Genomic DNA, 56,860 nt, shown 5'->3' with positions numbered 1-56,860 from the left:
ACACCCGCCTCCCCTCCCAGGCCCGTATCCGCGAGGAGTACGGCGTCTCGGACACCGTCGCCCTGGAGGCGCGCAAGGTCCTGATGGCCGAGGGGCTGGTCGAGGGCCGCTCGGGATCGGGCACATACGTACGCGAGCAGCCCGTGCCGCGCCGTATCGCCCGCGCAGGTTTTCAGACGGGCTCGTGCACCTCGCCCTTCCGTCAGGAGCAGACCGATGAACGGGTGAAGGGGACCTGGGAGTCCAGCAGTCGCCAGGAGGGCGCCGGTACGGCGGTCGCGGCGCGGCTGCGGATCCCGGCGGGCGGCAGGGTGATGCGGACCCGCTATCTCTTCCGGGCCGAGGGGGAGCCGTCGATGCTCTCCACCTCCTGGGAGCCGCTGGAAGTGACCGGGCGCACCCCCGTGATGCTGCCGGAGGAGGGGCCGCTGGCCGGGCGCGGGGTGGTCGAGCGGATGGCGGCCATCGACGTCGTGGTGGACAACGTCATCGAGGAGGTCGGGGCGCGGCCGGGGCTGGCGGAGGAGGCCATGGCGCTGGGCGGGGTGCCCGGGCATGCCGTTCTGGTCATCTCCCGTACGTACTTCGCCGGCGGCCGCCCGGTCGAAACGGCCGATGTGGTCACCCTCGCGGACCGCCACCGGGTCACCTATCACCTGCCGGTGCGCTAGCGGGCCTTCCTGGCGCCTCCCTGACGCTTTCCCGGGCCTCCCTGGCGCCTCCCGTACGCCCGGACAACGAATCCCGAACGCCGCCCCGCGGTCCGCAATACCTCAACCGGTCATCCGGTATGCCCGGATTTCTCCGCACCTGGGGTCCGTATATCGGTGTTGGAAACCTCACACCGCCTCAACTCAGCGCGTCTTTTTACTGCCTTCGGGAACCCGATCTTCGAATTCGCTCTTACGATGGCGAAGTTTGTGCACGGCACGGGGGAAGACCAGGAGACCAGCACGTGACCACGACGAAGACACCGAGCGCGGAGCAGGGCTCGCGCTCGAACTACCGTCGGTCCCTCGGGACCATTGCCCTGACCGCCACTGGTCTCGGGTCCATCATCGGTTCGGGCTGGCTCTTCGGAGCCCAGCGGGCCGCCGCCATCGCCGGACCGGCCGCGATCCTGGCCTGGGTCATCGGAGCGCTCGTGGCGCTCACGATCGCGCTCACCTACTCCGAGCTCGGCGCGATGTTCCCGAAGGCGGGCGGCATGGTCCGCTACGGCCAGTACTCGCACGGTTCGCTCGCCGGCTATCTGGCGGCCTGGGCCAACTGGATCGCCATCGTCTCGGTCATTCCGGGCGAGGCGACCGCCTCCGTCCAGTACATGAGCTCGTGGAAGTACGACTGGGCGCACGCGCTCTACGACGGCAAGGAGCTGACCGGCACCGGCGTCGGGCTCGCCAGCGTCCTGCTGATCTTCTACTTCTTCATGAACTGGTTCGCGATCTCGCTGTTCGCGAAGACGAACACCGCGATCACGGTCTTCAAGGTCGTCGTGCCGGTGCTGACCGCCAGCGCCCTGATGTACGCGCACTTCGACACGCACAACATGGCGCGGCAGGGCGGCTTCACCCCCAACGGCTGGAGCTCGGTCTTCACCGCCGTCGCCGTCTCCGGCATCGTCTGGGCCTACAACGGCTTCCAGTCCCCGCTGAACCTCGCCGGTGAGGCCCGCAACCCGGGCAAGTCGCTGCCCAAGGCCGTCATCTCCTCGATCATCATCGCGCTGGTGATCTACGTCGCCCTCCAGGTGGCGTTCCTGATGGCGGTGCCCGGCGACAAGCTCGGCGCCGACGGCTGGTCCGCCCTCAACTACAACTCCCCGCTGGCCGACCTCGCCGTCACCTGGGGCCTGAACTGGCTGGCGCTGCTGCTGTACGCGGACGCCTTCATCTCGCCGTCCGGTACGGGCATGATCTACGCCGCCACCACCTCGCGCATGATCCAGGGCGTGCAGGAGAACGGCCATCTGCCCGGCGTCTTCGGCAAGGTGGACAAGAAGACCGGTGTGCCGCGCCCGGCGCTGCTGCTCAACCTCGTGATCGCCTTCCTCTTCCTCGCGGTCTTCCGCGGCTGGGGCTCGCTGGCCGAGATCGTCTCCATCGCCACGGTCATCTCGTACATCACCGGCCCCGTGGCCGTGATGGCGCTGCGCCGGATCTCGCCGGATCTGGTGCGCCCGGTCAAGCTGCGGGCGATGCCGGTCATCGCGCCGATCGCGATGATCTTCGGCTCGCTGGTGCTCTACTGGGGCCGTTGGCCGCTGACCGGCAAGGTCATCCTGATCATGGCCGTGGGTCTGCCGGTGTGGGCCTGGTACGAGATCGGCAAGCCGCTCACCCAGGGCCGCAAGCCGTGGGCCGAGCTGGCCCCGCACCTGAAGGCCGGCGCCTGGATGGTGGCGTATCTGCTGGTCATGGCCACCGTGTCGTTCTTCGGCGGCAAGGAGTTCGGCGGCAAGGGCTACATCCCCGAGGGTGTGGACCTCGCCCTGGTCGCGGCGCTGGGCCTGGCCTTCTACTACTGGGGTGTGCGCAGCGCCTGGCGCAACCCGACGCTGGTCGCGACCGAGGCGGAGCTCGCCGCCGAGGCCGCCGAGGCCGCGGCGGAGGGCGACAAGGACAAGGCCCCCGTGGGCGCCTGATTCCGTCCCCGTACGTCGCGTACGGCTCCCGTCTCTCACCGGCCACTTGCGGGCCGCTCCCGGTCCCCGGGGGCCCGCGGGTGGCCGGTTCGGTATCTCTTTGTGCCAATTCGAATGCGGTGCGTAAAGGTCGGGCGTACGCTCGGGCATATGCGGATTGCGATTTCGGCATCAGCACAGGAGGGGCGCATGACGGCGCAGCGTGCGGCGGACGGAGGGGCGCAATGAACGACACTGGGGCCGTGCTGCCCTGGCTCGTCATCCGCCAGGACGAAGGCGGCAACCGCTATCGCGTCGGCCGTTATGCCACCCGGGCGGAGGCCGAGCGGGTCGCCGACCGGCTGGACACCAGGGGGCGCCGCCAGCTCTACGTGGTCGAGCGGGTGGGCCGGGCGACCACCTGAGGGGACGGGAGCAGGGGCGGGACGGCGACGGGGGACGTAGGCTGCGGCGCATGACGACCGTGCGCGTAGTGGTGGGTGCAGCGGTGTGCGACCGCGGGCGGCTGCTGGCCGCGCGGCGCAGCGCACCGCCCGCCCTGGCGGGCCGCTGGGAGCTGCCCGGCGGCAAGGTGGAGGACGGCGAGACGCCCGAGCAGGCGCTGGTGCGTGAGCTGCGCGAGGAGCTGGGTGTCGAGGCGGTGGCGCAGGACCGGATCCCCGGCGAGTGGGTGCTGCGGCCCGGCTTCGTGCTCCGGGTGTGGACGGCCCGGCTGCTCTCCGGCCGACCGCGCCCGCTCCAGGATCATGACGAGCTGCGCTGGCTGCTGCCCGGCGAGGAGCAGCAGGTCGACTGGCTCGACCAGGACCGCCCGGCCGTCGCCGAGGCGATGCGCCGGCTGTCCGCGGTGCCCGTACAGCAGCGCGGCGCGCTGTCGTAACGGCGCCGGGGCCGCGGCCGTGCCCCTGGCCGCCCGCGGCGTCCCGTGGCGCGGCGTGCCGCCCTGCCGCTGGACGCGCCGTTCTGCTGCACGCGCCGCCCCGCTCGGCGTGCGCGACCGCAAACCCGGCGTGCGGCCGCGGCAGCGTACCGGCGGGGGGTGGAGCGCGCGACGATACCCACCGGAACCCGCCGGTCCGCTCGCCGCGCGAAGATGCGCCATTTGTGCCACAGTGCACGGTTGAAGGCGATACTTAGGTCCCGATACCGGGTATGTCCTGATTAACCCCGGCAGAGCAGGCGAATGTGCCAGGCGCGCACTCAGCAGCCGTACCGAGCCGGCCCGTCGACGGGGGCCCATCGGCGTGGGAAGTGATCGGCGTGAGCGACAGCGCAGCGGCAGGGGCCCCCGAGCCGTCCTCCCCGCACGCCCGCCGGCGCACCATGGCCTCCGGTTCACCGATCGCCGAATGGAGCTTCCCCGCCGACCCGGGAGCGGTACGCACCGCCCGCACCAAGGTCCGCGAAACCCTCGACGACTGGGGCCTGAACGGCGCCGTGGACGTGGCCGTCCTCCTCGTCAGCGAACTGGTCACCAACTCCCTGCGCCATGCCACCGGCCCCATCGGCGTCCGCATGGTGCTGCTCAGCTCCGGCGCGCTCCTCGTCGAGGTCTCCGACCCGCTGCCCGACCCCCCACGGGAACGCACCGCCACCCCCGACGACGAAGGCGGCCGCGGACTGCAGCTGGTCGCGTGCAGTTCCAAGCGCTGGGGCACCCGGCGGGGAAAGACTGGCAAGACAGTGTGGTTCGAGCTGTCGGTGGCTGGTTAGGAGACATGTGGAGTCCTGATCGTTGCCATTTCATCGACATTCTGTGGATGGCCTGCGATCGAGACTGTGCTGTGATCGTGAAGACCGTGTTCCGGATAGCCGAGGTGCTGGATACTCGGCCTGGTCCGGTCCGGGCACGATGAGCTGGAGGGGACGGGGCTCGTGAGCGAGATGTCACGTGGTGGGGCGAAGGCCGCGCAGACCGAGAGCCGGGGCGAGGTGGACGGTCCGGGCGATCCAGGCGGACACCTGCCTGCGCACGGCGCGCAACGCCTGCCGGTCTGGCAGAGCAGCCGGCCCGGATCCCTCTACGACTACATCCGCGTCGCCTCCTTCTCCCTGGGGCCCGACGGCCGCATCGAGCAGTGGAGCGAACGCGCCGCCGACATGCTCGGCATCCCCGCCCGCCACGCCGTGGGCCAGGACCCCATCGAGGCGTTCGTCCCCCCGGAGCTGCACGAGGGCGGCCGCCGCAAGGTGTCCGAGATCCTCGACGGCCGCGAATGGACCGGCCTGGTGCCTTACCGCCGCAGTCAGGGCGGCGACGCCGACGGACTCGCCGAGATCTATCTGATGCCGTCACGGAACGCGGCCGGCGAGCGCGCCGCGGTCTGCCTGGTCGTCGACGTCCGGGCGATGCGCGGCATCGAGACCGACCTCGCCGCCTCGCAGGCCGTTTTCGGTCAATCTCCCATGGGCTTCACCCTGTTCAGTACGGACCTGAAGCTGCTGCGCGTCAACGAACGCTTCGCCACCGTCTTCGGCGGACCGGCCGGAAAGTACCGCGGCCTGACCCCGCACGACTTCCTGCCCCGCCCCGAGGCCGAGCGGATGACCGCCGCCCTGCGCCGCGTCCTGGAGACCGGCGAACCGGTCGCCGAAATGCAGTTCGTCGGCGCGGTGCCCGGCGAGGAGGAACGCCGCCGCTGGTCGGTCTCCCTCTACCGTCTGCACGGCGCCAGCGGCCGCCCCATCGGCGTCGCCGCCCTCGCCGCCGACGTCACCGGCCGCCGCCGCGCCGAACGCGAGGCCGCCAACGCCCGCCGCAACCTCGCCCTGCTCAACGAAGCCGGGTCCCGGATAGGCAATTCGCTCGACCTGGAGACCACCGCACGCACCCTCCTGGACGTCGCCGTCCCGCAGTTCTGCGATCTGGCCTCCGTCGACCTCTACCAGGGCCTGCTCGCGGGCGACGAGACCCCGCCCGGCATGAGCGACGGCAGCGCCGAACTGCGCCGCGTCGCCTTCTCCAGCGCGGTCTCCGACGCCCCGCTGGCCACCGCCGGCCGCCGCACCCCCGAGGACGGCTCCCCCGACGGCCCGGTCGCCGTCGGCGCCGTCCACCGTTACCCCTTCAACTCCCCCTGCGCGGCCGCCCTGCGCACCGGCCAGGCGCAGATCGTCCCCGGCCGCGAGAGCGACGACGGCCCCGAACTGGGCGCGGTGGTCCACTCCACCCTCGCCGTCCCGATGGTCGCCCGCGACACCGTCGTCGGACTGGTGCAGTTCTCCCGTACGAAGGGCAGCGAACCCTTCGGCGAACGCGACACCGCCCTGGCCGTCGAACTGGCCGCACGCGCCGCGGTCTGCATCGACAACGCCCGCCTCTACCGCCGCGAACACGAGCGCGCCCTGATCCTCCAGCGCAGCCTGCTGCCCCCGGGCGACCCGGAGGCCGCCGGCCTGGACATCGCCTGCCGCTATCTGCCCGGCACCACCGCCACCGAGGTCGGCGGCGACTGGTTCGACGTCATCGAACTCCCCGGCCACCGCACCGCCCTGGTCGTCGGCGACGTCATGGGCCGCGGCCTGCGCGCCGCGGTCGCCATGGGCGAACTGCGCACCGCCGTAAGGACGCTGGCGCTCCTCGACCTCGAACCGGCCGAGGTTCTCTCCGCCCTCGACGAGATCGCCCGCGGGCTCGGCGGCACCGGCGACGGCCGCACCAGCGCCAGAGCGCCGCGCAGCCGCTCCGGAGCGGCCGCCGGAATGCCCGAGCACGGCGCCCTGACCCCCGCCGCCGACCTGTCCGAGGTCTACCTCGCCACCTGCGTCTACGCCGTCTACGACCCGATCACCCGGCGCTGCACCTTCGCCAACGCCGGCCATCTGCCGCCGGTCCTCGTCGAGGACGGCGAGGACGCCCTGCTGCTCGACGTACCGCCGGGCATGCCGCTGGGCGTCGGCGGCGAACCGTTCGAGGAGATCGAGGTCGAGCTGCCGGACGGCGCGCTGCTCGCGCTCTACACCGACGGCCTGGTCGAATCCCGCCACCACCCGCTGGACGAGGGGCTCCAGGCATTCCGCCGGGCCCTGTCGGACGCCGGCCGCCCGCTGGAGGACGTCTGCGACCACGTCCTGAGCGCCCTGGACACCTCGCACGGCGAGGACGACATCGCCCTGCTGATGGCCCGGGTGCACGGGCTGCCCAAGGACGCGGTGGGCGACTGGAGCCTGGCACCGGAGGCCCGCTCGGTGGCCCGCGCCCGCGAACTGGCCCGCGACCAGCTCACCGACTGGGGCCTGCAAGACCTGGTCGACACCACCGAGCTGCTGGTCAGCGAGCTGGTGACCAATGCGCTACGGCACGGCCACGGCGAGATCCGGGTGCGGCTGCTGCTGGACCGCACCCTGGTCTGCGAGGTCTGGGACGCCGACCTCGCCCAGCCGCGCCGCCGCCGCGCCCGCGACACCGACGAGGGCGGCCGCGGCCTCCAGCTGGTCGGCCTCCTGAGCACCGGCTGGGGCAGCCGCCGCACCCCCCGCGGCAAAACCGTCTGGTTCGAACTGCCCCTCCCCGACGGCGACTCGGCCCCGGCGGACCCGACGGAGGCGCTGCTGAGCCTGTTCTGAGGCGGCGGGCCGGCCCACGCCTCCCGGAGCCCGGCCCACGCCTCCCCGAGCCCGGCTCACGCCTCCCCGAGCCCGGCTCACGCCTCCCCGAGCCCGGCTCACGCCTCCCCGAGCCCGGCTCACGCCTCCCCGAGCCCGGCTCACGCCTCCCCGAGCCCGGCTCACGCCTCCCCGAGCCCGGCTCACGCCTCCCCGAGCCCGGCTCACGCCTCCCCGAGCCCGGCTCACGCCTCCCCGAGCCCGGCTCACGCCTCCCCGAGCCCGGCTCACGCCTCCCCGAGCCCGGCTCACGCCTCCCCGAGCCCGGCTCACGCCTCCCCGAGCCCGGCTCACGCCTCCCCGAGCCCGGCTCACGCCTCCCCGAGCCCGGCTCACGCCTCCCCGAGCCCGGCTCACGCCTCCCCGAGCCCGGCTCACGCCTCCCCGAGCCCGGCTCACGCCTCCCCGAGCCCGGCTCACGCCTCCCCGAGCCCGGCTCACGCCTCCCCGAGCCCGGCTCACGCCTCCCCGAGCCCGGCTCACGCCTCCCCGAGCCCGGCTCACGCCTCCCCGAGCCCGGCTCACGCCTCCCCGAGCCCGGCTCACGCCTCCCCGAGCCCGGCTCACGCCTCCCCGAGCCCGGCTCACGCCTCCCGGAGGCCGGCTCACGCCTCCCCGAGCCCGGCTCACGCCTCCCGGACGTGGGCCGCCGCCCGTTCCGCCTCCCGGACCACCCGCGCGGTGTCCACGTCCACCAGCTCGCCCGCCGCCTTGCGCAGATGCCCGTCGACGAAGACGTAACTGACGTTCGGCGGCTGGCCGTTGAGCACGATCTGGCTGGTCCAGTCGAAACGCGGGGCGAAGTTCAGGGTGGCGGGGTCCAGGACCAGCACATCGGCGCGTTTGCCGGGCGTCAGCGAGCCGATCCGGTCGGCCATGCCCAGACACTCCGCGCCGCCCAGCGTCGCCATCCGCAGCACGGCCGGGATCGTCGGATGGATCCCGGCGTCCTCGTGCCGCGCCCGCTGGAGCCCGACCGCCGCCTTCATCACACCGAACATGTCGGAGGTGTCATTGGTGCCGCCGTCGTGCCCGAGCCCGGCGCGTACACCGCACCGGTGCAGCGCGGGCAGCGGCATGATGCCGGACGCCAGGCGCATATTGCTCAGCGGACAGTGCGCGACCCGCACCTCGTGCTCGCCGCTCAGCGCGATCTCCTCGTCGGTGAGGTGGACCGCATGGTTCATCAGCAGGTCCGGCCCGAAGACGCCGCTCTCGCGCAGCGAGCGGATCGGCTCGTCCTTGCGGTCCCTGCGGTTTTCGAGGACATGCGCGTTGACCATCACACCGAGGTCCCGGGCGACCTCGCGGAACTGCCGCAGCTCCGTCAGCGCCGGCATCCCCGCACGCACCGCCACCTGCGCCGACGCCAGCGGCAGCGGGTCGAGAAGGTCCTTCTTGACCTTCGGCACGAGGGCGATGGCGTCCGGGCCCTGCGCCGCGGCGTAGACGAACCGCAGCCCGGCGTCGTCCAGCGCGCGCACATAGCGCTCGCTGGTGTCGTACGGGATCGGGTGCACCCAGTCGACGACGGTGGTCACGCCCGTCGCCAGGGCGTCGAGGGCCGCCAGATGGACGAAGCGGTACATGTCCCGGGGGCCGATCCGGGGCAGGGTGATGCGCTCGCAGCCGGCCATCCAGCCGTAGAGGTCCTGGGTGGCGCAGCCGCCGCGGATGCTGGACTGCCACAGATGGTTGTGGAGGTCGACGCCGCCGGGCAGCACCAGCTGCCCGGCGGCGTCCACCACCCGCGCACCGCGCGGTACGGGAAGGCCCCTGCCCAGGGCGGCGATCCGGCCGTCGTGCAGCAGGACGTCGGTGCCGCCGTCGAGCTCGCCCAGCTCGCCGCTGCCGATCCCGGGGTCCATGGTCAGCACCAGCTCCGCGCCGCGCAGCACGGTGGTGCGCCTCTCGCCCCGCAGCCGCGGCGGCCCTCCCGGGGCCCTCGGGCGCTCCTGGCGGCCGCCGTCGGGCGTCCCGGCGGCCGCCGCCAGCGGGACGCCGCCGAGACCCGCCAGCAGCCCGCGCCGGCTCAGCTGCGCGGCGTCCGTGCCGTTTTGCGGTCCGGTACGTAAACCGGTCACTGGCCGCGGCGCCGGATCTTGTTGCCCAGCCACACCAGCGGGTCGTACTTGCGGTCCGCGACCCGCTCCTTCAGCGGGATCAGCGCATTGTCGGTGATCTTGATGTTCTCCGGGCAGACCTCGGTACAGCATTTGGTGATGTTGCAGTAGCCCAGGCCGTGCTCGTCCTGCGCGGTGCCCTTACGGTCCAGACCGGCCTCCGGGGCCGCGTCCAGGGGATGCATGTCCAGCTCGGCGATCCGCATCAGGAAGCGCGGCCCGGCGAACGCGGCCTTGTTCTCCTCGTGGTCGCGCACCACATGGCAGGTGTTCTGGCACAGGAAGCACTCGATGCACTTACGGAACTCCTGCGAGCGGTTCACATCCTCCTGCTGCATGCGGTACTCGCCGGGCCCCAGCTCCGCCGGCGGCACGAACGCGGGTACCTCGCGGGCCTTGGCGTAGTTGAACGACACATCGGTGACCAGGTCCCGCACGACCGGAAAGGCCCGCATCGGGGTGACCGTCACCGTCTCCGTACGGTCGAACACCGACATCCGTGTCATGCACATCAGCCGCGGCCGGCCGTTGATCTCCGCGCTGCACGAACCGCATTTGCCCGCCTTGCAGTTCCAGCGGACCGCCAGATCGGACGCCTGCGTCGCCTGGAGCCGGTGGATGATGTCCAGCACCACCTCGCCCTCGTGCACCTCGACCCGGAAGTCCTCCAGCCCGCCGCCGTCCGCATCGCCGCGCCACACCCGGAAATGCGCCAGATACGCGCCGGACTGCCCGCCCTGCGCCTGCCCCGGCCCGTTCGCCGGCCGCGCCTCCCCGCGCTGCCCGGCCACGCCGTGCCCGCCCGTTCCGTCCGTCCCGTCCGTCTCCCGGCCGCCCACGTTCTGCACGCTCACCGGCTCAGCTCCTCGTCCGTCAGATACTTCACCAGCTCCTCCTTCTCGAAGAGTCCGAGGAGATCGGGGCGGATCGGCGGGGTCTCCCGGCGGCTCAGCCGGATCTGGCCCAGCGCCGGGTCCGCCTCCGTCCGGCCGTCGGCCAGCTCGCAGACCAGGTTGATGTTGCGCCAGCGCCGGTCCATCGTCGGGTGGTCGTCGCGGGTGTGCCCGCCGCGGCTCTCCTCGCGCTCCAGCGCGGCCCGCGCCACACACTCGCTGACCAGCAGCATGTTGCGCAGATCGATCGCCAGGTGCCAGCCGGGGTTGTACTGCCGGTGCCCCTCGACGCCCGCCCGCCGGGCCCGTACCCGCAGCCCGGCCAGCCGCTTGAGCGCCTCGGCCATCTCGCCCTCCCGGCGGATGATCCCCACCAGGTCGTTCATCGCCTGCTGGAGTTCCTGGTGGAGGGTGTACGGATTCTCCGCCGGGCCCCCGTCGTGGACGGCGCCCGGCTGCTCGTCCTCGGCGCTGAAGGGCCGCAGCGCCTCCGCCTCGGCCGCGTCCACCTCCCGCTCGTCGGGCACCGGCCGCGCGGCCGTCGCCGCGGCGTACTCGGCGGCGTACAGCCCCGCCCGCCGCCCGAAGACCAGCAGGTCGGACAGGGAGTTGCCGCCCAGCCGGTTGGAGCCGTGCATCCCGCCGGCCACCTCACCGGCCGCGAACAGTCCGGGCACGCCGTTGGCCGCCGCGGTGTCCGGGTCGACCTCCACCCCGCCCATCACGTAATGGCAGGTCGGCCCGACCTCCATCGGCTCGGCGGTGATGTCCACGTCCGCCAGTTCCTTGAACTGATGGTGCATCGACGGCAGCCGCCGTTTGATCACCTCGGCCGGCATCCGCGTCGAGACGTCCAGGAAGACCCCGCCGTGCGGGGAGCCGCGGCCCGCCTTGACCTCGGCGTTGATGGCGCGGGCGACCTCGTCGCGGGGGAGCAGCTCGGGCGGCCGGCGGTTGTTGTCGGGGTCGTCGTACCAGCGGTCGCCCTCGGCCTCCGTCTGCGCGTACTTCTCCTTGAAGACGTCCGGGATGTAGTCGAACATGAAGCGCCGGCCCTCGCTGTTGCGCAGCACCCCGCCGTCACCCCGGACGGACTCGGTGACGAGGATCCCCTTGACCGACGGCGGCCAGACCATCCCCGTCGGATGGAACTGCACGAACTCCATGTTGATCAGCGAGGCCCCGGCCAGCAGCGCCAGGGCGTGCCCGTCGCCCGTGTACTCCCACGAATTCGACGTCACCTTGAAGGACTTGCCGATCCCGCCGGTGGCCAGCACCACGGCCGGCGCCTCCAGGACGAAGAAGCGGCCGGACTCGCGCTCGTAGCAGAAGGCGCCCGCGACCTTGCCGGACCCCGCGGCGGAGCCGCTCGTCGACGCTTTCAGGACGCGGGTGACCGTGCACTCCTGGAAAACCTTCAACCGGGCGTCGTACGCGCCGAATTCCTGCTCGTCGGCCTGCTGCAACGAGACGATCTTCTGCTGGAGGGTACGGATCAGCTCCAGCCCCGTACGGTCGCCGACGTGCGCCAGCCGCGGGTATTCATGGCCGCCGAAGTTGCGCTGGGAGATCCGGCCGTCGGGCGTACGGTCGAAGAGCGCGCCCCAGGTCTCCAGCTCCCAGACCCGGTCGGGGGCCTCCCGGGCGTGGAGTTCGGCCATCCGCCAGTGGTTGAGGAACTTGCCGCCGCGCATGGTGTCGCGGAAGTGCACCTGCCAGTTGTCGCCCTCGTTGACATTGCCCATGCTGGCCGCGATACCGCCCTCGGCCATCACCGTATGGGCCTTGCCGAACAGGGACTTGCAGATCACGGCCGTGCGCATACCCGCCTCGCGGGCCTCGATCGCGGCGCGCAGTCCGGCCCCGCCGGCGCCCACCACGACCACGTCCCATGCCTGCCGGTCCACGTGCGCCATCAGACGCCACACCTTTCGTTACGGATTTGAATGGGGGGCCGCCGCGATGCGGCCGCGGCTCAGAAGAACCGCGGGTCGGCGAAGGCCCCGGTGGCCAGCAGATACACGTACAGATCGGCGAATCCGACGCTGAACAGCGAGCACCAGGCCAGCAGCATGTGCCGCTCGTTGAGCTTGCCGACCCAGCCCCACAGCCGGTAGCGGACGGGGTGCTTGGAGAAGTGCCGCAGCCGGCCGCCGACGATGTGCCGGCAGGAGTGGCAGGAGAGGGTGTACGCCCAGATCAGCACGATGTTCGCCAGGAAGACCAGGGTGCCCAGGCCCATATGGCCCCAGCGGTGGTGCTCGTCGCGGAAGGCCAGCACGGTGTCGAACGTCAGGACACAGGCCACCAGCACCGCGAAGTAGAAGAAGTAGCGGTGGATGTTCTGGAGGATCAGCGGGAAGCGGGTCTCGCCGGTGTACTTCTTGTGCGGTTCGGCGACCGCGCAGGCCGGCGGCGAGGCCCAGAAGCCGCGGTAGTAGGCCTTGCGGTAGTAGTAGCAGGTCAGCCGGAAGCCCAGCGGGAAGATCAGGATCAGCAGGGCGGGGGACAGGCCCCACCAGGGCCCGAAGATCTCCCAGTTGGGGCCGCCGTGCATGGTCTGGCAGTTCTGGGCCAGGCACGGCGAGTAGAACGGCGACACATAGGGCGCGTGGTAGTAGTCCGCGTTCGCGAAGGCCCGCCAGGTCGAGTAGACGACGAACGCGAGCAGCCCGGCGGCGGTGCAGGCCGGGGCCAGCCACCATCTGTCGGTCCGCAGATGACGGGCGGGAATCGCGGCCCGCGAGGCGGCATGCACGCCGCTCGCGCCCGCTTGCGATGAGGGTTCGGTACCAGTGGCCAACGTCGGTCTCCGTGGTGGGTACTTCCGGTGGGTACTTCCGGTGGGTGGGCGGTGCAAGGCGAGCGGTGCCCGGCCCCTAAGGCGCATGCCGGTCCTTGGCGCCGAGCCCCTCGTCCTCGGCGTCCGTCCACAGCTTGGCGTCGTACGGCGCATCCGGGATCGGCACCATCTCGTCCCCGGTTCCGGGCCGGGCCGGCTTCGCGCCCGTCGCGCTCTCCTTGAGCAGGCCGAGGCTTTCGCGCAGATGATTGGCGTCGCTGCGCACCCGTCGCATGTCCAGCCCGGTGCCGACCTGTTCCTCCAGCCGCGCCACGGACCGGATCAGCTCGGTCAGATGGCGTTCCACCGCCGTCAATGCGTCCTGAAGGGACATACGTGCCCTCACCTCCGAAGGGTGTGCTGGGCGATCTCATGCGCCCGCGAGTGTCGCGCGTCACAGTAGGCGTTGGGAAGGGGGCAGGCGCGATTACGACTCGAACCGGTGCGTTTCGGCAATCCTGCTCCGCGACACCCCTCGAACGCCGGTACGGCGGCGGGTCGTACGCGGCGGCGCGCAAGGCACCGAAGTGGCCGGTGACACACCGCCGTTCGGGTCGCGTTTCCCGTTCCTCCGGGCCTCTTGAGGGGCCGGACGGGTGAGGTTGTTACGGCAGACGACGTGTCCTGCGGCCGCGCCGGGACCGGTCGCCTTCAGTAGGGGAGCCATAGATGTGATGAGCCGCAAAGTCGGCCGGACGTGTTGGCGCGACGCGGGCGAGCCTCGGAGGTAACGACCATGACCGACCAAGTCAGCTCAGCGTGCCGCACGCGCCGCTGTGCCGCACTGATCGCGGCCGGGGTCCTGCTCCCGCTGCCGGTCCTGGCCGGATGCAGCGGCGACGACGGGTCGGACGCGGCGGCCGCCGCCTCCCAGGACATCGCCCCGGCCGCCCGGGAACGGCTGAAGGACGGCGGCACCCTCCGGTGGGCCGTTGACAGCATGCCCGGCACCTTCAACGCCTTCCAGGCCGACGCCGACGCCACCACCACCCGGATCACCGGCGCGGTGCTGCCCACTCTCTTCACCCTCGACGAGCGCGGCCGCCCGCAGCGCAATGCCGACTACCTGGACGCCGCCGACATCACCGCCCGCGACCCCAAGCAGGTCGTCACCTACAAGATCAACCCCAAGGCGCGCTGGAGCGACGGCCGCCGGATCGGCGCCGCCGACTTCCTCGCCCAGTGGAAGGCGCTCCGCGGCAAGGACAACGCCTTCTGGACCGCCCGCAATGCCGGGTACGACCGGATCGCCAAGGTCGCCCAGGGCGCGCACCGGGGCGAGGTCAAGGTCACCTTCGCCCGCCCCTATGCCGACTGGCGCTCCCTGTTCACCCCCCTCTACCCGCAGAGCGTGATGGGCGACGCGGACGCCTTCAACGACGGCACCCGCGAGCGGCTCAAGGTCGCGGCCGGGCCGTTCATGATGGCCGAGCGGGCGGCGCACGGCGACCGCCTCACCCTGGTCCGCAACCCCAGGTGGTGGGGCGCCCGTGCCAAGCTCGACCGGATCGTCTTCACCGAGCTGCCGCGCGAGCGCCGGGCCGCCGCCCTCGCCGCCGGGGCCGTCGACGTCGCCGAGGTCGACCAGGCCGCCGCCCGCAAGGTCGCCTCGGCAGGCCACCCTGCGGGCTCGGGATCCAGGGCCCGTACGGACGTGAAACCGGCGGCCCGCACCGCCCTGCGCGGCTACACCGTCCGCAGGGCCCTGGAGCCCGCCTACACCCAGCTCGCCCTCAACGGCAGCACCGGCCCGCTCAGCGACGAACGCGTCCGCCGCGCCGTGGCCCGCGCCATCGACCGCCAGGCGCTCGCCGACACCGTCCTCAAGCCGCTCAGCCTGCCCGCCGGCCCGCTCGGCAGCCATCTGCTGATGGCCGGGCAGGAGGGCTATGAGGACCACAGCGACGCGGTCGGCGGGCCGGACGCCGACGCGGCCCGGTCGCTGCTGGCCGACGCGGGCTGGAAGCCGGGCGGCCTCACGGAGCAGGCCAAGCAGAAGCCGCACGCGGCCGCGCCCAGCACCTCGGGCGCCGCGAGGGAGCCGTCCCGCAAGCGGGGCACCACGGACGGCCGCAACCCGGAGCGCCCCGGGCACGCCGACCGGGCCGCCGCTCCCGGCGCCGTCACGCAGGACTACGGCCCCGGTGCCCGGCCCGCCGCCGCCGAGGCCCCGCTCTCCGCCGCCGGCGCGGTCGGCGCCGAGGTCCAGCGCTCCGCGCTGCTGCACCAGAGCGCCGCCCTCTACAAGGCCGAGGCCGCCGCCCAGGAGCAGGCCGGCGCCGGCACGACCTCCCGGGCCTACCAGCGGCGCGCCGCGCGGGCGCTGGGCGCCGCCGAGCGGATCGAGACCGGCCAGGACACCGGCCCCGCCGAGGCCCGCCCGATGAGCGCTGAGCAGGCCCGCGAGGCCCGCGCCGACGAGGAGCCGGCGCGCCCGGTGGCCGCCGCGCAGTTGCCCGCCGACGACGACTCCCGGGCCAAGGGCGCGGACTCCCGGGCCAAGGGCGGGCCGCGCAAGAAGACGACCGTCGTCCCCGCCCTGCGCAAGAACGGCAAACCGCTCACCCTGCGCTTCGTCCTCCCCGACGGCGCGGGCTCCGAGCAGCTGCGCACCGTGGGGGAGCGCATCTCGGCCATGCTCGCCAAGGTCGGCATCCAGACCTCCGTCCAGCAGGTCGCCGACGCCAGTTACTTCCAGGACCACATCGCCGCCGGCGACTACGACCTGGCGCTGTACTCCTGGCCGGGCACCGCCTATCCGGCCACCGACGCCCGCCCCATCTACGCCAAGCCCGAACCCGCCGCCGACGGCTCGCTGACCGTCGAAGAGAACTACACCCGCGTCGGCACCGACCACATCGACCAGCTCTTCGACCAGGCGGCCTCCGAGCTGGACGAGGACGCGGCGGAGCATCTGATGGCGCAGGCCGACGCCCGGATCTGGGCGGTGGCCGGATCCATCCCCCTCTATCAGCGCCCGGAGCTCGTGGCGACCAGAAAGGGCCTCGCCAACATCGGCGCGTTCGGTTTCGCCTCGCCGCGCTTCCAAGACATCGGCTACACGAAGTAAAGGTGCAGCCAGAGCTAACAACCGGTGAGAAATCGCAGGTCAGCGTGGGTGGAAACGGGCTGCGGCGGCCGTTGTCGCCGCAGCCCCGTACCATGGGGTGAGGCCGTGGCGTCATCCAAGCCCGGCGGGCGCGCGTACCGGTCCGTACGCGTAGCCAACCACGATTCCGGGAGAAGCACCGCTAGTGCCCACGCGCCATGACATTCGCAACGTAGCCATCGTCGCCCACGTCGACCACGGCAAGACGACCATCGTCGACGCCATGCTCAAGCAGGCCGGCGCGTTCGCCGCCCACCAGCTGGAGTCCGTCGACGACCGCGTCATGGACTCGAACGACCTGGAGCGTGAGAAGGGCATCACGATCCTGGCCAAGAACACCGCCGTCAAGTACCACCCCAAGGACGGCGGGGACGTGATCACGATCAACATCATCGACACCCCCGGCCACGCCGACTTCGGTGGCGAGGTCGAGCGCGGTCTGTCGATGGTCGACGCGGTCGTCCTGCTGGTGGACGCCTCCGAGGGTCCGCTCCCGCAGACCCGCTTCGTGCTGCGCAAGGCCCTCCAGCAGCGGCTGCCCGTCATCCTGTGCATCAACAAGACGGACCGCCCGGACTCCCGGATCGACGAGGTCGTCAACGAGACCTACGACCTCTTCCTCGACCTGGACGCGGACGAGGAGCAGATCGAGTTCCCGATCGTCTACGCCTGCGGCCGTGACGGCATCGCCTCGCTGACCAAGCCGGAGGACGGCACCGTCCCGGCGGACAGCACCAACCTGGAGCCGTTCTTCTCCACGATCCTGGAGCACGTCCCGGCCCCCGAGTACGACGAGACGGCCCCCCTCCAGGCCCACGTCACCAACCTCGACGCCGACAACTTCCTCGGCCGTATCGCGCTGCTCCGCGTCGAGCAGGGCGAGCTGAAGAAGGGCCAGACCGTCGCCTGGATCAAGCGCGACGGCACGGTCGCCAACGTCCGCATCAGCGAGCTGATGATGACCGAGGCGCTCACCCGCAAGCCCGCCGAGAAGGCCGGCCCGGGCGACATCTGCGCGGTCGCGGGTATCCCCGACATCATGATCGGCGAGACCCTGGCCGACCCGGAGAACCCCATCGCCCTCCCCCTGATCACGGTGGACGAGCCGGCCATCTCCATGACCATCGGCACCAACACCTCCCCGCTGGTCGGCCGCGGCGGCACGGGCAAGGGCGCGGACGCCAAGTCCGCGATAAAGGATCGCAAGGTCACCGCCCGCCAGGTCAAGGACCGCCTGGAGCGCGAGCTGATCGGTAACGTCTCGCTGCGCGTCCTGGACACCGAGCGCCCCGACGCCTGGGAGGTGCAGGGCCGCGGTGAGCTGGCGCTGGCCATCCTGGTCGAGCAGATGCGCCGCGAGGGCTTCGAGATGACCATCGGCAAGCCGCAGGTGGTCACCAAGGAGGTCGACGGCAAGACCTACGAGCCCGTCGAGCGTATGACGATCGACGTGCCCGAGGAGCACATGGGCGCCGTCACCCAGCTCATGGGCACCCGCAAGGGCCGCATGGACAACATGTCCAACCACGGCTCCGGCTGGGTCCGCATGGAGTTCGTCGTCCCCTCCCGCGGTCTGATCGGCTTCCGTACGGAGTTCCTGACCAACACCCGCGGTACGGGCATCGCGCACTCCATCCACGAGGGCCACGAGCCCTGGTTCGGCACCCTCCAGACCCGCAACAACGGCTCCCTGGTCGCCGACCGCTCCGGCGCGGTCACCGCCTTCGCGATGACCAACCTCCAGGAGCGCGGCGTGCTCTTCACCGAGCCGGGCACCGAGGTGTACGAGGGCATGATCGTCGGCGAGAACTCCCGCTCCGACGACATGGACGTCAACATCACCAAGGAGAAGAAGCTCACCAACATGCGGTCGTCCTCGGCCGACTCGTTCGAGGCCATCGTCCCGCCGCGCAAGCTCTCCCTGGAGCAGTCCCTGGAGTTCTGCCGCGATGACGAGTGCGTCGAGGTGACCCCCGAGGCGGTCCGCATCCGCAAGGTCAACCTGGACGCCCGCGAGCGCGCCCGCGCGGCGTCGCGTGCGAAGCACGGCTGATCTTCTGCCTGTTGTGTGACGGGGCGCCCCTCCTCCGGGAGGGGCGCCCCGTCGCCGTTTCTCTGCCTGTTGTCGCCGTTCCTCTGCCTGTTTCTGTGCCTGTTTCTATGCCTGCGGGGCCAACGTGAACCACACCGACTTCCCGTTGGGGTAGTCCCGCACGCCCCACGAGTCGGCACAGGCATCGACGATGCCGAGGCCGCGCCCGGTCTCGTCGTCGGGCGCGGCCTTTTGTTGTTCCGGGGTGCCGGTTCCGGTGTCCCAGACGGCGATGGTGAGGTCGTGGGGCGATCGGTCGACGCTCACGTACGCGTCTGTTTTGGTGTAGCGGTAGGCGTTGGTCACCAGCTCCGACACCATCAACTCCGCGGTGTCGGCTAGGCAGTTGAGCTTCGCCCCGGCGAGGATGTGGCGTAGCGCCGCTCGTACGACGCCGACTGCTCGGGGATCGTGGGGGATGAAGAGTCCGTAGGACCAGGTCTCGCTGGGCGTGCTCATGTGGCAGCCTCCAGGTAGTTGCCTGCTGTGACTGGCGCCGCACTTACGGTAGCGGCTAGCGTTGGGTTTTCACAACCGAACCTTCAGGGGAGCGAGTTATGGGGCTCAGGGTCAACCCCACATACCGTCAGCGACGGTTTGGGGCAGAGGTTCGTAAGTTGCGCGAGCGTGCGGGCTTGACTGTGGGTCAGGGTGCAGCGGTGATGGGGATGCGCCAAGGGCACATCAGCGCCGTCGAGTCCGGTCGCACGGGTCTATCGCCGGAGCGGCTGCGTGCCCTCTCGCGCGAAGTGGATGGGGTAAACCCAACGTATGTAGACGCGCTGGTGGAGATGGGGCAGGACCCAGGTAAGGGGTGGTGGAGCGCCTACCAAGGGCGAGTCAGGCCGTCGTTGCTGGATGTGGCCGGGCTGGAGGCTGGCGCGGCGCGACTGGTCACATACGAGCCGACGTTCGTCCCGGTTCTGCTTCAGACTCAGGCGTACGCGACGGCCGCCTTCAGGCGTGGCTACGCCCGTGTGTCACCCGAAGAGCAGGATCTCGACGTCGAGTTCCGCATGCGACGGCAAGAAATACTGACCGACGAGCGCCCGCCTCAATTTCACGCGATCATCCACGAAGCCGCTCTCCACGTGACCTTGGGGAGCCCAGGGGTCATGCGCAACCAGTTGTTGCGGCTGATCGAGGCGTCCCGGCGGCCAAACGTGACGATTCAGATCTTGCCGTTCGACGGTCCGTCGCCATTCGGTACACCCTTCACGCTGATCGAGCCAGCAGTGGCCGAGTTGGGCACCGTCGTCGTGCCTCACATCGAGAAGTCGCTGAACCTGGGAGACGAGGACTCACTGGCTCGGTACAACGGTTGGTTCGCTAGCCTGAGCGAAACGGCCTTGCCTCCGGTAGACGCTGCTGTCCAACCTGAGGCGCACCTGGCGAAGGACTCGCTGGGGCTGATCCAGCGGCTCTTGTACCCCCTGCTCTAGGAAGGCGCAGATGTCTCAACTCATCTGGCAGAAGTCCAGCTTCAGCGAACCGGGGTCCGACCAATGCGTCGAGGTTGCCGCCGCCCCGTCCGGCGCCCGCCACCTCCGCGAAAGCGACGCCCCCGCGACCGTGATGGCCACCAGCGCCGCCGCCCTCCGGGGCCTCGTGCGGTCCCTGAAGGGCGGGACCGTAATGCGCATGCAGTGAGTGGGTGGCGCGGGTACCGTCTGGGCGCATGAGCGCTTATGTGATCGCGGATGTCCAACTGACCGGCGACGTCGGCGAGGTGGAGCAGTACCGCGCAGGGGTCCAGGCGACGCTCGAACCCTACGGTGGGCGGTTTCTCGTGCGTGGGGGAGCGTATGAGGTCATCGAAGGCGACTGGCAGCCCGGCCGGATAGTCGTGCTCGAATTCCCGAGTGCCGAGGCCGCGCACGAATGGAACGACTCGGCGGCCTATCAGGCGATTGCGCCTCTGCGTACGCGGAACATGGACAGCAAGCGGCTGATCGTCGAGGGGGCGACGGGCGACACGGGCGCCACGGGCGCGGAAAGCTGACCCGGCATCCGGCATGGCCATTTCCTACGATCTTGATATGGCGACGGCGATGTCCGCGGAGGAGGTCGCCGGGGCGCTGTGCGACGTCGGGCGGTCCGCCGGGCTGTTCGGCGTGGCGGCCGGCGCCGAGCTGGTACTCGGTGACGGCGTGGTGACCACGGGGGGAACCTGGATCCGTGTGGGCGAAGAGAAGGTGCACGACTGGCCGCGGTCGTGGGATCCGGTGGTCGGCGACCTCGGGATCTTGACGACGGTGTGGGCGTTCTTCCGGCTCGGTCGGGGGAGCTCGTTGCTCGACCAGCAGGACGACATGGTCCGGCTGGTGGACGGCCTGTTGAGCCGGGTCGGCGGGGACGCCGTACTGCACTTCCAGTCCGAGCAGATCTGGTTGCTGCGGCGCGGAGGCGAGTTGAGCCTCAGCGATGACGACGACCTGTGGAGCCCGCACCGCCTGGCCGCCGTCGCGCAGCCGTACCGCCGAGCCTCGCTCGCCTTTTCCGACGAGTAGGGCGAGGGGCGCGAGCAACCGCGCCCGACCCGCCCATGCCGCCACATTGAGGGCAATTCATCGCTCCCCATTCACACCGGAAATCGCAACAACTCCTACCTCCCTCTTACCTCTTTCGTGACGAGCCGGGGGATGATCGTCCGGCGAATTCGGTATGCCATCCTTGCCGACCATGACGACAGGCCAACTCCAGCAGGATCGGCCCGTAATGGCCCCTGCGCGGAATGCGATGAGCAAGGTTCCGGAAGTCACGGTGTACTTCTGGATCATCAAGTTGCTGACCACGGGAATGGGTGAAACGCTTTCTGATTACCTGGCGCATCTGCTCGACCCCGTGACGGCGGTCGGGGTCGCGGGCGTCGCGCTGCTGGTCGCCGTGGTGGTGCAGTTCTGGGTGCGGCGGTATGTGGCCTGGATCTACTGGACCGCCATCGTGATGGTGAGCGTGTTCGGGACGATGGCCGCCGATGTGGCCCATGTGGGACTGGGGGTTCCGTATCTCACGTCCACTCTTATATTCCTGGGCGTTCTGGCCGCTGTTTTCGCGATCTGGTACGCGAGTGAGAAAACGCTGTCGATTCACAGCATTTACACCCGGCGCCGGGAAGGCTTTTACTGGGCCACGGTGCTGGCAACCTTCGCGCTCGGCACGGCCGCCGGAGATATGACGGCCGGCACCATGGCGCTGGGATATCTCGGATCCATCGGAATGTTCGCCGCGGTGATGGCCGTTCCGGCGCTGGGGCGGTGGAAGTTCGGGCTGGGTGCCATTCCGGCCTTCTGGTTCGCGTATGTCGTGACCCGGCCGCTGGGTGCCTCGATCGCGGACTGGATGGCGGTGTCGGCCCGTCACGGCGGGCTGGGGCTGGGGACCGGGCCGGTCAGCCTCTACTGGCTGATCGCGATCGTGGGGTTCGTCTCCTATGTGGCGGTGTCGCGCAGGGACGTCGCCTGAGGCGACGACGACAGCAGACCTGCGACAGTGACGGGTGGGTTATCAACTCGCCTTCCGCTGAAGGGAGATGCTGGCCCGTGCGCGGGCCCGGATTCCGGACGGATCGCAGCGGGGCGCCGTCCACGTGGCCGAGGACAGCGCCCCGCGCCCCCGGTAGCGCCGCATGACGTCGACATGCGGCGGCCAGGCGACGAACCCCCGTAGGGCGGCCTCGTCGCGCCACACGGCGACCGCGCCGCAGCGGCGGGCGCCCGGGGACGCCCATAGCCATACGCCGACCGCCCCTTCGAGGTCCGGCCACCCGGCAGTGAGACGGCGGGCCGCGCGATAGACGCCCGGCAGATCGAGGCGCCGGGGGAGCGTGAGATCGGTGAGGCTGACGAGGACCGGGCCGGGGTGGGCATGGGCCGGGCCGGGCGTCCAGGCGGACCTCAGGAGGGGCATGCCGGGCTCCACGACGGGGAGCGGCCCAGGGTGGTCAGGATCCGGTCGAGAAGACTTCCCCCGTCGCCGGCCTGGAGGGGCGGGGCGAAGGCGCTGCCCGGGGCCAGCCGGTAGTCGTCGCCCGAGGGGACGGCGTGGGCGATCGGAAGGGCGGCTTCCAGGAGCGCCGGGTCGGGGGCGTACGGGAGATCCAGGGTGCGGGCGACGTCCCAGCCGTGGACGACGTAGTCGATGAAGTGGAAGCCGATCGCGTGCAGGGCCGGGAACGTCTGGGCGGCCTTGAACTCGGGGAGGGCGAAGGGGCGGTCGGGGCGGTCCACGGAGGCGAACGCCGCGAGGACGTCGTCGGCCGCGTCGGCGTAGTCCGCAACGGGGTCCTTGGCGAGGGGGCGTTGCGCCCAGTGCGCCAGATCCTGCCCGTCTCCGCGTGCGGCGGCCGCGAACCCCCGGTGCTGGACGGTCATATGGGCGAGCAGATCCGCCAGGGTCCAGTCGGCGCAGGGCGTGGGACGGGACAGGTCGGCGGGGGTGAGACGGCGTACGACGGCAACGCTGCCGCGCACGGCCTCGGCGTTCAGGCCGTTGAGGCCGTTGAGGCCGTTCAGGGCTTTCGGAGTGCTCAAAGCGCCGAGATTCGTATTCACGTGCTTACGATCTGCTCGTGCTTATGATCTGTCAAGGGGTATTTTCTGGGGCATGGGCACGGGCGTGAGCAAGAACGCAGGCAAGGGCGGCGGAGACCGGGACCGGGCGGCGGCGGAAGCGGTGGCGGCCGGAGCGGAACGACGCCCCGATCTTGCGGCGATGATGGTGCCGTTGTCCCGGTCCCTGATCGCCGCCGAGCTGCCCGTCCTGGAGGCGCACGGCCTGGCCATGTGGGCGTATTCCGTGCTGCTGCGGCTCGACGAGGAGACCCCGGTCCGGTCGCAGGCGGCGCTGGCCGAGGCCATCGGGGCGGACAAGACGCGGATCATCGCCGTGCTGGACGATCTGGACGAGCGGGGGCTGATCCGTCGCCGGCCCGATCCGGCGGACCGGCGGGTACGGCTGCTGTCGATCACCCCGGAGGGGCGGCGGCTGCGGGACGCCGTTCAGGCGGACATCCAGCGGGGCGAGGAGGAGCTGCTGGCCTCCTTCCCGGTCGCTGAGCGGGAGAGTTTTGTACGGGTGCTCCGGGCGCTGTCCGCTTCCGTGGCGAGTGCTCCCGCGCGGTCCGCCGCGCCGGTCAGGCCGAAGGGAAGAGCCAGCGGATGACGGAGCCGGCCAGCACCAGCCCCGGCACCGCGAGCCACCAGCGGCTGCGCAGCCATTGCGTCGCCAGGATGAACAGCGTCAGCAGGGCGACGGCGAGGGCCAGTGCGCCGGACAGCAGGGACACGACCTGGACGGTGGCCGCGGATTCGGCCTCGTCCCAGGGGCCGTCGGGTGAGGCGGCGACGGCCAGGAAGAGCAGGTAGCCGAGGGCCAGGTTCGACGGCAGCAGGAGCGCGGCGCTGACCAGACTCCCGGCGCGGGGCATACGGAACCGGGGGCGCTCAAGCCCCGGCCCAAGTGCCCGTCGCATCGGGCGGTTTGTGGGGGCCGCCCCGTAACCGTCGCTCATTCTCCCCCGATCGGTCCCGGCCGATCATGGTCAGTGGGGACGGGGGCGTCAAGCGGACGGCCGGTCGGCGCCCCCTCGCGTCGACCGGTCCAATCACCGACCGGTCCAATCACCGACCGGCCCATTCGTCGGTCGGCCCCTTCGTCGGCTGGCCCATTCGGGTCATCGGCCCCGCCCCCTCTGAGGCAGACGAGGGTTTTCTCGGGTTTTCGAAGCGCTGGGGTTCGGTGCTGGGTGAATTATCACTCCTTTTGCGCTCTTATATGGCCTAGGCGTCTCGGGAAATCTGAGGAGGCAGCACCCCATGCGTGGAGCCACCCGTGCGAAATGGGCCGTATGCGCCATCGCCGTCGCCCTCGCGGCCGCGGCCTGCGGCGGCGGGGGCGGCGGGACGAAGGGTTCCGGGGTGCTCAGCTCGTCCTGGGGGGATCCGCAGAATCCGCTGGAGCCCGCGAACACCAATGAGGTGCAGGGCGGCAAGGTCATGGAGATGCTCTTCCGGGGGCTCAAGCGCTACAACCCCAAGACCGGCGCCGCGGAGAATGTGCTCGCGGACAGGATCGAAACGAAGGACTCACAGCATTTCACCGTGACGCTGAAGGGCGGCTGGACCTTCAGCAACGGGCAGCCGGTCACCGCCAATTCCTTTGTGGATGCATGGAATTACGGTGCACTGCTCACCAACAAGCAGAAGAACGCGTCCTTCTTCCAGTACATCGACGGGTTCGACAAGGTGCACCCCCAAAGCGGCACACCGACCGCCAAAACGCTGTCGGGGCTGGCCGTGAAGGACGACAGGACCTTTACCGTCACGCTCAACCAGAAGTTCGCCAGCTGGCCCGACACCCTGGGCTACTCCGCCTTCATGCCGCTGCCGAAGGCGTTCTTTACCGACCACGACGCCTATGTGAAGAAGCCGATCGGCGACGGCCCGTACACGGTGGAGTCGTACACCAAGGGCAGCGTGATGAAGATGCGGAAGTGGGACGGGTACAAGGGGCCCGATCCCGCGGAGAACGCCGGTATCGATCTGCGGGTCTACACGGACAACAACACCGCCTACACCGACCTCCAGGCGGGGAATCTGGATCTGGTCGACGACATCCCGGCGGCGCAGCTCAAGAACGTCAAACGGGATCTGGGAAACCGCTACATCAACCAGCCGGCCGGGATCATCCAGACCCTCACCTTCCCGATGTACGACAACAACTGGGGCGGCACGGGGAAGGAAAAGCTGCGCCAGGGCATCTCGATGGCGATCAACCGGGACCAGATCACCAAGGAGATCTTCCAGAAGACCCGGACGCCCGCGACGGACTGGACCTCGCCCGTGCTGGGGGAGAAGGGCGGTTACCAGGCGGGAGTGTGCGGCCCGGCCTGCGAGTACGACCCCGCCAAGGCCAAGAAGCTGATCCAGGAGGGCGGCGGGCTGCCCGGCGGGAAGATGGCGCTCGCCTACAACGCGGACACCGGGTCGCACAAGGACTGGATCGACGCGATCTGCAACAGCATCAACAACACGCTGGACACCGACAGCGCATGTGTCGGTGCGCCGGTCGGGACGTTCGCGGACTTCCGCAACAAGATCACGGCGAAGCAGATGACCGGGCCGTTCCGGACCGGCTGGCAGATGGACTATCCGCTGATCCAGAACTTCCTTCAGCCGCTGTATTACACCGATGCGGCCTCCAACGACGGGAAGTTCAGCAATGCCGGCTTCGACAAGCTGGTGAACGAGGCGAATGCACAGGCCGGCACCGGCGAGGCGGTGGCGAAGTTCCAGGACGCGGAGAAGATCCTGGCCCAGCAGATGCCGGCCATTCCGCTGTGGTACCAGAACGGCAGCGCCGGCTATTCCCCACGCCTCTCCCATGTAGCGCTGAATCCGTTCAGCGTGCCGGTGTTCAACGAGATCAAGGTGCAGTGAGACCGCGGTGGGACGTTATGTGCTCCGGCGGCTGCTCCAGATGATCCCGGTGTTCATCGGCAGCACCTTCCTGATCTTCTTCATGGTGTACGCGCTCGGCGACCCGGTCGCCGCGCTCTTCGGGGACCGGGCGCCCGACCCCGCCACCGCCGCCCGTATCCGCGCCGATCTCTATCTCGACCAGCCGCTGTACAAGCAGTATCTGCACTACATGGGGCAGATCTTCCAGGGGAATTTCGGCACCGCGTTCAACGGCCAGTCGGTGACCGAACTGATGAAGGACGCCTTTCCGGTCACCGTCCGCCTCACGCTCGTCGCCATCGTCATCGAGATGATCGTGGGCATTGTGCTGGGGGTGTTCAGCGGGCTGCGGCGCGGCCGGAGCGTGGACACCTCGGTGCTGCTGCTCACGCTGGTCGTCGTCTCCATCCCCACCTTCGTCAGCGGCTATGTGCTCCAGTTCCTTTTCGGGGTGCAGTGGGGATGGGCGGCGCCCACCGTGTCCCCCGAAGCCCCGCTCAATGAACTCCTGTTGCCGGGTCTGGTACTGGCGCTGGTCTCGCTCGCCTATGTCACCCGGCTGACCCGTACCTCCCTCGCGGAGAACGCCCGCGCCGATTACGTCCGTACGGCCATCGCCAAGGGACTTCCCCGGCGCCGCGTCATCACCCGCCATCTGCTGCGCAATTCGCTGATCCCCGTCGTCACCTTCATCGGCACCGATATCGGGGCGCTGATGGGCGGCGCCATCGTCACCGAGCGCATCTTCAACATCCACGGGGTCGGATTCCAGCTCTACCAGGGAATCCTGCGGCAGAATTCGCCGACCGTGGTCGGCTTCGTCACGATTCTGGTGATGGTCTTCCTGATCGCCAATCTCCTCGTCGATCTGCTCTACGCCGTCCTCGACCCGAGGATCCGCTATGCCTGAGCCCCTCGAACCGTACGAGTCCTACGCCGCCAGGGAAGCCATCGGGCACGGCGACGGCGGCTCCGCCGCGCTGGCCATCGGCGAGGCCGAATCGCTGGAACGGGTCCCGGGCGCCGGACCGCCCGGCGGCGAACCCGCCGGCAAACCGCGCAGCCTGTGGAGCGACGCCTGGCACGATCTGCGCCGCAACCCCGTCTTCGTCCTCTCCGCGCTGGTCATCGTCTTCCTGGTGCTCATCGCGATCTGGCCGCAGCTGATCGCGAGCGGCAACCCCTACCGCGCCGACCTCGCCAAGGCCCAGCAGGGCGCCGAACCCGGCCACCCCTTCGGCTTCGACACCCAGGGCCGGGACGTCTACACCCGCGTGGTCTACGGGGCCCGCGCCTCCATCACCGTCGGCGTCTGCGCCACCACCGGCGCCGCCCTGCTGGGCAGTCTGCTGGGCGGGCTGGCCGGATTCTTCGGCAGCTGGTGGGACGGCCTGCTCTCGCGGATCGCCGACATCTTCTTCGGCATCCCGGTGATCCTCGGCGGCCTGGTCTTCCTCTCCGTCATCACCAGCAGCACGGTGTGGCCGGTGGTCGGTTTCATCGTGCTGCTCGGCTGGCCGCAGATCTCCCGGATCGCCCGCGGCGCGGTGGTCACCGCCAAACAGAACGACTACGTCCAGGCGGCACGCGCCCTGGGCGCCGGCAACGGCCGCCTCCTGCTACGGCACATCACACCGAACGCCGTCGCGCCCGTCATCGTCGTCGCGACCATCGCCCTGGGGACGTACATCGCCCTGGAGGCCACGCTGTCGTACCTGGGCGCGGGCCTGAAGCCGCCGACCGTCTCCTGGGGCATCGACATCTCCGCGGCCTCCACCTACATCCGCAACGCCCCGCACATGCTGCTGTGGCCCGCGGGCGCGCTGAGCATCACGGTGCTGGCGTTCATCATGCTCGGCGACGCCGTACGCGACGCCCTCGACCCCAAGCTGCGCTGAGGAGCGGGCCGATGACCGATACGGACGAGCCGGCGCCGGCCGGCACCGGCCAGGAGGCCGCGCCGCTGCTGGAGGTGCGCGATCTGCGGGTGGAGTTCCGTACCCGCGACGGCATCGCCAAGGCCGTCAACGGCGTCAGCTACCGGGTGGCGGCGGGCCAGACGCTGGCCGTACTGGGGGAGTCCGGCTCCGGAAAGTCCGTCACCGCACAGGCCGTCATGGGCATTCTCGACTCCCCGCCGGGTTTCGTCACCGGTGGCGAGGTCCTCTTCCAGGGCCGCGATCTGCTCACCCTGGGCCGCGAGGAGCGGCGCAAGGTGCGCGGCGCCAAGATGGCGATGATCTTCCAGGACGCGCTGTCCTCGCTGAACCCGGTGCTCAGCGTCGGGGCCCAGCTGGGGGAGATGTTCCAGGTCCACGAGGGGATGTCGCGCAAGGAGGCGCGGGGCAGGTCCGTCGAGCTGATGGAGCGGGTGGGCATCCCTGCGGCCCGGGCGCGGGTGGGCGACTATCCGCACCAGTTCTCCGGCGGGATGCGCCAGCGCATCATGATCGCGATGGCGCTGGCCCTGGCCCCCGACCTGATCATCGCCGACGAGCCGACCACCGCCCTCGACGTCACCGTCCAGGCCCAGGTGATGGACCTGCTCGCCGAGCTCCAGCGCGAATACCGCATGGGCCTGATCCTGATCACCCACGATCTGGGGGTGGTCGCCGATGTCGCCGACACCATCGCCGTGATGTACGCGGGCCGGATCGTGGAGACCGCCCCGGTCCACCAGCTCTACAAGGCGCCCGCCCACCCGTACACCCGCGGCCTGCTGGAATCCATCCCGCGTCTGGACCACAAGGGCCAGGAGCTGTACGCGATCAAGGGCCTGCCGCCCAACCTGACCGCCATCCCGCCCGGCTGCCCCTTCAACCCGCGCTGTCCGCTCGCCCGCGACATCTGCGTGACCGACCGCCCGCCGCTGTACGACGTGGGCCCTGGCCGGGCCAGCGCCTGCCACTTCTGGAAGGAGACCCTCGATGGCGCCCGATGACCGGCCCGACGGCACCCCCGGTGTCCTCGCCGACCCCGGCCGGCCGGCGCTCGGTGAGCCCGTGCTGGAGATCCGGGATCTGGTCAAGCACTATCCGCTGACCCGGGGCGTGCTCTTCAAGAAGCAGATCGGTGCGGTCAAGGCCGTCGACGGGGTCTCCTTCGATCTGCGCAAGGGCGAGACGCTGGGCATCGTGGGGGAGTCGGGGTGCGGGAAGTCGACCCTCGCCAAGATGCTGGTGGGGCTGGAGCGGCCGACGTCCGGTCAGATCCGTTATCAGGGGCAGGACATCGCCACCCTGTCCGGGCGTGCGCTGAAGGCCGTACGGCGCAACATCCAGATGGTGTTCCAGGATCCGTACACCTCCCTCAACCCCCGGATGACGGTCGGGGACATCATCGGCGAGCCCTACGAGATCCACCCCGAGGCGGCGCCCAAGGGGGACCGCCGCAAGAAGGTGCAGGACCTGCTGGATGTGGTGGGGCTCAACCCGGAGTACATCAACCGCTATCCGCATCAGTTCTCCGGCGGCCAGCGGCAGCGCATCGGCATCGCCCGCGGGCTGGCGCTGCGGCCGGAGATCATCGTCGCCGACGAACCGGTCTCCGCGCTGGATGTGTCCGTCCAGGCGCAGGTCGTCAACCTCCTGGAGGCCCTCCAGGACGAGTTCGACCTCTCCTATGTCTTCATCGCCCACGATCTGTCCGTCGTCCGGCACATCTCCGACCGGGTCGCGGTGATGTACCTGGGACGGCTCGCCGAGACCGGTACGGACGAGCAGATCTACGAGCATCCGACGCACCCCTACACCCAGGCGCTGCTGTCGGCCGTGCCCGTACCCGACCCGGAGGCTCGCGAGCACCGTGAGCGCATTCTGCTGACCGGTGACGTCCCCTCGCCCGCGGATCCGCCGTCCGGCTGCCGTTTCCGCACCCGGTGCTGGAAGGCCCAGCCGCTGTGCGCCGAGGTGGTGCCGCCGCTGGAGGTGCCCGAGGCGTTCCGGGAGGAGGGCCCGGCCCGGCATCCGTCGGCGTGTCATTTCGCGGAGGAGCGGCACGTGGTGCCCGGCGAGTAGGGAGCCGGACGCGGACGGGGGCCCGGCCGCCGTGGCCGGGCCCCCGTCGTACGCGGTGTCGGAGTGCGGGACGTCAGAGCGTCTTGCCGGACGCGCCGTCGCCGTCGCCTTCCGGGGCGCGCTCCGCGGCCGTCTCCTCGATGGCCGCCAGCGCCGGGTCCAGGACGATGTCCTCGTCGCGCGCCGCGGTCGTCGGCTCCTCCGGGAAGTGGCATGCCGTCAGATGCCCGCCCGCGTTGCCCGAGAGCTGCACCAGCGGCGGCTCCTCGGATGCGCATTTGTCCTGCGCCTTCCAGCACCGCGTGCGGAAGCGGCAGCCCGAGGGCGGGTTGACGGGGGAGGGGACGTCACCGGCGAGGCGGATGCGCTCGCGGCGCTCCTCGTCGTCCTCGACCAGCTTGGCCTCGGGCACGGCGGAGAGCAGGGCGTGGGTGTACGGGTGCCGCGGCCGCAGATAGATCTCGTCGCGGGTGCCCACCTCCACGATCTTGCCGAGGTACATCACCGCGACCCGCTCGCTGAAGTGGCGCACGATCGCCAGGTCGTGGGCGATGAACAGGAACGCGATGCCCAGTTCGCGCTGGAGCTTCTGGAGCAGGTTGACGACCTGCGCCTGGATGGAGACGTCCAGCGCCGAGACCGGTTCGTCGGCGACGATCAGCTTCGGTTCCAGGGCCAGGGCGCGCGCGACGCCGATGCGCTGGCGCTGGCCGCCGGAGAATTCGTGCGGGAAGCGGTTGTAGTGCTCGGGGTTGAGGCCCACGGTCGCCAGGAGCTCACGGATCCGCTTCTCCCGGCCGCCGGGCGGGTTGATCCCGTTGATCTCCATCGGGCCGCCGATGATGGTGCCCACCGTCTGCCGCGGGTTCAGCGAGGCGTACGGGTCCTGGAAGATCATCTGGATCTCGGAGCGGACCGGGGCCAGCTGCTTGCGGCCCGCGTGGGTGATGTCCTGCCCGGCGTAGGTGATCTTGCCGGCGGTCGGCTCCATCAGCCGGGTCAGCAGCCGCCCGGTCGTCGACTTGCCGCAGCCCGACTCGCCGACCAGGCCGAAGCTTTCGCCGGCGTGCACGGTCAGATCGAGGCCGTCGACGGCCTGCACCGCGCCGACCTTCCGCTTGAACGGGAAGCCGCCGTAGATGGGGAAGTGCTTGGTCAGCCCCTCGGCGGTGAGCAGCGGCTCGCCCAGGGCGGGCGCGGTGTCGCGGGGCGTGGGGAGGGTGACGTTGTCGGTCATGGTGATGGCTCCCTAGCCCAGCCGGGGCTTGATCTGCTCGGTGAAGAAGGTCTGCTTCTGCTCGGCGTTCAGATGACACGCGGCGGCGCGGCCGAGCGCCAGCGGCGGCCGCTCGCTGGTGCAGCTCGCGCCGCCGACCTGGTCGACGAAGCCACAGCGCGGGTGGAAGGCGCAGCCGGTGGGCGGGTCGAGCAGGCTCGGCGGGGCGCCGGGGATCGGGTTGAGGGCCTCGTTGACGTCCGAGGACAGTCGCGGCATCGAGCTGAGCAGGCCCCAGGTGTAGGGGTGCTGGGGCTGGGTGAGGATCTCCTTGACCGAGCCGCGCTCGACCGCCCGGCCCGCGTACATCACCAGCAGATCGTCCGCGGTGTCGGCGACCACGCCCAGGTCGTGGGTGATCAGGATGATCGCGGAGCCGAACTCCTGCTGGAGGTCCTTGAGCAGGTCGAGGATCTGCGCCTGGACGGTGACGTCCAGCGCGGTGGTCGGCTCGTCCGCGATCAGCAGCGCGGGGTTGCACACCAGCGCCATGGCGATCATCGCGCGCTGGCGCATACCGCCGGAGAACTGGTGCGGATAGTCGTCCACCCGCAGATTCGGCTGCGGAATGCCGACCTTGGTCAGCATCTCGATCGCCCGCTGCCGGCCCTCGCGCTTGGAGGCGCCGGTGTGCTTGATGAACGGCTCCGCGATCTGCCGGCCCACCGTGTAGTACGGCGAGAGCGCGGCGAGCGCGTCCTGGAAGATCATGGCCATCTTGTTGCCGCGGAGCTTTTCCAGGGTCTTCTCCCGGGCCCCGGTCAGCTCCTGGCCGTCCAGCGTGATCTCGCCGGTGATCTCGGCCGACTTGGGGTTGTGCAGGCCCAGGACGGCGAGGTTGGTGACGGACTTGCCGGAGCCGGACTCGCCGACGATGCCGAGCGTCTTGCCGCGTTCGAGGTCGAAGGAGAGGCCGTCGACGGCCTTGACGATGCCGTCCTCGGTGGAGAACCGCACATGCAGGTCACGGACGGAGAGGAAGGGGTCCGGTCCGGCCGGGACCGGTGCGTCCTCGGTCTTGGTCAGTGTGGTCACGTCAGGCTCTCCTAGGCGAGGCGCACGCGCGGGTCGATGAGGGCGTACGCCGCGTCCACGATGATGTTGAACAGGATGATGAACGTGGCCGCGAAGAGCATCACGCCCATGACCGTGGGCAGATCGGTCCTGAGCACCGACTCGATCGACAGGGTGCCCAGACCCGGCAGCGCGAACGTCACCTCGGTGATCATGGCGCCGCCGAAGAGGGTGCCCAGGTCGATGCCGAAGATGGTGACGATGGGGATCAGCGAGCCCCGCCAGGCGTAGCGGAAGAAGACCGTGGCGGCCGACATGCCCTTGGCGCGGGCCGTGCGCACGTGTTCCTCCTGGAGCTGCTCGATCATCGCGGAGCGCGCCATACGGGTGTACTGGGCGGTGAAGATGATCGACAGCACACACCAGGGGATCAGCAGGCCCATGAACCAGCCCACCGGATCCTCGGTGATGGGTACGTATTTGGGCTGCCCCAGCAGATTGGTGTTGTAGACGAGCAGCGTCAGCACGATCGGGCCGATGAAATAGATCTGCATCGAGCTGAGCACCAGCGAGGCCGAGCTGAAGAGCTTGTCGAGCAGGGTGCCCTGCTTCCAGGCGGCGAGCATGCCGGTGGCCAGGCCCACGAAGAGGAAGACCGCGGCGGCGCCGATGGTCAGCGACAGCGTGATCGGGAAGCGGTCGACGATGGTGTTCCACACCGCGTCACCGGTGGCGAAGGAGTAGCCGAAGCAGGGGGCGGGGCACGGGCCCTGGGCGAAGTCGCGGCCGGTGAAGATGCCGGCCATGAAGTGCCAGTACTGCACCGGGACCGGCTGGTCGAGCCCCATGTTCTTGTGGATGATCGCGAGTGCGTCGGGGCCGCAGTTCCGTCCGCAGGCCAGCAGCGCGGGGTCCCTTGGGGCGGCGAAGAAAAGGAAGAACGTGAAGGCGCTGATGAGCAGCAAGATCACGATCGCGCCGAGAGACCGGCGGACGAGGAATCGAAGCATGGCAGATCGCAGCTCTCGTGGGGCAGCGGAAGTGTGGAGGGTGGGGGCGGGGCACGGTGTGCCCGTCGGATGCGACGGGCACACCGTGCCGGGGGCCGCTCGGGGTGCGCGGCCGGACGACTACTTCTTCACGTACAGCTTGGTCGGGTCGATGGCGCTGAGGATGTTGTTGTTGACCGCGCCGCCGATCTTGGAGCCGTGCAGCTGGACCTGCTTGTAGTAGAAGGTCGGGATCTGCGGGAGGTCATCCTTGAGGATCTTCTCGCCCAGGGTGAACCAGTCGGCCGCCGCCTTCTTCGGGTCGGTCTCCTGGGAGATCCGGTCGATCTCCTTGTTGGTCTCCGGGCTGTTGTACAGCGCGTAGTTGGTGCCGCCGTCCTGGATCTGCCGGCCGTCGTAGACCGGGGGAAGCACCGTCAGCGCACTCGGCCAGTCCGCGCCCCACGCCGAGGGGTAGACATCGAACTGGTTGTCCGTCTTGCCGATGATGTCGTAGTAGGTGTCCGAGGGCAGTTCCTTGTTCTGGACGTCGAAGCCGGCCTTCTTGAGGTTGTCGGCCACCGCGACGGAGTACTTCAGGGGCTCGACCGCCGTGTTGTGGGCGTAGGTCAGCTTCATGCCGAGCTTGCCGGCCTTCTTCAGGATCGCCTTGGCCTTGGCGACATCGCCCAGCGGGTTCTTGAGCTTGCCGTAGGGGTCGATGTTCTTGTAGCCGGTCAGCGTCGGGCTGATGTAGCTGCCCGCCAGCTCACCGCCGCCCGGGGTGCCGTACGCGTCGAGGACGGACTGGATCGGCATCGCGTAGGCGATGGCCTCGCGGATCCGCTTGTCCTTCAGGCGGCGCATGTTGAAGTTCATCACGCCGACGTAGGGCTGGTAGCCCGAGGTCGAGCGCGCCTTGATCTTCGGGTCGTTGGCGACCCGCTGGAGGCTGGCCGCGTCCACCTGGTTGTTGAAGCTGATCGCCGTCTGGTTGTCCGTGTTGTCGGCCATCAGACGCTGGGTGGAGTCGATGTAGGACACGCTGAACTGGATGTCGAACTTGTCCGCGTACTGGTGACGCGAGATGTCCGTGTTCGGGTCCCACTGGGTGTTCTTGACCAGCGTGATGCCCTTGCCGTTCTTGAACGACCCGGGCTGGATCTTGTACGGGCCCGAGGCGACCGGGGCCTTGTCGTACTTCTCCTTGGTGTCCTTGGCCTTCTCGACGACGCCGTAGCCCGCCAGCGCCAGGGCGTAGGGCAGGTCACCGACCGGCTTCTTGAAGTGGAAGACGATGGTTTTGTCGTCCGGCGTGTCCAGGACGCTCTTGGGCAGGTGCTTGCCGCCGTAGGGGCCGCCCGGCAGGAGCTTGCGGTAGCCGGCGGTCGAGTTGGAGTCGGCCAGCCAGCGCTGGACGTAGGTCGGGCCGCTGGTGATGAAGTCCGCGAACTGCCGCTCGAAGGTGTGCCGCAGGTCCGTCGAGGTGATCGGCTTGCCGTCCTCGAACTTGACGCCGTCCTTGAGCTTGTACGTCCAGGTCTTGCCGCCGTCGGACTTCTGGCCGCTGTCCGTGGCCAGGTCGCCGACGACGTTGTACTTGCCCTTGTTGTCCAGGTTGAACGCCGTCAGCCTGCGGAACAGCAGGGTCGAGAGGCTGCCCTGGTCGGAGACGTAGAGCTGGGCCGGGTCCAGGTGGGCGTAGGTGTCGCGCTGGTAGACCTTGATCGTGCCGCCCGGGGTGGCACCGGGTATCGGCGCGGCCGGGCCCTTGGAGGCGGCCGCGTCGGCGAAGGCGATCTGCCCGCGCATCTTCTCGGCATCCTTGCGCGACTGGTCGTCGGCCGCGCCCTGCTTGGCGCCGCTGCTGCACGCGGTCAGGGCCAGCGCTCCGGCGGTGAGGGCCACGATCGCGGCCTGGGCTCTGCGCATACGGACATTGCTCATGGTTGTGAATGCACCTGCCTGTCGTTGATCCGTTGCTGCTGCCTGACTGATGCGGCACCGGGGTGGCAGCACCCCCTGTGGAACGGATTCACCGAGCCCTCTTCGGGTCGAAGGCGTCCCGGACCGAGTCCCCGAGCAGGTTGAACGCGACGATGAAGAGGACCATCGCGACGCCGGGGAAGAACAGATATGTGATGTCGTTGTGGTAGTAGTCGGCCGCGTTGGCGAACATCCGGCCCCAGTCCGGGGTGGGCTCGACGAGACCGACGCCGAGGAACGACAGACCCGCGATCGAGGTCACGAAGTTCGGCAGCATGTAGGTCGTCTGGACCAGGATCGGCGTCATCACATTGGGCACCAGCTCGCGCCGGATGATCCGCCAGGGAGAGGCGCCGCTGATCTTGGCCGCCTCGATGAACTCCCGCTCGCGCAGCGACAGCACCTGGCCGCGCAGCAGCCGGGCCAGGCTCATCCAGCCCAGGAACCACAGCACCAGGATCAGGATCGTGCAGCGCATCCAGAACGGAATCTCGTCTTCCGGGGCGACGAAGATGGCGGTGACGACCGGGACGAACGCGACATAGAACAGCTGGTTGGGGAAGGCCATCAGCAGGTCGATGAGCCGGCCGATGAAGTAGTCCGTGCGGCCGCCGAAGTAGCCGGCCGCCACGCCCAGCACGATCGCGGTGAGCACCGAGACGATCGTGACGGCCACCGCCAGCCCCAGCGTGTTGCGGATGCCGTAGAGCAGCTGCATGAACACATCGCGGCCCAGGCCCGGCTCCAGTCCGAACCAGAAGTCCGAGGAGATACCGCCGTTGGGACCTGCCGGGTACTGGTTGACCAGCAGGCCCGGGGTGGTCTGTCCGTACCGGGTCCAGGGGTCCTTGCCGTAGAACTTGGAGATCAGCGGCGCGAACGCGCCGAGGGCGAAGAAGGACAGCACGATGAAGGCGCTGATCACGCCCGTGCGGTCACGTTTGAAGCGCGCCCACATCAGCTGGCCCGGTGAGCGCCCCGCGAGCGCGCCGTTTTTGCCCTTTTTCGAGGTCGCACTGTCGGGACCCAGACCTGGGGTGTCGGTCTTGGTCACCGCGGTCTGGGATGGACTAGTCATCGCGAAGTGCCCCCGCGCCGAGTTCTCTTGGAACATGAAGCGGCGCGAGTCGCGCCGTTGGATGGCGCGACTTTCGCAAGTTGTTTACTGCCGAGTCAAGGGTGTGCGGTGTGCAGTTGTGCAGGTCGTCTGCATCTTGAGCGAAGATTACGCAGATCGACGCATAGGCGTGCTTGACAGGCCCCGGTCATGTACGGCATGGGGGATATATCGCGCCCAACCGCTTTAACAAGAAGGCAATATTGCCGCAGCAACTCCGATATACGAACGCGGAATGCTGAACAACGTACGGCCGTGCGGGTGCCGTAGACCGGCCGGGGGCGCCGAGAGGAGCCCCCGGCCGGTCACCGTTTTCACCGGTATGCCCAGCACCGCTCCGGCGTATGTGCGGTCCCGGTGTGTTGTCCCCGCCCCGCGGGTGCAGTAGACCTGCACCAGGCGTGCGCACACCGGCGGCGCCACGGACGACACAGCGCATCGACGCGGACGGGGGCGGCCGTGTCCACCAGACGGAACACCGGTCTCAGCGCGGGCGCGCGGGGCACCGCGGCCCTGCTGTGTGTGCTGATGGCGCTGACCGATATCGGCTGGATCATCCGGGACCTGAACATCGCCCAGCACCCCGCCGACCTGTGGTGGACCTGGCTGGGCGAGGTGCGCCGGCCCGGCGAGTTCACCGCCTGGGCCACCAGCGCCCTCGATCCGCTGCTGGTGCTCGGTGCGCTCGCCGCCGCGGCCGCCGCGCTGCGCGCCGCCTCCTCCATCGCCACCGGCGCGCTGCTCGCCCTGGCGTCCGCCACGGCGCTGCTGCGGCTCCCGCTGCTGTGGGTGCTGGGCGCGGGCTGGTTGCAGGGGCTGCAGAGCGGGCTGACCGGACGGGCCCGGCTGACCGCCGGCGCCCAGCTCGCCCTCGCCGTGGTCCTGGCCGTCGTGGTCGCCGCGGGCCGCCGTCCCGACGACAGCGCCGATGAGGATCTGCGCGGGGTGACCCGGCGCGCGTACGGAGTGGTCCACCGGCTGCCGGACGACGAGCCCGACGACGCCCCCGGCCGCCCGTACAAGGGGCAGGCCGGTGCGCTCGCCGCCCTCCTGGGAACCGCCGGGCCGGCGCTCGCCGCCTGGGAGGTCCACTGGGTGCTGCGGCTGGGCTGGGACGTCTACCGCAAGGGACTGCTCGGCGACGCCTCCGCCTTCCGGGCGCTGCTCCAGCCCCCGGTGCACTGGCAGATGACGGCGTGCGCGCTGCTGTCCCTGGGGGCCGCCGTCGCCGCGCTGCGGCGGGCGTCCTGGGCCCGGCCCGCGGCCCTGGCGGCCGGGGCGCTGCTGGCCGTCCAGGGGGCCGGGGTGCTGGTCTTCGCCGCCGGGACCGGGCAGCTGGGCCAGTTCCCGCTGCTGCCCGGCCAGGCCCAACTGGAGCTGGGCACCGCGGTGGTGGTGGCCCTCGCCGGGGCCGCAGCGGCGGTGGTGGCGGCCCGGCCCGGAGTGCCGGACAGCCGCCCGGAGGCGGGCGGGGCGCTGGCCTACGACGCCTCCCCGGAGGCGGAGCGGCCGCCGCATGCCCCGCCCCCGCCGTCCAGGCTCCCGCCGGGCTGGTAACGGGGCGGGCCGGTAACCGGGCGGTTCACGCTCCCCTCGCCCACGGAGCGCTCAGGTCATCCCCAAGGACCGCTTGAGGAAGTCCACCTGGAGCAGCAGCAGGTTTTCGGCCACCTGCTCCTGGGGCGTCATATGGGTCACCCCGCTCAGCGGCAGCCCCTCGTGCGGCCGGCCCGCCGCGAGCAGCGCCGCCGACAGCCGCAGCGCATGCGCCACCACCACATTGTCGTCCGCCAGCCCGTGCACGATCATCAGCGGCCGGTGCGGCTCCACCGCCCCCGACAGACCCTCGTCCGTGACCAGCGAGTTCTCGGCGTAGACGGCCGGCTCCTGGTCCGGGTGCCCGAGGTACCGCTCCTGGTAGTGGGTGTCGTACAGCCGCAGATCGGTCACCGGCGCGCCCACCACCGCCGCATGGAAGACATCGGGACGGCGCAGCGCGGCGAGGGCGGCCAGATAGCCGCCGAACGACCAGCCGCGGATCGCGACCCGCTCCAGGTCGAAGGGAAAGGATCCGGCCAGTGCCCGGAGGGCGTCGACCTGGTCCTCCAAGGCGACCGCGGCCAGCTCCCGCGAGATCGCCTTCTCCCAGCCGGGGGACCGGCCCGGGGTGCCCCGGCCGTCCGCCACCAGCACCGCGAACCCCTGGTCCGCGAACCACTGCGACGTCAGATGCGCGTGGTGCGCGGCGACCACCCGCTGCCCGTGCGGGCCGCCGTACGGATCGAGCAGCACCGGCAGCGGGCCGTCGGCCTCCGTATAGCCGGTGGGCAGCAGCACCGCGCACGGAATCTCCCGCTCCCCGGCGAGCACGAAGCGCGGACGGGCGGTCAGCTGCGGCTCCTCGGCGTACGAGGCGAGCGTGGCCAGCGTCTTCTCCCCGCCGTCCGCATCCAGCCGCAGGACCTCCACCCGGGCCCCGGGCCACTCGGCCGACGCCTGGGAGAGCACCACCAGCTCCCCGCTGCGCACGGCCGAGGACACCGTCGGATGCGGCCGCGCGCCCACCCGCTCCCAGCCGCCCTGGTCACCGCTGCCGCGGAACCAGGCGCGGTAGACCCCGATGTCCTTCATGTCCGTACCGCTCGCGGAGAACAGGACATCGTCCTCCCCGACGTCCAGTACGGCGCGCACATGCAGCGGCGCACCCGTCAACGGCCGGTCGCCGACGAACAGTTTGCGGGCGCCGCCCTCGTCCGCGATCCGTACGAGCCGTCCGTCCGGAGTCCAGGCGGGCGCCCCGGGGAACGGCTCGACCCACACCTCGTCCTCGTCGTCGTGCACCGTACGGGTCGCGCCGGTCTCCGTGTCGACGGTCAGATAGCGCTGTTCGCGCTGGTCGCGGGATTGCACCAGCAGCAGCGGCGGACCGCCCGCGGACCAGTGCACGCGCGCCAGATAGGGGTAGCGGACATGGTCCCAGGTGACCTCCGTACGGGAGCCGTCCAGCCCCAACAGGGCCAGCGTCACCACGGCGTTGGCGGTGCCGGCCGCGGGGTAGGCGACCGCTGCCGGCTCGCGGTCGGGGTGGGCGGGGTCGGCGATCCACCAGCGCCGCACCGGGGACTCGTCGACCCGGGCGGCCAGCAGCCGGTCGCTGTCGGGCGACCACCAGAAGCCCCGGTGGCGGCCCATCTCCTCCGCGGCGATGAACTCCGCCAGGCCCCAGGTGACCTGCGGACCGTCCGGCGCGGCGAGGATCCGGTCGGCGGTAGGGCCGTTGCCCGTGCCGTCACCGGGCGCGCCCGCGCCGTCGGAGGTGGCCGCGCCGTCCACCGCGACCACCCGCAGTCCGCCCTGTGCCACGAACGCCACCTGCCGCCCGTCCGGTGACGGCCGCGGGTCCACCACGGGCCCCTGGACCGGGAGTTCGCGTGTGGTGCCGGCCCGCAGCTCCGAGACGAACAGCCGTCCGGAGAGGGTGAACGCCGCCAACTCCACGGCCTCGTCCACCGCGTAGCCGACCACGCCCGCCGAACCTTCCCGGGTACGCTCGCGGCGGGCCTGCTCCTCGGGGGAGAGTTCCTCGTCCGCCCCGGCCAGCAGCGTCAAGGGGTCGGCGGCGGTGAACTCCCGTCCCTCGTCCAGGTCGAGGACCCACAGCCGCTGGGCGCGGTCGGTGCCCGACGCGGAGCGGAGGAAGACGACGCGGGCGCCGTCCGGCGAGAGGGCGTAGCCACGCGGGGCGCCCAGGGTGAAGCGCTGTGTACGGGCGTACTGCCGGGGGAAGGAAGGCTGTCCGGTCGTCATGGGCCCGAGCCTAAAGGGGCGCGGGCCACAGGTGGTCGCACTCGTGAAGATCGCGTGCGCCCCTCCTCTGCATCCGTGCACCGACTTATGCGCTCGGACGGAAAGTTATGATCCCTTGCGCGTCATGGGTACGGGGTAAAGAGCCCATGGCATACCCCGGTGTGCGGGTCGCCGAGGCGTCCCGTGCACCACCAACTCTGTCCGGTCCGTGCGTACTTGGAGGTGAGCCGCCGTGGCACTCTCGATTTCGGCGGTGGTGCTGCTGGCGATCATCGTCTTCTTGCTTGTCAAGAAGTCCGGGCTGAAGGCCGCGCATGCGTTTGTCTGCATGCTGCTGGGCTTCTATCTGGCCAGCTCGTCCATCGCCCCGACGGTCAAGCAGGTGACGACGAACGTGGCCAGCATGCTCGGCAACATCAAGTTCTGAGCCACCGCACCATCTGATCGGGTCCGGGCGTCCGGGGCGGCCGTCACAGGGCGCCGCCCCGGACGCCCGTCCCCCGATCGGGTGCAGGGACGGCGGCCGGGATCGCCTGCTGAGGGCCCGGAGGGCGGCTCGTAGGCTGTCCGTATGACCGCCCACCCTCCCCCAGCTACCGCTGGGAGGTACCCCCAGCCCACCACCGCCCCCGGCGGAGATGCCGCCCACCGCAGTGACATCCCCTCCCGCCGTCTCCTGCTGGTCCATGCGCACCCCGACGACGAGTCGATCAACAACGGCGTGACCATGGCCAAGTACGCCGCCGAGGGCGCCCAGGTCACCCTGGTGACCTGCACACTCGGCGAAGAAGGCGAGGTCATCCCGGCCGAGCTCGCCCATCTGGCACCCGACCGCGAGGACGCCCTCGGTGCGCACCGCGTCGGCGAGCTGGCCGCCGCCATGGCCGCGCTGGGCGTCACCGACCACCGCTTCCTCGGCGGCACGGGCCGCTACCGCGACTCCGGAATGATGGGCGCGCCCCAGAACGACCGGCCGCAGGCGTTCTGGCAGGCCGATCTCGACGAGGCCGCCGCCCATCTGGTGGCCGTCATCCGTGAGGTCCGTCCCCAGGTCCTGGTGACATATGACCCGAACGGCGGATACGGACACCCCGATCACATCCAGGCGCACCGTGTCGCGATGCGCGGCGCGGAGCTCGCCGGGCGGGCGGATTTCCGCCCGGATCTGGGCCCCGCGTACGCGATCGAGAAGATCTACTGGAACTGCAACGCCCGCTCGGACGTCGAGAAGGGCTTCGCCAGGCTGACGGCCGCCGGGGTCTCCTTCCCCGGGATCGCCTCCGTGGACGACGTCCCGGGCGTGGTGCCGGACGCCGAGGTCACGGCATCGATCGGCGGCGGCCCGGTGTACGCGGCGGCCAAGGCGGCGGCGATGCGCGCCCATTACACCCAGATTGCGGTCGACGGCCCGTTCTTCGCGCTCTCCAATGATCTGGGCCAGCCGCTGTTCGGCAGCGAGCACTATCGGCTGGTGCACGGCGAGGCGGGCGCCTTGGAGGGCGAGCGGGAGGACGACCTGTTCGCCGGGATCGCGGCAGGCTCGGGGAGCGGCGTCGGGGTGGCGGACCGGACGGAGGACCGGACGGAGGACCGGGTGGCGGACCGGATGGAGGAGGCGACGGAATGAGCACCGGAAACGGACCCGGAAAGGGCTCTGGCAAGGGGCCCGGCAAGGCTGACGGCAAAGGCGTGGGAAAGGCTGCGGGCAAGGGCGGTGCCGCGGGCGGCAAGGGCAACGGATCCGGCGCACCGCAGCGGTCGCGGGCGGGCGGCGGCGCCTCCGCCGCACGCCCCGTGCCCCCCGCGCCGCCCCGCCCCGCCGCCGGGCCGTCGGCCCCGGTGACGCCGGGCCGGATCGGCCTGTACGTGCTGCTGCTGGTCACGGGGGTCCTGGTCGCCGTGGCCGGGACGCTCGTCCAAGCGGCGTGGTTCCCGGGCGGATTGCTGCTGGCGCTGGCCGCCGCGGCCGGCCTCTTCCACGGCGGCGCCACCGCGACCGGCACCCTGGCCGGTGCGCTGATCCCGGGCGCGGGCTGGCTGGTGGCCGTGTTCATCCTGCTCAGTCAGGTCCGGCCGGAGGGAGACTTCCTGTTCGGCGCCGGGACCAGCTCGTATCTCTTCCTGGCCGGCGGCCTGGCGGTCGCTGTGATCTGCGCCACCGTTGCCCAGCGGCGTGCTGTTGGTGTACCGCACGGCCGAGTTGGCGGATGACATGGTCCATAGCAGGACCAAACCGGCGGCGAGCCCGCTAAACGGGTTGTGTCCAGGGGGTTCGCCCATGGCGGCGGTGTTCGTACGCTCTTCGGGTGTCCGTCGGCGGCGGCCAGTATGGTGGTGCGCGCCGCCGCGCCGCCCTGGGGGCACACCCCCGGCTCACGCCGGGAGCTCCCCCACCTGGCCTGTGGCCGGGGATCATCTCTGACGAGCGGCGGAGCCAACCGGGAGAACCTGCTTTGAGTCGTGAATCTGACAGTTCGTCCTCCGGCCCCCAGGGCCGTGGCGCAGCCGCGTACCCCTCGGGCACGCAGCCGTACGGCTCGCCCGGGGGAAACGCCGACGAGGCCGCGGCCCGGCCGGAGGAGCCGAAGACCGAGACCACGCTGACGACGCGGATCAAGATCAACATTCCGGGGTCCCGCCCCATCCCGCCGGTCGTCGTGCGCAAGCCCGTCGGCGAGGAGTCCGGCATGACTGGACCGGCCGGGCCCGGCGGCTCCGCCGGGTCCCCGGGCACGTCCGTTCCCGCACGTGGCGCCGAGCGCAGCGGCGAGCGCACCGCGAACACCCCGCGGCCCGAGGCGGCCGCGGACGCGCCGACCACCGGTGGCCCCGGCGACAAGACCAGCGACTGGTTCGCCCCGCGCAAGGCGGGCGCCGGCCCCGGTGGCGGGTCCTCGTCCACCGGCTCGCACCAGGTCCCGCCCGCCCCCTCGGGTGCGACGCCGCCGCGCGGTACGTCCGGCGCCAAGCCTCCGCACCGTCCTGACCTGCCGTACTTCTCCGACGGCCAGGGCGGGCCCGGCGGCGGTTCGCCGTACGACACCGGGGCGGGGCGGACGAGCACGCCGTTCGACACCGGGGCGCCCACGGGCGGCTCGCCCTTCGAGAGCACCCCGTTCGACGGCGGCGGTGCGCGTGGCGGCTCGCCGTTCGACGCACCCGCCGCGCCCGCCCGCCCGCGCAGCCCCTTCGACTCCCCGCTGGGCGACCCCGCGGGCCCCAGTGGCCCGACGACCGGCCCGGCGCGCGGCGACAGCGCGCTGAACCTCCCGCCCGGCTTCAGCGAGCCGGAGGCGCCGGGTGTGCCCGGCCGGCCCGACGACACCGCCGAGCTCACCCCGCAGCCGCCGGCGCCCCCGCTGGCCGGTCCGGGCCGCGGCATGGGCGTCACCGGAGGCATCTCGGGCGGCCTGCCCGGCAGCGCCGCGGCGGGTCCCGGTGCCCCCGGTGGCGCGCCCGCGGGGCCCGGCACCCGGAAGAAGGGCGGCCGTCCCGGCGGCGTCCCCGGTGCGGACGACACCGCCCGCGGCTCCGCCCCCGGCGGCCGGGTCTCCGGCGACACCCTGGTCAGCGGCATCCCGACGACGTCCGACGGCCCGTCGTCCCCCTCGCCGTTCGCCTCCGGGCCGGCCGGGCCGGCCGGCCCGGCCGACGCGGACGACTCCGCCGCCCCGCCGTCGCGGCGGGCGATCCCGGAGCCGATCAAGCCGCCCAAGAAGGGCCGCAACAAGATCGTGCTGGCGGGTGTCGGCCTCGTGGCCCTGGCCGGTGTCGCCTACGGCGCCGGTCTGCTGCTCGACCACGCCGATGTGCCCAACGGCACCACCGCGCTCGGCATCGACATCGGCGGTACGAGCAAGGACGAGGCCGTCAAGAAGCTGGAGAAGGGCCTGGGCGACCGCCTCACCGCGCCGCTCAAGCTCACCGTCGGCGGCAAGTCCGTCACCCTCCAGCCCGCCAAGGCCGGCCTCTCCATCGACCTTCAGGCCACCGTCCGCAACGCCGCGGGCCGCGACTACAACCCCGTCTCCGTCATCGGCTCGCTCTTCGGCGGCACCCGCGTCGCCAAGCCCGCGGTGGTCGTCGACAACGAGAAGCTGGGTGTGGCCCTCCAGAACCTCGCCGGTCCGGCGGCCGCCGCCAAGGACGGCGGGATCTCCTTCGTCAACGGCAAGGCGGTGCCGCACTACGGCGTGCCGTACAAGTCGATCGACACCGGGGCGTCCCAGACCAAACTCGCCGACGCCTACCGCGACCGCGCCTCCACCGGCAGCGACTCCGCCGTCGTGCTGGCGGCCACCACCCAGCAGCCCAAGGTCGGCAAGGCGGCGGTGGACAAGGCGATGAAGCTGTTCGCCGAGCCCGCGATGGCGGGCCTGGTCACGGTGCGGACGGACGCGGGGCACGGGGTCTCCTTCAGCCCGCAGAAGTCCATCCCCAAGTTCCTGTCCTTCACACCGACCGCCGACGGCCAGCTGACGATGCGCTACAACCTGCCGGTCCTCGAAAAGCTCTACGGCGACACCTTCAACGGCCAGACGGTCACCACGGGCAGCGGCGCCAAGAAGCCGGTCACCCCGAACATGGTGGCGAGCGCGGTGAGCAAGGCGTTGCAGGGCCGGACGCCCGCGGAGCGGGTCCAGACGATCGGCGTGGACGCACCGTGACGGAGTCCGTGACCGGCCGGTGACCGCTTCCGGCCGTCGCACGGAGCAGAACCGCAGGTGGAGGCCCTCTCGGGTGATTCCTCAGGGAATTCCCCCAGGGGGCCTCACCCATGACAGATGTCATGCCAAGGTCCGTACACACGACACTGCCGGGCGACCCCGCGGATGCCGGAAGCTGAATGCCATGACGACGACAGCAACCACCACCGCCACCGCCGCGCAGTCCGCCGGCCCGGCGCCCGTGGTCAGCTTCCGGGGGGTCAGCAAGAGCTACGGCGCGGTGCGCGCGGTGGCCGATCTGGACCTGGAACTGCATCCGGGCGAGACCGTGGCCCTCCTCGGGCCCAACGGCGCGGGCAAGTCCTCCACCCTCGACCTCCTCCTCGGACTGCGCACCCCCGACTCCGGCAGCCTCTCGCTGTTCGGGACGACCCCGCAGTGCGCCATAGAAGACGGCAGGGTCGGCGCCATGCTGCAAAGCGGCGGCCTGATGGAGGGCGTCAAGGTCAAGGAGCTGGTCGGGCTCGCCCGCGATCTGCATCCGCGCGCCTACCCCCTCGACCAGATCCTGGAGACCGCCGGCATCACCGACATCGCCGAGCGCATGGTCGGCAAGCTCTCCGGCGGACAGGAGCAGCGGGTGCGCTTCGCCCTGGCCACGGCCGGCGCCAACGACCTGATCGTGCTGGACGAACCGACCACCGGTATGGACGTCTCGGCCCGGCAGACCTTCTGGGGTGCGATGCGGGAGCAGGCCCTCCAGGGCCGCACCGTCCTGTTCGCCACGCACTACCTCGAAGAGGCCGACGCCATAGCGGACCGGGTGATCGTGCTGCACCGCGGCCGGGTCCTCGCCGACGGCACCGCCGCCGAGATCAAGGCCAGGGCCGGCGCCCGCCGGATCAGCTTCGACCTCGACGCACCGGTCGACCGCGACGCGCTGTCCGCCCTGCCGTTCCTGACCTCCCTGTCGGTGTCCGACAACGGCTCCGCCGCCGACAGCGGCCGCCGCACCGTGCGCATCCAGTCCCAGGACGCCGACGCCACCGTGCACGCCCTCTACGGCCTGGGGGCCTACCCCCGCAACCTGGAGGTCTCCGGCCTCGGCCTGGAACAGGCCTTCATCGCCCTGACCACCGCATCCGACGCGACGTCCGCCACCGCCGAGGAGGCGGCCCGATGACCACCCTGATCAAGCTCGAGATCATCCGCGCCCTGCGCAACAAGAAGTTCATGTTCTTCTCGGTGATCTATCCGCCGGCGCTGTATCTGATCATCGCGGGCGGCGCGGACAGCAAGCCGATACGGGGCATGCAGCTGGACATGGGGCTGTACTTCATGGTCTCCATGGCAGCATTCGGTGCCATGACGGCCGTCCTGCTGGGCAACAGCGAGCGCATCGCCAAGGAGCGCGAAAGCGGCTGGGTGCGCCAGCTGCGGCTGACCGCCCTGCCCGCCCGCGGCTATGTCGCGGCCAAGATGGGTGCCGCCGCCACGGTCAGCCTGCCCTCGATCGTGCTGGTCATGATCGTCGCCGCCACGGTCAAGGGCGTACGGCTCGAAGCCTGGCAGTGGCTCGCCATCGCCGGCGGCACCTGGCTCGGCAGCTTCGTCTTCGCCGCCCTGGGCGTCGCCATCGGCTATCTGGCCACCGGCGACGCGGTCCGCCCGATCGCCATGCTGATCTACTTCGCGCTGGCCTTCCTCGGCGGCCTGTGGATGCCCCTGACGATCCTGCCCCAGTGGGTGCAGAACATCGCAGAATGGCTGCCGACCCACGCCTACACCGCACTCGGCACCGCCGTCGAGGCCGGCAACGCCCCCCATGTGAAGGACATGGCCGTCCTGGCCGGGTATTTGCTGCTCTTCACCGCCGGTGCGGCATGGCTGTACCGCAAGGACACCCGGAAGGCATAGACCGGTGGAGACGACGTGCGCGCCCGAGGACCGCAACCCGGTGATGATCGGGCAGGCGGCCAGAACCCGCCGCCAGGCCCTCAGCAAGACGGTGTGGGTGGGCGTCTGGCTGCTGTATCTGGCCGCTCCCGTCGGCCAGCTGATGCAGCCCCACACCACCATCGCCGAGCGGATCTGGGGATTCATCGGGCTCGTACTCTTCGTCGTCTCCTACTTCGTCCTGGTCTTCCGGCACATGTGGCGCGCCCTGACCGGCCCGGTGGGCTACGCGGCGCTCGCCGTGATGCTGGTGCTGTCCATCGCGCTCTCCTGGACGCTGGACTTCTCCTGGCTGGTGCTGTTCATCTTCACCAGCGTCGCCGCCGGCGTGGTCCTGCCCTGGAAGCTGTCGCGCTGGCTCATCCCGCTGATCACCCTCCTGGCGATCGCCGTCGGGGCGCGCTACCCCGAGATCCGCACCTACTACCTCTTCGCCTACGGCCTGCCCGCGCTGGGCAGCGGTTTCATGATGGTCGGGGTGCAGTATCTGATCCGCACGACCAAGGAGCTGCGCTTCGCCCGTGAGGAGGTCGCCCGCCTCGCCGCCAACGACGAACGGCTGCGCTTGGCACGCGACTTGCACGACCTCCTCGGCCACTCGCTCTCCCTGATCACCCTCAAAAGCGAGCTGGCCGGCCGGATGCTCCCCGACAAGCCCGAGGACGCCGCCCGTCAGGTCGCCGACATCGAACGGGTCAGCCGCCAGGCGCTGGTCGACGTCCGCGAGGCGGTCACCGGATACCGCCGCCCCCGGCTCGCCGTCGAACTGGCCGGTGTGCGCGCCGCGCTGCGCACGGCCGGCATCGAGGTCACCGTCGATCCGGCCCTGGAGAGCGAGCGGCCCGGACTCGCCTCCGACGAGGAGGGCGCGCTGGCCTGGGCCTTGCGCGAGGCGGCCACCAATGTCGTACGGCACAGCGGCGCCCACCGCTGCGAGCTGCTGCTCACCGAGGAGTGGGAGTCCGACGAACGCCGCTATCTGTGCCTGACCGTGCTCGACGACGGCACCGGCCCGCCCCGCGCCTTCCACGACGGCAACGGCCTGTCCGGCCTGCGTGAGCGCCTGGTCCTGGCCGACGGCCGCCTGGAGACCGGCCCCGCGCCGCGCGGCCGGGGCTTCGCCCTGCGGGCCTATGTCCCGCTCGGCGGCTCTGTGCCCTCCGGCGGCGACATCCCCGCGGCACCCTCCGAAAGCGTTAGGCCACCCGGCTGAACATTGCCGACAAGGGTTTGAGTTCCTGCGGTTCGGCGGCGTGGCGTGCGGACAACGGCAGCACGATATGTCTGACACCCGTGAGGACAGAGGCTAGGAGCGCCGTGAGAAGACTTGTGCAGGCGGGAAGCGTCATCGGGGCGTGCGGCGTGATGCTGCTCGGCGCCGGTTCCGCCGAGGCCCAGACGGAACCCTCCTTGCTCGGGGCCACGGTGGGTGCCGATCTCGCTGACGTGACCGGCATGATTTCCAACGTCACCTGCAACAACCGGCTGGCCGATTTCAATTACAAATCACCGCAGGTCAAGTCGCCGCACCCCTGTGTCAACGGTCCGGTGCACAGCGGCAACAGCGTACACAGCGGGAACTTCATCAATCATGGAAACCCGAATAACAGCGGCAATCTCAAGAGCACGAACGGTTCCACCAACAGCGAAAATTCCGCTTCGGGGAACTCGGCGGGCAGCTCAAACAATATTCAGCGGCTCCTCGGGGGCCTGCCGCACTGACACATGAAGCAGGGAGATCGCCCGGCGAAACCGCCGGGCGATCTCTTTTTGCCGCCTCACCGCGGTACTGCGGATTTCCTCAGCGGGCCTTCTGCGTGTTGTTCTCGCTGTCGTTCTCGTTGCCTTTTCCGGTGTTGTCGGACTCGGAAGCTCCGTTGATGGCGGTCGGACTTCCGCTGTTGCTGATGGTGCCGGAAAGGTAGACGTTCTGCGAGTTCTTGAGATTTCCGCTGTTCAACGGCCCGTTGACGCAGATTTTGGCCCGGTGCTTGCATACGAGAATCGAGTCCATCTCGACCCAGGTGTCGCCGTTCCCCGACCCGCCCCATACGTCGTATCCGTCCGACGCCAAGGCAGGCGACACCCCACCCATGGCCAAAAGCACGCCGCAAGCACCTGCGATCAAGGATTTGGCACGTGCCGAATTCATCACTGTGTGGTCCTGCCCCTCGCGCGGTTGGTACGCCGCAGTCTTGCTACCGGGCAAGCCCCCGGCCGCCAAGCCTGAACCCCGGTCCGTTGCGGTATTCACCCGCTCCGCCCGCCGGATTCACCATGACGGCTCTCTCGGACGTCAACATCCGGCCTCCGCACCACGCTGGCTACCCTGGGCGCATGACCGATCCGGACGGCGAGCGGCCCGCGCCCTGTGTACGACTCCTCCTCGCCGAGGACCAGTCGATGGTCCGCGAGGCCCTCGCCGCGCTGCTGTCCCTCGAACCCGATCTGGAGGTCGTCGCCCAGGCGGCCCGCGGCGACGAGGTCCTCCCGGCGGCCCGCGCCCATCCGGTCGACGTCGCCCTCCTGGACATCGAGATGCCCGGCGGCAACGGACTGGACGCCGCGGCCGCCCTGCGCGCGGAGTTCCCCGGCCTCAAGCTCGTCATCCTCACCACCTTCGGCCGCCCCGGCTATCTGCGCCGCGCCATGGAGGCCGGCGCCGACGCCTTCCTGGTCAAGGACGCCCCCGCGGCCCGGCTCGCCGACGCCATCCGCCGCGTCCTGCGCGGCGAACGGGTCATCGACCCGGCCCTGGCCGCCACCGCGCTCGCCGATGGCGCCAGCCCCCTGACCGAGCGCGAACGCGACGTACTGCGCCTCGCCGACGGCGCCACCAACGCCGAGATCGCCGCCGCCCTGCACCTCTCCCAGGGCACCGTCCGCAACTACCTCTCCCTCGCCATCCAGAAGACCGGCGTCCGCAACCGCGCCGAGGCGGTCCGCACGGCCCGCGACAAGGGCTGGTTGTAGGGCCTGTCCCCAAGGTCCGGCCGCCCGGGGACCTTCGTCCCTGTGCGCCGCTGCCGCACGTCTTGCAGGCTTGAACTGTTATGCCTGCCACCCGCCCGCCGGACAGCGGCGCCCGCGCCGCCGCGGTGCTGATCCTGCTCGTCGTGACCGTCGTGGTGCTGGACGCCACGACCGGCCCCGAGCTGCACATCTCCTCCTTCATGGGCATCGCCCCCCTGGTGGCCGCGCTGCGCTGCTCGTACCGCTGGACGCTGGTCGTGGCCGCCGTCTACCTCGGCTGCCTGACGTTCGTCGACATCCTCACCGTGCCCGACTGGGCCCCCGCCAGCCGCGTCGTCGGCGTCTTCGGCGCGGCCCTGGTGGCCGTCTTCGCCCTGGTGCTGTGCCGTACGCGGCTGCAACGCGAGGCACTGCACGCCCGTACGAGCCTGGTCGCCGACACCGTGCAGCGGGCCGTCCTGCGTGAGCTGCCGCTGCGCGCCGGGCCGGTCGAGGCGTACGGCTTCTATGTCTCGGCCCAGGAGGGCGCCCGGGTCGGCGGCGACATCTTCGAGGCCGTCGAAACCCCGCACGGGCTGCGGCTGATGATCGGCGACGTCCAGGGCAAGGGCATGCCCGCCATCGGCGCGGGCCTGGACGTCCTGGCCTCCTTCCGGGAGGCCGCCCACTACCAGGAGTCCCTGGAGTCCATCGCCGAACGCATGGAGCAGGCGCTGGCCCGCTACAACACCCGCTCGGCCGCGCAGGGCACCGACGAGCGCTTCGTGACCGCGCTGCTGATGGAGGTACGCGGCACCGACGAGGGCCGGGTCCTGTCCTGCGGCCATATCCCGTACTACCTGGTGCGCCGGGGCGTCGTCCACGAACGCCACGACGGTGAGGGTGGCCTCCCGCTCGGCCTGGGCACCCTCACCGGCGAACGGCGCCGCAGCGCACACGTACGCCCCGAACCCGACGACTGGGTCGTCCTGTGCACGGACGGCGTCACCGAGGCCCGCGGTAAGGACGGCACCTTCTACCCCCTGCGCGACCGCCTGTCCGCCTGGACCGACCTGCCTCCCGCCGACCTCGCCCGCACCCTCCGCGCCGACCTCGAAGCCTTCACCCGGGGAGACCTCAAGGACGATGCCACCGTCCTGATCGTCGGCCCCACGTAGTCGGGTTTCTCCCCACGTTGTCGGCTGTCCCGCCGTAGGGGTTTGTCGCCGTTGCCCGTCCGCTGCGCTTTGCCTGGGCCGACGGTTTCGGCTGTCTCGCCGTTGCGCCTGCGGCGGGCGGGGGGGGGGTGGCGGCCGCGGTGCCGCCCCTGCGGACTTCGTCCTCCGGTGCGGCCCCTCCCGACGGTGGGGGGAATGGGGGCCGGTGGGGGCGCGCGTCGAGTGTCCCGTTCCCCTGACGCGCGCCTGACCGAGTACGCACGCCCCCACCGTCTTTCCCCACCCTCAACGGGGAGGTGCCGGTCCGTAGCGGCGGAGCCGTGTAGGGCCGGTACCGCTGCCGGACAGCCCCGCGCAGCGGCAACCGCCCGCCGCAGGCGTTACGGCGGGAAAGCCAGAACGTCGGCTCAGGCAAAGCGCAGCGAACGGGCCGCAGGCGCAACGGCGGCAAACCCCTACGGCGGGACGGCCGACAACGTGGGGAGAAACCCGAAGCGCAGCGGACCGTCAATTCAACATGGCCCGCGCCGCCGCCGCCTCGCGGCGGAGGGCGGTGGCGGCGGTGGGGTCGACGGTTTCGAGGACCCGGGCGTATTCCTCCAGCTCGTCGGCGCCCTTCAGGAACTCGCCGCGCCGGACGAGCAGTTGGGCGCGTTCATGGCGCAGCCGGGCCGGATGGCTGGGGAGGAGCAGGGACAGGTCCAGGGCCCACAGCTGGACGGCGCTGTGTTCGGGGCGTGCCTGCGCCCAGGCGCGGATGTTGTTGAGGATGCGCAGCACGATCTCCCGCGGGTCGGCGGGCGTGAGCATCGGCGCGGTCAGCTCCCCGCCGGTGGTGCCCCGTACCAGCAGCGCCGTGTCCGTCCCGTCCAGCAGCCGCCCGCCCGCGAACGGGTCCACCAGCACATGCGCGCCGACGGGATCGCCGAGGCCCACGACGAAATGGCCCGGCAGCGCCACCCCGTACACCGGCGCCCCGGCGCGCCGCGCGACCTCCAGCCACACCACCGACAGCAGGATCGGCAGGCCCCGGCGCCGCCGCAGCACCTGGTGCAGCAGCGACGACTCCAGCCGCTGGTAGTCGGCGGGGGAGCCGCCGAAGCCGCACCGGGTGCCGAGCAGCTCGGCGAGATTACGGGCCCAGGCGCCGGGGTCGCCTCGATAGGGGTGGCCCGTAGCGCCTCCTTGAGGGGCGGTGGTCGGGCTGGGGGCACCTCCCGGCGGTAGCTGGGGGAGGGTGGGCGCGTACGGCAGCAGCCCGGCCAGCCGGTCCAGTTCGATCTGGGCCTCGTCCATACCCTTCTCGTCCAGCTCCGGATCGGCCTCCGCGCCGATCAGCAGGCACAGCAGGGCGAGATCGGGTTTCTCCTCGCGGGCGGCCTCGGCGAACTGCCGCCGCCGCGCGGCGCGGCCGCCGTCCGCCTCCGCCCCGAAATCCTTGGCCATAGCAGGGGGATACCCGTTCAGTCGGCGGAGCCCGGCAGGGCCCGCCGGTAGTGGTAGCGGTGGTGGTCGGCGAACCCGAGCCCGTCGTAGAGCGCGCGGGCGCCCTCGTTGTCCGCCTCCACCTGGAGGTACGCGGCCGAGGCGCCCTCCGAGAGGGCCCGTTCGGCGAGCGCCGCCATCACCCGTGTGGCCAGCCCACGACGCCGCTGCGCCGGGGCCACCTCGATCGCCGCGAAGCCCGCCCATCGCCCGTCGACCACCACCCGGCCGATCGCCGCGGGGTGTCCGTCCGGCCCCGGTACGGACGCGAACCACACCGAGGGGCCGCCGGTCAGCACCTTCCGCGCGGCCGTGGTGTCCGCGGCCCCGCCGGCCCGGTGATACAGCGCGAGCCACTCCGCGTCCGGTTCCCGGGCCAGGGCGATGCGAGGGGGGTTGCCCTCGGCGGACCCGGGTGAGGTGTCGGCGAGCGGTGCCAGGGCGCCGGTCCGTACGACCGTCTCCGCCTCCGCGGCCCAGCCCCGCTCCGCCAGGGCGTCCGCCAGCGCATCGGCGGCGTCCGCCCGGCCGGTGGGGACCGTGATCAGTGCGGGCAGCCCGCGCTCGCCGTACCACTGCCGGATCCGCTCCAGCGCGGTGTCCAGCGGCAGCCCGGGGTCGCCGAGGGCCACCACGGAATTCGCCCGCCGCGTGAAGCCCCCGGAGGCGCGCAGCGTCCAGTCCCCGAGGCGTTCGGTCTCCAGGGCCGGCCAGCCGCGTGCGGCGACCTCCTGGAGCTCGCGGGTATCGGCCGCCGGGCCCCTTCTACGAGCCGGGGTGGCGGGCACGACCTTGGCCGCGACCAGCGCGGACTCCTCGATCCGTACGGTCGCTCCCTTGCGCCGTGTGATGCTCAGCACACCATCGTTCCAGGATGTGAGAACGCCGACCGCGTCGGTGAACGCCGCCTCCCCCGCCGCGCCCCCGGTCAGACGGCGAACAGATACCCTTTTGCCCACGTCAGCATGGGTGATCCGGACTTCCGCGCGGCCGCGGGCCATGAATTCCATCGCTCTTCCCGCCCCTCTTGTTCGTCTCGTGCCAGGGAACGGAGATACTAGGTGGCGGGCATCGACGACGCCGCGCTCCCGCGCGCCCAGCGGCGGTACTGCCTATCGGACCGCCGGCCCTACCGAGGAGGAACGACAGCGTGACCTACGTCATCGCGCAGCCTTGTGTCGACGTCAAGGACAAGGCATGCATCGAGGAGTGCCCCGTCGACTGCATCTACGAGGGTTCCCGGTCCTTGTACATCCACCCGGACGAATGTGTCGACTGTGGTGCGTGTGAGCCGGTGTGCCCCGTCGAGGCGATCTTCTACGAGGACGACACTCCGGAAGAGTGGAAGGACTACTACAAGGCGAATGTGGAGTTCTTCGACGAGCTCGGTTCGCCCGGTGGCGCCAGCAAGCTCGGCCTGATCGAGCGCGACCACCCCTTCATCGCAGCGCTGCCGCCGCAGAACCAGTAACAGCCCGGGGACCGGGAGGGCGCCCGTCCGTTCCCTCCCGCCTCCGCGGTCACCAGCGGGTCGCTCGGCGCCACCCGGTCCCGTACGGCCCCGATGCCGTACGGGACCGCGGTTTTTTGCGCGCCGCCGGCCCCCGCGCCACCCCGCCTGAGAAAGTGAGCACCGATCGTGGGCGCAGTATCCTCACGCCTTCCCGTCTTCCCCTGGGACCGGCTGGAGCCGTACAAGACCACCGCCGCCGCACACGCCGACGGCATCGTCGATCTCTCCGTCGGCACCCCGGTCGACCCGGTGCCCGCGGTGATCCAGAAGGCCCTGGCCGACGCGGCGAACAGCCCCGGGTATCCGACGGTGTGGGGGACGGCCGCGCTGCGCGACGCGCTGACCGGCTGGGCGGGCGAGCGGCTGGGCGCCCGCGGTCTGGCGCACACCAATGTGCTGCCGGTGGTCGGCTCCAAGGAACTGGTGGCCTGGCTGCCGACCCAGCTGGGCCTGGGCCCCGGCGACAAGGTGGCCTACCCGCGGCTGGCCTACCCCACCTACGAGGTCGGCGCCCGGCTGGCGGGCGCCGAGCCGGTCGTCTACGACGAGCCGACCGCACTGGATCCCACGGGCCTGAAGCTGCTGTGGCTGAACTCCCCGTCCAACCCCACCGGCCGGGTGCTGGGCGCGCAGGAGCTGCGCCGCACCGTGGCCTGGGCCCGCGAGCACGGTGTCCTGGTCTTCAGCGACGAGTGCTACCTGGAGCTGGGCTGGGAGGCCGACCCGGTCTCGGTGCTGCACCCGGACGTCTGCGGCGGCTCGTACGACGGGATCGTCGCCGTCCATTCGCTGTCCAAGCGCTCCAACCTGGCCGGCTACCGCGCCGCCTTCCTGGCCGGTGACGCCGCCGTCCTCGGCGAGCTGCTCCAGATCCGCAAGCACGGCGGCATGATGGTCGCCGCGCCCGTCCAGGCCGCCACCGTCGCCGCGCTGGGCGACACCGCGCACGTCGCCGAGCAGCGCGAGCGCTACGCCCGCCGCCGCGCCGCGCTGCGCACCGCCTTCGAGGCGGCCGGCTTCCGCATCGAGCACAGCGAGGCCTCGCTCTACCTGTGGGCGACCCGGGACGAGCCCTGCTGGGACACCGTCGGCGATCTCGCCAAGCGCGGCATCCTGGTGGCGCCCGGCGAGTTCTACGGGTCCGCGGGCGAGCGGTTCGTACGGATCGCCTTCACCGCCTCCGACGAGCGGGTGGACGCCGCGGTGCGCCGCCTGGCGGAGTGAGCCACAGCCACAGCCACAGCCGCTGACGCAGCCGAACGCGCCGGGGCCCGGGGAGAGCGGATCTCCCCGGGCCCCGGCGCGCGGTGCGGACGGTCAGTTGCCCAGGCCCGGCAGGTTGACCGCGTTGGTCGGCAGACCACCGAGCAGACTCGCCTGCGCGGGCACACCCTGGACCTTGGTGCCCTTGGGGGCCTTGGCCTTCTGGGCCTTCTTGGCCAGCGCCTCGGGCGACACGCTGTGCTTGGCAGCAAAGGCGGCGGCCTCGGTCGCCTTCTTGGCGCCGTACGCCGAAGCCGGCTGGACCTCCGAAACCACCGGGGAAACGGCGCCGACCGCCGTCGGGACCGCGGTCATCGCGGTCTGCTTGCCCGCCTCGTTCACCAGGCCGGCGCCCGTCACGGCACCCTGCTTCAGGGGCTGGCTGACGCCCGCGGTGTCCAGGGCGGAGAAGCTCCCGACGCCGGGTGCCTGGGGCAGGGCTACGGCCTCGGCGGAGCCGGCCGCGGCCACCACGGGAGCGGCGCCTGCGGCTACGAGCAGGGCGGCTCGGGCGATCCGACGCGTAACGGGGAGGGACATGGTGCTCCTTTTACGGAGAGGGACTCGTACTTCGGACTCGTGCTACTGAGACTCGTGAGACTCGTATGTCTGGCGATGTGCCAGGCCCGCCGGGCGGACGCCCTGACTACCGCGTCAGATCTCCGAAGGTTGCGGTGAACTCAGGTAAAGAGTTGGTAACCCGTCACATCATCGGACCTGCGGGACGCGTGCTGATATGCCCATGGGCCGCGAGAATGCGGAAACGTCACGCCTCTTGCGGGGCAAGGGAATTGCTGGACGGGAGATGCGCTTTGCGGGCAACACGCCGTCCATGAAAGGGAGTTGAGGGGACGCCCCCGATCGGGGGATGCGGCGGACTATTGCGCGGTGACCAGGCGCACGCCGTCGGCGCCCGCCCCCGCGGGGTCCGGCTTCGCCTGCCAGCCCTTCCCCGCATCGGCCGCCGACCACATACGGCCCGCGTAGGAGATCTGTTCGATCCGCAGCTCCGCGGAGTGGGCCATCGCCCAGGACGCCAGCTCCCAGCCGCGCCGCACGCGGTCGCCGTCCCCGGCAGGCTGCACCGGCACCGTGAGGCTGCGCTCCCCGGCCGCCGACTTGCCTCCGGTGCCCTCGGTCCGCGGCAGCACCTCGGGCCCGAACTCCCGCACCAGCTGCTCGCGCACCTTGGCGACCCCGCCGGCCTTGCCGTCCACCGGGGGGCTCTGGCTGCACACCAGCGCCGCCCCGTCCCGGCCGGTCAGCGCCCCGGTCAGCCGCGCCGCATTCGCCTCGTGCTTCGCATACGCCTGGGGATAGCCGCTGCGCTGCACCTTCTGCGCGGCGACCGTCAGCGGCAGCCGCGAGTAGCCGGGCACCTTCGCCAGATGGTGGTAGAACTCACCGGCCGAATAGACCGGGTCCAGGATCTGCTGCACCGTGCCCCAGTCCTGCGACGGGCGCTGCTGGAAGAGGCCGACCGAGTCCCGGTCGCCGAAGTCGATGTTGCGCAGCCCCGACTCCTGCATCGCGGTCGCCAGCGCGATGGTCACCGCCCGCTCCGGCAGCCCCCGGGCGGACGCCACCGCCGCGATCGTCGCCGCGTTCGCGGCCTGTTCCGGGGTCAGCTCGTACGGGGTCCCGTCGCCCTCGGCCTGCACCGTGCAGTGCGGCGCACCGGGGCCGCCGGTGACGTACTGCACGACGAGATAGGCGGCCAGCCCGAGCAGCACGGCGATGGCCGCGGTGATACGCCACAGGCGCTTACGGGAGGCGGGGGCTTTGGACGGGACGGACACGGGCCCACCGTACTGGAGTGCTGCCGATAGGGTCGGATCCATGGAGAGCTCCGCACACCGCCCCGCCCTCGACC

At 70.9% G+C, this 56,860-nt stretch carries 53 protein-coding genes (2 of these 53 cut by a window edge); 33 read left to right on the top strand and 20 right to left on the bottom strand.

Annotated elements, in window-relative coordinates:
- The 6 genes from SNA_RS33515 to SNA_RS33490 all read left to right on the top strand — a co-directional run.
- On the top strand, window positions 1-671 hold the 3' portion of the coding sequence (locus tag SNA_RS33515; protein WP_030064334.1) for a GntR family transcriptional regulator. It extends 82 nt beyond the left edge of the window; only the last 671 of its 753 coding nucleotides appear in the window; the start codon falls outside the window, past its left edge; the stop codon is at window positions 669-671.
- 284 nt (window positions 672-955) lie between these two features.
- A complete protein-coding gene (locus SNA_RS33510; protein ID WP_030064333.1) occupies window positions 956-2,644 on the top strand; it encodes an APC family permease in 1,689 nt (562 codons plus the stop codon).
- Between the two features lie 224 nt (window positions 2,645-2,868).
- The gene (locus SNA_RS33505; protein WP_030064332.1) at window positions 2,869-3,048 is read left to right on the top strand and encodes an SPOR domain-containing protein; all 180 of its coding nucleotides are present in this window, start codon (window positions 2,869-2,871) and stop codon (window positions 3,046-3,048) included.
- 50 nt (window positions 3,049-3,098) lie between these two features.
- A complete protein-coding gene (locus SNA_RS33500) occupies window positions 3,099-3,524 on the top strand; it encodes a (deoxy)nucleoside triphosphate pyrophosphohydrolase (RefSeq protein ID WP_198535173.1) in 426 nt (141 codons plus the stop codon).
- A gap of 371 nt (window positions 3,525-3,895) precedes the next feature.
- Window positions 3,896-4,357: an ATP-binding protein gene (locus SNA_RS33495; RefSeq protein ID WP_037788847.1), complete on the top strand. Its 462-nt coding sequence runs from the start codon at window positions 3,896-3,898 to the stop codon at window positions 4,355-4,357.
- 171 nt (window positions 4,358-4,528) lie between these two features.
- Window positions 4,529-7,210, top strand: a complete 2,682-nt coding sequence (locus SNA_RS33490) for a SpoIIE family protein phosphatase (protein ID WP_241779964.1) — start codon at window positions 4,529-4,531, stop codon at window positions 7,208-7,210.
- Between the two features lie 665 nt (window positions 7,211-7,875).
- Here the strand turns inward: SNA_RS33490 and SNA_RS33485 are convergent.
- The 5 genes from SNA_RS33485 to SNA_RS33465 form a co-directional block, all read right to left on the bottom strand.
- Window positions 7,876-9,333 carry an amidohydrolase family protein gene (locus SNA_RS33485; RefSeq protein WP_241779936.1) on the bottom strand — a complete coding sequence of 486 codons (1,458 nt, stop codon included), beginning with the start codon at window positions 9,331-9,333 and terminating at the stop codon, window positions 7,876-7,878.
- Window positions 9,330-10,088 (bottom strand): succinate dehydrogenase/fumarate reductase iron-sulfur subunit, encoded by a 759-nt coding sequence (locus SNA_RS33480; RefSeq protein WP_030065866.1) that lies wholly within the window; start codon window positions 10,086-10,088, stop codon window positions 9,330-9,332. The genes SNA_RS33485 and SNA_RS33480 overlap by 4 nt, the downstream gene beginning before the upstream one ends.
- 134 nt (window positions 10,089-10,222) lie before the next feature.
- Complete coding sequence (locus tag SNA_RS33475; RefSeq protein WP_044368098.1) at window positions 10,223-12,181, bottom strand: fumarate reductase/succinate dehydrogenase flavoprotein subunit; 1,959 nt, start codon at window positions 12,179-12,181, stop codon at window positions 10,223-10,225.
- 59 nt (window positions 12,182-12,240) lie between these two features.
- The gene (locus SNA_RS33470) at window positions 12,241-13,068 is read right to left on the bottom strand and encodes a hypothetical protein (RefSeq protein WP_030065869.1); all 828 of its coding nucleotides are present in this window, start codon (window positions 13,066-13,068) and stop codon (window positions 12,241-12,243) included.
- A gap of 76 nt (window positions 13,069-13,144) precedes the next feature.
- A complete protein-coding gene (locus tag SNA_RS33465; RefSeq protein ID WP_030065870.1) occupies window positions 13,145-13,441 on the bottom strand; it encodes a hypothetical protein in 297 nt (98 codons plus the stop codon).
- Window positions 13,442-13,843: 402 nt separating this feature from the next.
- On the opposite strand from SNA_RS33465, the gene SNA_RS33460 reads away from it, so the two are divergent.
- Together SNA_RS33460 and typA are read left to right on the top strand one after the other, a co-directional pair.
- A complete protein-coding gene (locus SNA_RS33460) occupies window positions 13,844-16,177 on the top strand; it encodes an ABC transporter family substrate-binding protein (protein WP_044368096.1) in 2,334 nt (777 codons plus the stop codon).
- A 184-nt stretch (window positions 16,178-16,361) separates the two neighbouring features.
- Window positions 16,362-18,269, top strand: coding sequence for a translational GTPase TypA (typA, locus tag SNA_RS33455; RefSeq protein ID WP_030065874.1), 1,908 nt, complete (start codon window positions 16,362-16,364; stop codon window positions 18,267-18,269).
- A 105-nt stretch (window positions 18,270-18,374) separates the two neighbouring features.
- On the opposite strand, the gene SNA_RS33450 is transcribed toward typA, so the two are convergent.
- On the bottom strand, window positions 18,375-18,767 hold the full coding sequence (locus tag SNA_RS33450) for an ATP-binding protein (RefSeq protein ID WP_030065875.1): 393 nt from the start codon (window positions 18,765-18,767) through the stop codon (window positions 18,375-18,377).
- A 98-nt stretch (window positions 18,768-18,865) separates the two neighbouring features.
- Between SNA_RS33450 and SNA_RS33445 the strand changes: the two genes are divergently transcribed.
- The 5 genes from SNA_RS33445 to SNA_RS33425 all read left to right on the top strand — a co-directional run bounded on the left by SNA_RS33445 (window position 18,866) and on the right by SNA_RS33425 (window position 21,773).
- Window positions 18,866-19,750, top strand: coding sequence for a helix-turn-helix domain-containing protein (locus SNA_RS33445; protein ID WP_030065876.1), 885 nt, complete (start codon window positions 18,866-18,868; stop codon window positions 19,748-19,750).
- A 10-nt stretch (window positions 19,751-19,760) separates the two neighbouring features.
- Complete coding sequence (locus SNA_RS33440) at window positions 19,761-19,958, top strand: DUF397 domain-containing protein (protein ID WP_030065877.1); 198 nt, start codon at window positions 19,761-19,763, stop codon at window positions 19,956-19,958.
- Between the two features lie 28 nt (window positions 19,959-19,986).
- Window positions 19,987-20,310, top strand: coding sequence for a DUF1330 domain-containing protein (locus SNA_RS33435; RefSeq protein WP_044368094.1), 324 nt, complete (start codon window positions 19,987-19,989; stop codon window positions 20,308-20,310).
- A 13-nt stretch (window positions 20,311-20,323) separates the two neighbouring features.
- On the top strand, window positions 20,324-20,818 hold the full coding sequence (locus SNA_RS33430) for a SitI3 family protein (protein ID WP_030065879.1): 495 nt from the start codon (window positions 20,324-20,326) through the stop codon (window positions 20,816-20,818).
- Between the two features lie 229 nt (window positions 20,819-21,047).
- A complete protein-coding gene (locus SNA_RS33425; RefSeq protein ID WP_338059838.1) occupies window positions 21,048-21,773 on the top strand; it encodes a COG4705 family protein in 726 nt (241 codons plus the stop codon).
- A gap of 42 nt (window positions 21,774-21,815) precedes the next feature.
- Here the strand turns inward: SNA_RS33425 and SNA_RS33420 are convergent, their stop codons facing one another.
- Together SNA_RS33420 and SNA_RS33415 are read right to left on the bottom strand one after the other, a co-directional pair.
- Window positions 21,816-22,217, bottom strand: a complete 402-nt coding sequence (locus SNA_RS33420) for a hypothetical protein (protein ID WP_044368092.1) — start codon at window positions 22,215-22,217, stop codon at window positions 21,816-21,818.
- A complete protein-coding gene (locus tag SNA_RS33415; RefSeq protein WP_044368090.1) occupies window positions 22,205-22,840 on the bottom strand; it encodes a TIGR03086 family metal-binding protein in 636 nt (211 codons plus the stop codon). The genes SNA_RS33420 and SNA_RS33415 overlap by 13 nt, the downstream gene beginning before the upstream one ends.
- Before the next feature lie 85 nt (window positions 22,841-22,925).
- Here SNA_RS33415 and SNA_RS33410 point away from each other — a divergent pair, with 85 nt between their 5' ends.
- Window positions 22,926-23,471 (top strand): MarR family winged helix-turn-helix transcriptional regulator, encoded by a 546-nt coding sequence (locus SNA_RS33410; protein ID WP_241779934.1) that lies wholly within the window; start codon window positions 22,926-22,928, stop codon window positions 23,469-23,471.
- Here SNA_RS33410 and SNA_RS33405 read toward each other — a convergent pair.
- Window positions 23,443-23,781, bottom strand: coding sequence for a hypothetical protein (locus SNA_RS33405; protein WP_157880159.1), 339 nt, complete (start codon window positions 23,779-23,781; stop codon window positions 23,443-23,445). The two genes, SNA_RS33410 and SNA_RS33405, sit on opposite strands and share 29 nt — an antisense overlap.
- 343 nt (window positions 23,782-24,124) lie before the next feature.
- Here SNA_RS33405 and SNA_RS33400 point away from each other — a divergent pair, with 343 nt between their 5' ends.
- The 5 genes from SNA_RS33400 to SNA_RS33380 are packed head-to-tail and all read left to right on the top strand — an operon-like array spanning window position 24,125 to window position 29,784.
- Complete coding sequence (locus SNA_RS33400; protein ID WP_030065885.1) at window positions 24,125-25,747, top strand: peptide ABC transporter substrate-binding protein; 1,623 nt, start codon at window positions 24,125-24,127, stop codon at window positions 25,745-25,747.
- 7 nt (window positions 25,748-25,754) lie between these two features.
- On the top strand, window positions 25,755-26,678 hold the full coding sequence (locus SNA_RS33395) for an ABC transporter permease (protein WP_030065886.1): 924 nt from the start codon (window positions 25,755-25,757) through the stop codon (window positions 26,676-26,678).
- Entirely contained in the window at window positions 26,671-27,666 is a 996-nt protein-coding gene (locus tag SNA_RS33390; protein ID WP_030065887.1) for an ABC transporter permease, read from the top strand. The genes SNA_RS33395 and SNA_RS33390 overlap by 8 nt, the downstream gene beginning before the upstream one ends.
- 11 nt (window positions 27,667-27,677) lie before the next feature.
- The gene (locus SNA_RS33385; RefSeq protein ID WP_044368088.1) at window positions 27,678-28,709 is read left to right on the top strand and encodes an ABC transporter ATP-binding protein; all 1,032 of its coding nucleotides are present in this window, start codon (window positions 27,678-27,680) and stop codon (window positions 28,707-28,709) included.
- Window positions 28,696-29,784 (top strand): ABC transporter ATP-binding protein, encoded by a 1,089-nt coding sequence (locus tag SNA_RS33380; RefSeq protein WP_051877286.1) that lies wholly within the window; start codon window positions 28,696-28,698, stop codon window positions 29,782-29,784. Before SNA_RS33385 ends, SNA_RS33380 begins: the two co-directional genes overlap by 14 nt.
- 73 nt (window positions 29,785-29,857) lie before the next feature.
- On the opposite strand, the gene SNA_RS33375 is transcribed toward SNA_RS33380, so the two are convergent.
- From SNA_RS33375 to SNA_RS33355, 5 genes are all read right to left on the bottom strand, one after another.
- A complete protein-coding gene (locus SNA_RS33375) occupies window positions 29,858-31,021 on the bottom strand; it encodes an ABC transporter ATP-binding protein (RefSeq protein WP_030065890.1) in 1,164 nt (387 codons plus the stop codon).
- Between the two features lie 12 nt (window positions 31,022-31,033).
- Entirely contained in the window at window positions 31,034-32,095 is a 1,062-nt protein-coding gene (locus tag SNA_RS33370) for an ABC transporter ATP-binding protein (protein WP_044368086.1), read from the bottom strand.
- A gap of 11 nt (window positions 32,096-32,106) precedes the next feature.
- Complete coding sequence (locus tag SNA_RS33365; protein WP_030065892.1) at window positions 32,107-33,084, bottom strand: ABC transporter permease; 978 nt, start codon at window positions 33,082-33,084, stop codon at window positions 32,107-32,109.
- Window positions 33,085-33,204: 120 nt separating this feature from the next.
- The gene (locus SNA_RS33360; RefSeq protein WP_078970369.1) at window positions 33,205-35,010 is read right to left on the bottom strand and encodes an ABC transporter substrate-binding protein; all 1,806 of its coding nucleotides are present in this window, start codon (window positions 35,008-35,010) and stop codon (window positions 33,205-33,207) included.
- 88 nt (window positions 35,011-35,098) lie between these two features.
- Complete coding sequence (locus SNA_RS33355; RefSeq protein ID WP_030065894.1) at window positions 35,099-36,127, bottom strand: ABC transporter permease; 1,029 nt, start codon at window positions 36,125-36,127, stop codon at window positions 35,099-35,101.
- 498 nt (window positions 36,128-36,625) lie between these two features.
- On the opposite strand from SNA_RS33355, the gene SNA_RS33350 reads away from it, so the two are divergent.
- The gene (locus SNA_RS33350; protein WP_078970368.1) at window positions 36,626-37,723 is read left to right on the top strand and encodes a hypothetical protein; all 1,098 of its coding nucleotides are present in this window, start codon (window positions 36,626-36,628) and stop codon (window positions 37,721-37,723) included.
- A gap of 51 nt (window positions 37,724-37,774) precedes the next feature.
- Here the strand turns inward: SNA_RS33350 and SNA_RS33345 are convergent, their stop codons facing one another.
- Window positions 37,775-39,973: a prolyl oligopeptidase family serine peptidase gene (locus SNA_RS33345; RefSeq protein ID WP_044368085.1), complete on the bottom strand. Its 2,199-nt coding sequence runs from the start codon at window positions 39,971-39,973 to the stop codon at window positions 37,775-37,777.
- Window positions 39,974-40,205: 232 nt separating this feature from the next.
- On the opposite strand from SNA_RS33345, the gene SNA_RS33340 reads away from it, so the two are divergent.
- The 8 genes from SNA_RS33340 to SNA_RS33305 all read left to right on the top strand — a co-directional run bounded on the left by SNA_RS33340 (window position 40,206) and on the right by SNA_RS33305 (window position 48,318).
- A complete protein-coding gene (locus SNA_RS33340; protein ID WP_030065897.1) occupies window positions 40,206-40,400 on the top strand; it encodes a hypothetical protein in 195 nt (64 codons plus the stop codon).
- A 144-nt stretch (window positions 40,401-40,544) separates the two neighbouring features.
- On the top strand, window positions 40,545-41,600 hold the full coding sequence (mshB, locus tag SNA_RS33335) for an N-acetyl-1-D-myo-inositol-2-amino-2-deoxy-alpha-D-glucopyranoside deacetylase (RefSeq protein ID WP_078970367.1): 1,056 nt from the start codon (window positions 40,545-40,547) through the stop codon (window positions 41,598-41,600).
- Entirely contained in the window at window positions 41,597-42,184 is a 588-nt protein-coding gene (locus SNA_RS33330; protein WP_241779933.1) for a DUF6113 family protein, read from the top strand. Before mshB ends, SNA_RS33330 begins: the two co-directional genes overlap by 4 nt.
- A 242-nt stretch (window positions 42,185-42,426) precedes the next feature.
- Complete coding sequence (locus SNA_RS33325) at window positions 42,427-44,640, top strand: hypothetical protein (RefSeq protein ID WP_044368084.1); 2,214 nt, start codon at window positions 42,427-42,429, stop codon at window positions 44,638-44,640.
- 184 nt (window positions 44,641-44,824) lie between these two features.
- Entirely contained in the window at window positions 44,825-45,823 is a 999-nt protein-coding gene (locus SNA_RS33320; protein WP_030065904.1) for an ABC transporter ATP-binding protein, read from the top strand.
- A complete protein-coding gene (locus tag SNA_RS33315; protein WP_030065905.1) occupies window positions 45,820-46,557 on the top strand; it encodes an ABC transporter permease in 738 nt (245 codons plus the stop codon). The genes SNA_RS33320 and SNA_RS33315 overlap by 4 nt, the downstream gene beginning before the upstream one ends.
- 4 nt (window positions 46,558-46,561) lie before the next feature.
- Complete coding sequence (locus tag SNA_RS33310; RefSeq protein WP_241779932.1) at window positions 46,562-47,809, top strand: sensor histidine kinase; 1,248 nt, start codon at window positions 46,562-46,564, stop codon at window positions 47,807-47,809.
- 116 nt (window positions 47,810-47,925) lie between these two features.
- A complete protein-coding gene (locus tag SNA_RS33305; protein ID WP_037789654.1) occupies window positions 47,926-48,318 on the top strand; it encodes a hypothetical protein in 393 nt (130 codons plus the stop codon).
- A gap of 79 nt (window positions 48,319-48,397) precedes the next feature.
- Here SNA_RS33305 and SNA_RS33300 read toward each other — a convergent pair whose 3' ends face one another.
- Window positions 48,398-48,748 carry a hypothetical protein gene (locus tag SNA_RS33300; RefSeq protein ID WP_030065908.1) on the bottom strand — a complete coding sequence of 117 codons (351 nt, stop codon included), beginning with the start codon at window positions 48,746-48,748 and terminating at the stop codon, window positions 48,398-48,400.
- 185 nt (window positions 48,749-48,933) lie between these two features.
- Here SNA_RS33300 and SNA_RS33295 point away from each other — a divergent pair, with 185 nt between their 5' ends.
- Complete coding sequence (locus SNA_RS33295) at window positions 48,934-49,569, top strand: response regulator transcription factor (RefSeq protein WP_030065909.1); 636 nt, start codon at window positions 48,934-48,936, stop codon at window positions 49,567-49,569.
- 80 nt (window positions 49,570-49,649) lie between these two features.
- Complete coding sequence (locus SNA_RS33290; RefSeq protein WP_044368082.1) at window positions 49,650-50,726, top strand: PP2C family protein-serine/threonine phosphatase; 1,077 nt, start codon at window positions 49,650-49,652, stop codon at window positions 50,724-50,726.
- 507 nt (window positions 50,727-51,233) lie between these two features.
- Here the strand turns inward: SNA_RS33290 and SNA_RS33285 are convergent.
- Both SNA_RS33285 and SNA_RS33280 read right to left on the bottom strand, forming a co-directional pair.
- On the bottom strand, window positions 51,234-52,172 hold the full coding sequence (locus tag SNA_RS33285) for a transglutaminase-like domain-containing protein (protein WP_044368080.1): 939 nt from the start codon (window positions 52,170-52,172) through the stop codon (window positions 51,234-51,236).
- 17 nt (window positions 52,173-52,189) lie between these two features.
- Complete coding sequence (locus tag SNA_RS33280) at window positions 52,190-53,221, bottom strand: GNAT family N-acetyltransferase (protein WP_044368079.1); 1,032 nt, start codon at window positions 53,219-53,221, stop codon at window positions 52,190-52,192.
- Window positions 53,222-53,361: 140 nt separating this feature from the next.
- On the opposite strand from SNA_RS33280, the gene fdxA reads away from it, so the two are divergent.
- Together fdxA and dapC are read left to right on the top strand one after the other, a co-directional pair.
- The gene (gene fdxA, locus SNA_RS33275; RefSeq protein ID WP_018089397.1) at window positions 53,362-53,682 is read left to right on the top strand and encodes a ferredoxin; all 321 of its coding nucleotides are present in this window, start codon (window positions 53,362-53,364) and stop codon (window positions 53,680-53,682) included.
- A gap of 168 nt (window positions 53,683-53,850) precedes the next feature.
- On the top strand, window positions 53,851-54,948 hold the full coding sequence (dapC, locus tag SNA_RS33270; protein ID WP_044368072.1) for a succinyldiaminopimelate transaminase: 1,098 nt from the start codon (window positions 53,851-53,853) through the stop codon (window positions 54,946-54,948).
- A 93-nt stretch (window positions 54,949-55,041) separates the two neighbouring features.
- Here the strand turns inward: dapC and SNA_RS44530 are convergent, their stop codons facing one another.
- Window positions 55,042-55,527 carry a hypothetical protein gene (locus SNA_RS44530; RefSeq protein ID WP_030065914.1) on the bottom strand — a complete coding sequence of 162 codons (486 nt, stop codon included), beginning with the start codon at window positions 55,525-55,527 and terminating at the stop codon, window positions 55,042-55,044.
- A 338-nt stretch (window positions 55,528-55,865) separates the two neighbouring features.
- A complete protein-coding gene (locus tag SNA_RS33260) occupies window positions 55,866-56,828 on the bottom strand; it encodes a VldE C-terminal domain-containing protein (RefSeq protein WP_044368069.1) in 963 nt (320 codons plus the stop codon).
- Here SNA_RS33260 and dapE point away from each other — a divergent pair.
- Window positions 56,827-56,860 carry the 5' portion of a succinyl-diaminopimelate desuccinylase gene (gene dapE / locus SNA_RS33255; protein ID WP_030065917.1) on the top strand. Its footprint extends 1,058 nt past the window's final position, so 34 of the gene's 1,092 nt are visible here — the first part of the coding sequence; its start codon is at window positions 56,827-56,829; the stop codon falls past the right edge of the window. The genes SNA_RS33260 and dapE overlap by 2 nt on opposite strands.

The organism is Streptomyces natalensis ATCC 27448, from assembly GCF_000935125.1.
GTDB lineage: Bacteria > Actinomycetota > Actinomycetes > Streptomycetales > Streptomycetaceae > Streptomyces > Streptomyces natalensis.
This window is presented reverse-complemented; position numbering and strand designations above follow the sequence as displayed.

Bases quoted from the DNA above. Each gene is read 5' to 3' on its own strand.
- SNA_RS33505 (WP_030064332.1), top strand. From the start codon at position 2,869: ATGAACGACACTGGGGCCGTGCTGCCCTGGCTCGTCATCCGCCAGGAC.
- SNA_RS33500 (WP_198535173.1), top strand. From the start codon at position 3,099: ATGACGACCGTGCGCGTAGTGGTGGGTGCAGCGGTGTGCGACCGCGGG.
- SNA_RS33490 (WP_241779964.1), top strand. From the start codon at position 4,529: ATGTCACGTGGTGGGGCGAAGGCCGCGCAGACCGAGAGCCGGGGCGAG.
- SNA_RS33475 (WP_044368098.1), bottom strand. From the start codon at position 12,181: ATGGCGCACGTGGACCGGCAGGCATGGGACGTGGTCGTGGTGGGCGCC.
- SNA_RS33465 (WP_030065870.1), bottom strand. From the start codon at position 13,441: ATGTCCCTTCAGGACGCATTGACGGCGGTGGAACGCCATCTGACCGAG.
- SNA_RS33460 (WP_044368096.1), top strand. From the start codon at position 13,844: ATGACCGACCAAGTCAGCTCAGCGTGCCGCACGCGCCGCTGTGCCGCA.
- SNA_RS33450 (WP_030065875.1), bottom strand. From the start codon at position 18,767: ATGAGCACGCCCAGCGAGACCTGGTCCTACGGACTCTTCATCCCCCAC.
- SNA_RS33445 (WP_030065876.1), top strand. From the start codon at position 18,866: ATGGGGCTCAGGGTCAACCCCACATACCGTCAGCGACGGTTTGGGGCA.
- SNA_RS33440 (WP_030065877.1), top strand. From the start codon at position 19,761: ATGTCTCAACTCATCTGGCAGAAGTCCAGCTTCAGCGAACCGGGGTCC.
- SNA_RS33435 (WP_044368094.1), top strand. From the start codon at position 19,987: ATGAGCGCTTATGTGATCGCGGATGTCCAACTGACCGGCGACGTCGGC.
- SNA_RS33430 (WP_030065879.1), top strand. From the start codon at position 20,324: ATGGCCATTTCCTACGATCTTGATATGGCGACGGCGATGTCCGCGGAG.
- SNA_RS33425 (WP_338059838.1), top strand. From the start codon at position 21,048: ATGAGCAAGGTTCCGGAAGTCACGGTGTACTTCTGGATCATCAAGTTG.
- SNA_RS33420 (WP_044368092.1), bottom strand. From the start codon at position 22,217: ATGCCCCTCCTGAGGTCCGCCTGGACGCCCGGCCCGGCCCATGCCCAC.
- SNA_RS33405 (WP_157880159.1), bottom strand. From the start codon at position 23,781: ATGCGACGGGCACTTGGGCCGGGGCTTGAGCGCCCCCGGTTCCGTATG.
- SNA_RS33400 (WP_030065885.1), top strand. From the start codon at position 24,125: ATGCGTGGAGCCACCCGTGCGAAATGGGCCGTATGCGCCATCGCCGTC.
- SNA_RS33390 (WP_030065887.1), top strand. From the start codon at position 26,671: ATGCCTGAGCCCCTCGAACCGTACGAGTCCTACGCCGCCAGGGAAGCC.
- SNA_RS33385 (WP_044368088.1), top strand. From the start codon at position 27,678: ATGACCGATACGGACGAGCCGGCGCCGGCCGGCACCGGCCAGGAGGCC.
- SNA_RS33380 (WP_051877286.1), top strand. From the start codon at position 28,696: ATGGCGCCCGATGACCGGCCCGACGGCACCCCCGGTGTCCTCGCCGAC.
- SNA_RS33375 (WP_030065890.1), bottom strand. From the start codon at position 31,021: ATGACCGACAACGTCACCCTCCCCACGCCCCGCGACACCGCGCCCGCC.
- SNA_RS33365 (WP_030065892.1), bottom strand. From the start codon at position 33,084: ATGCTTCGATTCCTCGTCCGCCGGTCTCTCGGCGCGATCGTGATCTTG.
- SNA_RS33360 (WP_078970369.1), bottom strand. From the start codon at position 35,010: ATGAGCAATGTCCGTATGCGCAGAGCCCAGGCCGCGATCGTGGCCCTC.
- SNA_RS33355 (WP_030065894.1), bottom strand. From the start codon at position 36,127: ATGACTAGTCCATCCCAGACCGCGGTGACCAAGACCGACACCCCAGGT.
- SNA_RS33345 (WP_044368085.1), bottom strand. From the start codon at position 39,973: ATGACGACCGGACAGCCTTCCTTCCCCCGGCAGTACGCCCGTACACAG.
- mshB (WP_078970367.1), top strand. From the start codon at position 40,545: ATGACCGCCCACCCTCCCCCAGCTACCGCTGGGAGGTACCCCCAGCCC.
- SNA_RS33330 (WP_241779933.1), top strand. From the start codon at position 41,597: ATGAGCACCGGAAACGGACCCGGAAAGGGCTCTGGCAAGGGGCCCGGC.
- SNA_RS33320 (WP_030065904.1), top strand. From the start codon at position 44,825: ATGACGACGACAGCAACCACCACCGCCACCGCCGCGCAGTCCGCCGGC.
- SNA_RS33315 (WP_030065905.1), top strand. From the start codon at position 45,820: ATGACCACCCTGATCAAGCTCGAGATCATCCGCGCCCTGCGCAACAAG.
- SNA_RS33300 (WP_030065908.1), bottom strand. From the start codon at position 48,748: ATGAATTCGGCACGTGCCAAATCCTTGATCGCAGGTGCTTGCGGCGTG.
- SNA_RS33295 (WP_030065909.1), top strand. From the start codon at position 48,934: ATGACCGATCCGGACGGCGAGCGGCCCGCGCCCTGTGTACGACTCCTC.
- SNA_RS33290 (WP_044368082.1), top strand. From the start codon at position 49,650: ATGCCTGCCACCCGCCCGCCGGACAGCGGCGCCCGCGCCGCCGCGGTG.
- SNA_RS33285 (WP_044368080.1), bottom strand. From the start codon at position 52,172: ATGGCCAAGGATTTCGGGGCGGAGGCGGACGGCGGCCGCGCCGCGCGG.
- SNA_RS33280 (WP_044368079.1), bottom strand. From the start codon at position 53,221: ATGGAATTCATGGCCCGCGGCCGCGCGGAAGTCCGGATCACCCATGCT.
- SNA_RS44530 (WP_030065914.1), bottom strand. From the start codon at position 55,527: ATGTCCCTCCCCGTTACGCGTCGGATCGCCCGAGCCGCCCTGCTCGTA.
- SNA_RS33260 (WP_044368069.1), bottom strand. From the start codon at position 56,828: ATGGATCCGACCCTATCGGCAGCACTCCAGTACGGTGGGCCCGTGTCC.